The sequence below is a fragment of the Pseudomonas sp. 58(2021) genome (assembly GCF_017491585.1).
Lineage (GTDB): Bacteria > Pseudomonadota > Gammaproteobacteria > Pseudomonadales > Pseudomonadaceae > Aquipseudomonas > Aquipseudomonas fluorescens_BT.
Genome location: NZ_JAFGYZ010000015.1, coordinates 1 through 57,671, shown reverse-complemented (window position 1 = coordinate 57,671; position 57,671 = coordinate 1). Strand labels below are relative to the sequence as shown.

Below are 57,671 nucleotides of genomic sequence, written 5' to 3'. Positions count from 1 at the left end.
TGGTACCTCCGGTGCGCAACGCCGCTGAAGCCGACGGCTATCGCCAGCGGATTCTCGCTGCCCGCCCGGCCGGCAGTCGTTTCGAGCCGTTGATGGTGCTGTACCTCACCGACCGTACCCAGCCCGAAGAAATTCGTGAAGCCAAGGCCAGCGGTTTTGTCCACGCGGCCAAGTTGTACCCGGCCGGCGCCACCACCAACTCCGATTCCGGGGTCACCAGCATCGACAAGATCTTCCCGGCGCTGGAAGCCATGGCCGAAGTCGGCATGCCGCTGTTGATCCACGGTGAAGTCACCCGTGGCGACGTCGATGTGTTCGACCGCGAGAAAATCTTCATCGACGAGCACATGCGTCGTGTGGTCGAGCGTTTCCCGACGCTCAAGGTTGTGTTCGAACACATCACCACCGGTGATGCCGTGCAGTTCGTCAACGAGGCTTCGGCCAACGTCGGCGCGACCATCACCGCGCATCATCTGCTGTACAACCGCAACCACATGCTGGTGGGCGGGATTCGGCCGCACTTCTATTGCCTGCCGATCCTCAAGCGCAACACCCACCAGGAAGCCCTGCTCGACGCCGCCACCAGCGGCAGCGCGAAGTTCTTCCTCGGCACCGACTCGGCGCCGCACGCCCAGCACGCCAAGGAAGCCGCCTGCGGCTGCGCCGGCTGCTACACCGCGTACGCCGCCATCGAGCTGTATGCCGAGGCCTTTGAACAGCGCAATGCGCTGGACAAGCTCGAAGCATTCGCCAGCCTAAACGGCCCGCGTTTCTACGGCCTGCCGGCCAACGCCGACCGTATCACCCTGGTTCGTGAAGAATGGACCGCCCCGACCAGCCTGCCTTTCGGCGAGCTGACCGTTATCCCGCTGCGCGCCGGTGAAAAACTGCGCTGGCGCCTGCTGGAGGAACACGCGTGAGTGAAGACCATTTCGACGACGAACTGGACGGTCAAGGTGGCGGCGGCTCCCGCCATCCGATGGCAGCACGCTTTCGCGGCTACCTGCCGGTTGTCGTCGACGTAGAAACCGGTGGTTTCAACTCGGCCACCGATGCGTTGCTGGAGATTGCCGCGACCACCATCGCCATGGATGAAAAGGGTTTCGTCTACCCGGATCACACCTACTTCTTCCGCGTCGAGCCGTTCGAAGGCGCCAACGTCGAAGCGGCGGCACTGGAGTTCACCGGGATCAAGCTCGATCACCCGTTGCGCATGGCCGTCAGCGAAGAAACGGCCCTGACCGACATCTTCCGTGGCGTGCGCAAGGCCTTGAAGGCCAACGGTTGCAAGCGGGCGATCCTGGTCGGCCACAACAGCAGCTTCGACCTGGGCTTCCTCAACGCCGCCGTTGCGCGGCTGGACATGAAGCGCAATCCGTTCCACCCGTTCTCCAGCTTCGACACCGCGACCCTCGCCGGCCTGGCGTACGGTCAGACCGTGCTGGCGAAAGCCTGTCAGGCAGCCGATATCGATTTCGATGGCCGTGAAGCGCATTCGGCGCGTTACGACACCGAAAAGACCGCCGAGCTGTTCTGCGGCATCGTCAACCGCTGGAAACAGATGGGCGGCTGGGAAGACTTCGACGACTGATCTTCATCGGGCTGCTTCCGAGCATGAAAAAACCGGCCACATGGGCCGGTTTTTTTGTACCTCGCTTTCTGTACCTGAGGCGTGCGCCTTACAGGGCAGCAGCGTTCTCGGTCAGGTAAGCCGCAACGCCTTCTGGCGAAGCGTTCATGCCTTTGTCGCCTTTTTTCCAGTTGGCAGGGCAGACTTCGCCGTGCTCTTCGTGGAATTGCAGAGCGTCGACCAGACGGATCAGCTCTTCCATGTTACGGCCCAGCGGCAGGTCATTGATGATCTGCGAACGGACAACGCCTTTGTCGTCGATCAGGAACGCGCCACGGAACGCCACGCCACCTTCGGACTCAACGTCGTAGGCCTTGGCGATGTCGTGCTTCATGTCGGCTGCCATGGTGTATTTCACCTGACCGATGCCGCCATTGTTGACCGGGGTGTTACGCCAGGCGTTGTGGGTGAAGTGCGAGTCGATCGAAACGGCGACCACTTCAACGTTGCGTGCCTTGAAGTCAGCCATGCGGTTGTCCAGAGCGATCAGCTCGGACGGGCAGACGAAGGTGAAGTCCAGCGGGTAGAAGAACACCAGGCCGTATTTGCCTTTGATGGCCGAGGACAGGGTGAAGCTGTCAACGATCTCGCCATTGCCGAGTACGGCCGGGACGGTGAAGTCAGGGGCTTGTTTGCCTACGAGTACGCTCATTGATATCTCCTGGTGTAGAAACTTGAAGTTCAGGGTCCGCGCCAGCCTGCCACCCTCAGGCGACAGCCCTGTGACACGAACCCCCTTCGCAAGGGCCGACCATCATACACTGCGCTTTTCGACTGTCCTCAAAGGTTTTTCGCGAAATCCCGGCTGGCATTCAGCCATGCACCACCGTTCGTCAGTCACAGGCGTTGGCGATGAAAACCACTGCGAAAGCACTTTGACAATCATTCTCGTTAACATTAAGATCCATCGCAATTGAGTCACAACCAGCGACGGTTCTCACTTATGTATGTTTGCCTCTGCACTGGCGTCACCGACGGACAGATCCGCGAAGCGATCTATGAAGGTTGCTGCAGCTATAAAGAAGTCCGTCAGGCCACCGGCGTCGCCAGCCAATGCGGCAAATGTGCGTGCCTGGCGAAGGAAGTCGTCCGCGAAACCCTGACCAAGCTGCAAACCGCCCAGGCTGCGATCCCCTACCCGGCAGAATTTACCGCCGCGTAATTATCACGAATTCGAAGAACCGGACTTATGTCCGGTTTTTTTATGCCTGAAAATCAATTGCTTAGCGTCTAGACGCGGAACACAAACATTCTTATTCAGATTAATTTTCATTTATTATTCAATAACTTAGGTTTGACACTTATAAATACCCAGCTCAAACTCTGCCCTATATACCGCTACTTAGGGCAGGACTCCCACCATGAAAGGCGACGTAACAGTCATCCAGCATCTCAACAAGATCCTTGCCAATGAGCTGGTCGCGATCAATCAGTACTTCCTGCATGCGCGCATGTACGAAGATTGGGGCCTGAACAAGCTGGGCAAGCACGAGTACCACGAATCCATCGACGAGATGAAGCACGCGGACAAGCTGATCAAGCGCATCCTGTTCCTCGAAGGCCTGCCGAACGTCCAGGACCTGGGCAAGCTGCACATCGGCGAGCACACCAAGGAAATGCTGGAGTGCGACCTGCGTATCGAGCGCACCGGTCACGCCGACCTGAAGGCAGCCATCGCTCATTGCGAATCCGTTGGCGACTTCGGCAGCCGCGAACTGCTTGAAGACATTCTTGAGTCCGAAGAAGAACACATCGACTGGCTGGAGACCCAACTCGGCCTCATCGATAAAGTCGGTCTTGAGAACTATCTGCAATCGCAGATGGGCGACGACGAGTGATTAGCCAGCGCTAAACACGAGATACAAAAAAGCCCCGCCCTCTTTCAAGAGGCGGGGCTTTTTATTGCCCGGACTTCAGACTCGCCGAAATCCAGGCTGAAACCAAATCAGGCTTCGGACTTGGCCGCAGCAGCCTTGGCGGATGCTTCCTTGACCAGGGTCTGCAGTTCACCATTGGCGAACATTTCAGCCATGATGTCGCTGCCACCGACCAGTTCACCGGCTACCCACAGTTGCGGGAAAGTCGGCCAGTTGGCGTACTTTGGCAGGTTGGCACGGATTTCCGGGTTCTGCAGGATGTCGACGTAGGCGAACTTCTCGCCACAGCCCATTACAGCCTGCGCAGCTTTCGCGGAGAAGCCACACTGCGGGGCATTCGGCGAGCCTTTCATGTAAAGCAGAATGGTGTTGTTGGCAATCTGCTCTTTAATCGTTTCGATGATATCCATGGAGCACCTCGGCTGAACTTTCCGACTCATGGGTCGGCACGGTGGCGCATTGTAACGGAATCCCGAGCGCCCTGCTCGGTCTCCCCGACAGACTTGCTCAAGCCGCCACCACCGTCACCGGCACGCCGTTGAGCGCCGCATTGCCTGACAGCTCGTCGAGCTGGCATTCATCGGTCAGGTCATTGGCGCTCGAGCCCGGCTGGCCACTGGCAATCGCCATCTGCACCCCCGGCCGGGCATGACCCCAGCCGTGGGGCAGGCTGACCACGCCCGGCATCATGTCCGCACTGCCGAGCACCTCGACCTCGATCTGGCCGACCCTTGAACTGACCCGCACCAGTTGACCATCACTGAGCCCGCGACTGGCGAGATCCTCCGGATTCATCAACAACTGATGACGCGGCTTGCCCTTCACCAGTCGATGATAGTTGTGCATCCACGAGTTGTTGCTGCGCACATGACGGCGACCAATCATCAACAGTTCACCGGCGGCCGGCGCCTGCAAAGCAGAGAAACGCGCCAGGTCGGCGAGAATTTCCGGCGGCGCGGCCTGAACGCGTTGATTGGCGGTCTTCAATCGCGGTGTCAGGTTGGGTTTCAGCGCTCCCAGATCAACGCCGTGGGGATGATCGAACAGCGTCGCCAGCGACAATTTGTGTTCGGACGCATCGCCATAGGCGCCCATGCGCAACCCCATGTCGATCATCTTCGCCGGCGGCATCGTCGGTTTCAGCTCCTTGCCGGTCTTCGCCGCAAAGGCCTTGGCCAGGCCGACGAAGATTTCCCAGTCGTGCAGTGCGCCTTCAGGTTTGGCGAGAATCGCCCGGTTGAAACGGGTGACGTTGCGCACCGCAAACAGGTTGAAGGTGGTGTCGTAGTGATCGTTCTCCAGCGCCGAGGTCGACGGCAGGATCAGCTCGGCATAGCGCGTGGTTTCGTTGATATACAGGTCGACACTGACCATGAACTCCAACCCGTCCAGCGCCTGCTCCAGTTGCCGGCCGTTGGGCGTGGACAGCACCGGGTTGCCGGCGACGGTGATTAACGCGCGGATCTGTCCTTCACCTTCGGTGAGCATTTCTTCGGCCAGTGCCGAGACCGGTAACTCGCCGCCGTATTCAGGACGCCCCGAAACACGGCTCTGCCATTTGTTGAAGTGCCCGCCTGAAGTCGATGCCACCAGATCCACCGCAGGCTCCGTGCACAGTGCACCGCCAACCCGATCGAGGTTGCCGGTCACCAGGTTGATCAACTGCACGACCCAATGGCACAGCGTGCCGAAAGCCTGAGTGGAAACGCCCATTCGACCGTAACAGACGGCGCTCGGCGCGGCGGCGAAGTCCCGGGCCAGCTGGCGGATCTGTTCGGCGGGAACCGCGCACAATGGGCTCATGGCTTCGGCGGTGAAGCCCGCCACCGCCGCGCGAACCTCATCCAGACCGTCCACCGGCAAATGACTGCCTCGAGCCAGCCCCTCATCGAACAGCGTGTTGAGTACACCAAACAACAACGCCGCATCGCCGCCGGGACGCACGAACAAATGCTGATCGGCCATCGCCGCCGTCTCGCTGCGCCGTGGGTCGACCACCACTACTTTGCCGCCCCGGGCCTGAATAGCCTTCAGACGTTTCTCGACATCCGGCACGGTCATGATGCTGCCGTTGGACGCCAGCGGGTTGCCACCCAGGATCAGCATGAAATCCGTGTGATCGATATCCGGGATCGGCAGCAGCAAACCGTGGCCGTACATCAGGTAGCTGGTCAGGTGATGGGGCAGTTGATCGACCGACGTCGCCGAATAGCGATTGCGGGTTTTCAACAGGCCGAGGAAGTAATTGCTGTGGGTCATCAGCCCGTAGTTGTGCACGCTGGGGTTGCCCTGATACACGGCAACCGCGTTCTGCCCATGACGCTCCTGAATGGCCGAGAGCTTTTCGGCTACAAGCTCGAACGCTTCGTCCCACTCGATCGGCAACCATTCACTGCCGACCCGACGCATGGGCTGGCGCAGACGATCCGGATCATTCTGGATGTCTTGCAGCGCCACGGCTTTGGGGCAGATGTGCCCGCGACTGAAGGTATCCAGTGCATCCCCCTTGATCGAGGTGATCTGCACCTGGCCGTCGGTTTCTGTGGTTTCGATGGTCAAGCCGCAGATGGCTTCACACAGGTGGCAGGCACGGTGATTGAGAGTCTTGGTCATGGCCAGTCTCTGTCTTGTTCTGGGCAGGCAAGCACGCCTGCGGGAACAAAACTATGGCCCGCGGCCGGGCGCTGCGCCAGCGACGTTCGTCTTGTGAATCGGCGGCCATCAGGCCGGCCGATAGACCCGCGTCAGTTCGCCGGGAGCTGTGGCGGTGCGGCCAGCTGGATTTCCTGGATGGTCTCGATCTGCTCGTGCGCGACGTGCACGCCGGTGAGTTCGCCGATCAATCGCCAGTGCTCATCGAGTCCGGCGCTAATGGTGGCCATGCGATCAATCATATGGCGGCCGGCCGTCTTGACCACTTCGTCTTCACTGCGCAGCAGTTCGAAGGACATTGAAGTGACCGATGCGGTCAGATGAGTCAGTGAGCGTGCCGTGTGGCCCAGCAATTCCATTAACAGTTTTTCTTTCGATTCCATGCGGAGGCTTCCTGCGTCGCTCGTGAGTTATTTATAACCCAGCACTTTGCTTTAGCAAATGTTTCAGATCTGACATCCGACCAGCGAATCCATGGCTGACCAGTCGCAAACCGACCAGACCTGTTCCATCCCCGCCCCGCCTGATTGCCAAGCCGTGCGGCGTCAGTGTACAAAGGTCTGGAACCCGGCTCCAAACCGGCGCTTCGAGTGACCTCGTCCCCCCCGCACAATCCGCAAAAATCGCAGCCTATTGGAAAAACGCGACATTTAGTGTCAATATCGCGCCTCCCCCTATTTCGTCGCCCCGTGCGGCTTACGCCGCAGGTCTCGCCCGTTGTTCCGATAAACAAGGCTTTGAGCATCTGCGGTTTGTAGCAAAAAGGTAGTCAATGATGAGCGCAAGGCACTTTCTCTCCCTGATGGATTGCACGCCCGAAGAGCTGGTCAGCGTGATCCGTCGAGGCGTTGAGCTCAAGGACCTGCGTAACCGCGGCGTACTGTTCGAGCCTTTGAAAAACCGCGTCCTGGGGATGATCTTCGAGAAATCCTCGACCCGTACCCGGATCTCCTTCGAGGCCGGCATGATCCAGCTCGGTGGCCAGGCGATCTTCCTTTCGCCGCGCGACACCCAGCTGGGCCGTGGCGAGCCCATCGGCGACTGCGCCATCGTCATGTCGAGCATGCTCGATGCGGTGATGATCCGTACCTTTGCCCATAGCACCCTGACCGAATTTGCCGCCAACTCCCGCGTGCCGGTGATCAACGGCCTGTCCGATGACCTGCACCCGTGCCAGTTGCTGGCCGACATGCAGACCTTCCTCGAACACCGTGGCTCGATCCAGGGCAAGACCGTGGCCTGGATCGGCGATGGCAACAACATGTGCAACAGCTATATAGAGGCGGCGATCCAGTTCGACTTCCAGTTGCGCGTGGCCTGCCCTGAAGGCTACGAGCCAAATCCCGAGTTCGTGGCCCGGGCCGGTGATCGCGTGACCATCGTCCGCGACCCGAAAGACGCCGTGCGTGGCGCGCATCTGGTCAGCACCGATGTCTGGACCTCCATGGGCCAGGAAGAGGAAACCGCCAAGCGCCTGAAGCTGTTTGCGCCGTTTCAGGTCAACCGCGCCCTGCTCGACCTGGCTGCCGATGACGTGCTATTCATGCACTGCCTGCCCGCCCACCGCGGTGAGGAAATCAGCCTCGACCTGCTTGATGACCCGCGCTCCGTCGCCTGGGATCAGGCAGAAAACCGTCTCCACGCACAGAAGGCCCTGCTCGAGTTCCTCGTCGAACCGGCATATCACCACGCATGAGTCATGAATTACTGCTGAACCTGCGCAACCTCGCTTGCGGCTATCAAGATCAACGTGTGGTGCAGAACCTCAATCTGCACCTCAACGCCGGCGACATCGGTTGCCTGCTCGGCTCGTCCGGCTGCGGCAAGACCACCACCCTGCGCGCCATCGCCGGTTTCGAACCGGTGCACGAAGGGGAAATCCAGCTCGGCGGGGAAACCCTCTCCAGCGCCGGTTTCACCCTCGCCCCGGAGAAGCGCCGGATCGGCATGGTGTTCCAGGACTACGCGCTGTTCCCGCACCTGAGTGTCGCGGACAACATCGCCTTCGGCATTCGCAAGCACCCGAACAAGGAGCGCGTCGTCGAAGAACTGCTGGAACTGGTCAACCTGAAGAACCTCGGCAAGCGCTTCCCGCACGAACTGTCCGGCGGCCAGCAGCAACGTGTCGCCCTCGCCCGCGCCCTGGCGCCGGAGCCGCAACTGCTGCTGCTCGACGAGCCGTTCTCCAACCTCGACGGCGAACTGCGACGCAAGCTCAGCCATGAAGTGCGCGACATCCTCAAGGCCCGTGGCACCAGCGCAATTCTGGTGACCCACGATCAGGAAGAAGCCTTCGCCGTCAGCGATCACGTCGGCGTGTTCAAGGAAGGCCGGCTGGAGCAGTGGGATACGCCTTACAACCTCTATCACGAACCGGCGACACCGTTTGTTGCCAGCTTCATTGGCCAGGGCTATTTCATTCGCGGCCAGCTTGGCAGCCCGGAATCGGTGCACACCGAACTTGGTGAACTGCGCGGCAATCGCGCCTACACCTGGCCGGTCGGTGGCGCGGTGGATGTGCTGCTGCGTCCGGACGACATCGTTTACGCGCCGGATAGCGGGCTGAAAGCACGGATCGTCGGCAAGACATTCCTTGGGGCTTCGACCCTGTATCGCCTGCAACTGCCGACCGGCGCTCAACTGGAATCGATCTTCCCGAGCCATGCTGACCATCAGATCGGTGCTGATGTCGGGATTCGTGTGGCGGCGGAACATCTGGTGCTGTTCCAGGCGTCCGGCAGCACCGCTGCGCAGATTCCCGCTGTGGAAAACGGCGTTCGTCGCTACAGCACCGCGCACTGATCTGCCGACAAACAATGAGGGAGCCTGATGGCTCCCTTGTTTTTTGCTCTCAGCCCAGCATCAATGTGCCGCTGGCAACCAGGGTCGCATGTCCGCCGATCTTCACCCGCTCGCCTTCCAGCCGACAGAACAACTCCCCGCCCCGCGACGAACGCTGGCAAGCCGTCAGGCTCGATTTGCCCAGCCGTTTGGACCAGTACGGGATCAGGCTGCAATGGGTCGAGCCGGTCACCGGATCTTCATTGATGCCAATGGCAGGAGCAAAATAGCGCGAGACGAAATCATGCTGATTGCCCCGGGCCGTGACGATGGCACCGAGCCAGGGCAGTTTGGCCAGGGCGACCATGTCCGGCGTGCAATCGAGCACCGCCTGCTCCGACTCGAGCACCACGAACAGTTCGTTGGAACCCAGCACATCCACCGCCTGAACGCCCAACGCTCGCTCGACATCCAGTGTCACGCCGATTTCCGAAGGGGTGATGGCCGGAAAATCCAGCCACAATCGGTTACCTTCCCGACTGACACTCAACGGCCCGGACTTGCAGATGAACTCCAGACGCTCGGCCGTTTCCTTGTAAATCTCGAACAGCACGTACGCACTGGCCAGGGTCGCGTGACCGCACAACGGCACCTCGGTGGTCGGCGTGAACCAGCGGATGTGCCAGGCCTGACCTTCGCGCACCAGAAACGCGGTTTCCGCCAGATTGTGCTCGGCGGCGATCTTCTGCATCAAGTTGTCCGAGAGCCAGGCGTCGAGCCGATAGACCATCGCCGGGTTGCCACTGAACGGCCTGTCGCTGAATGCGTCGACCTGATGAAACTCGAGCTGCATAACCTTCTCCCCTTGTCAGTCGAAAGAGCATGGCGCTACGGCTCGTTCATCGCCAGTGACAGAGCCGGTCAATTTTTCTCATACAGAACTCAGACGCGACCAATGTCGGCGAACTTCGCCTGGGTGTGCTCGGCGAGAACCGCGGGCGCCAGTTCGACCTCCAGCCCGCGTCGACCGGCACTGACATAAATGGTCGCAAACCCTTGGGCGGAATTATCAATAAAAGTGCGCAGGCGCTTTTTCTGTCCCAGCGGACTGATGCCGCCCAACAGGTAACCGGTGGAACGTTGCGCAGCGGCCGGGTCGGCCATTTCGACTTTCTTTACTCCGGCCGCGTGGGCGAGCCCCTTGAGGTCGAGACTTCCGACGACCGGCACCACCGCCACCAGCAATTCACCTTTTTCACTGGCCGCCAGCAGAGTCTTGAACACTTGTGCCGGCTCCAGCCCCAGTTTTTCCGCGGCCTCCAGCCCGTAGGACGCCGCTTTCGGGTCATGTTCGTAACTGTGCACGCGATGTTCGGCACGAACTTTTTTCAACAAGTCCAACGCAGGGGTCATGGCAGCTCCAGGCTCGGCAGTAACAAAAAAACCTGCGCCGGATTCTAGGCCATCGCCAAGCAAAAGGCTCTATTGCGCGCCACGTTTCCCGCGGCTTGCAGGCTGACAGTCGGATTGCCCGGCGAGTGCCCCGCAGGATCATTCACCTGACTGATAGTTTATTTGTGACTGACGGTTCACTTTCGACCTTTGACAGCTTTGTTTCTTGTCTATATTTTTTCGAATCTGAATAATGTAAGAATTATGGTCACCGCAGCAACCAGCAGTAAACCGGGAACAGGATGGGGATCCTGCCCCGGCGAAAATCGCGCCTTGCCCTGTCGGCAAACGCGCCAGACAACAACAAAAACCGAGGTTTTCAATGACAACTGCGTTACAGCAACCATCGCTCTCGAGCCAGTGCCTGGCCGAGTTTCTGGGTACTGCACTTCTGATCTTCTTCGGTACAGGCTGCGTCGCCGCGCTCAAGGTCGCGGGCGCCAGCTTCGGTCTGTGGGAAATCAGCATCATCTGGGGCGTCGGCGTGAGCATGGCGATCTACCTCACCGCCGGGGTTTCCGGTGCGCACCTGAACCCTGCCGTCAGTATTGCCCTGAGCATTTTTGCCGACTTCGAAAAGCGCAAACTGCCGTTCTACATCCTTTCACAGATTGCCGGCGCCTTCTGCGGCGCGCTGTTGGTTTACACGCTGTACAGCAACCTGTTCTTCGATTTCGAACAGATTCACCATATGGTTCGTGGTTCGGCCGCCAGCCTGGAACTGGCGTCGGTGTTCTCCACCTTCCCGAACCCTGCGCTGTCGACGGCGCAGGCGTTCCTGGTCGAGGTGATCATCACCGCGATCCTGATGGGCGTGATCATGTCCCTGACCGACGATAACAACGGCCTGCCGAAAGGCCCGCTGGCGCCGCTGCTGATCGGCCTGTTGATTGCCGTGATCGGCAGCTCGATGGGCCCGCTGACCGGTTTCGCGATGAACCCGGCCCGCGACTTCGGTCCGAAACTGATGACTTTCTTCGCAGGCTGGGGTGAAATTTCCTTCACCGGCGCACGTGAAATCCCGTACTTCCTGATTCCGATTTTTGCACCGATTGTCGGTGCCTGCCTCGGCGCTGCCGGGTATCGCGGGCTGATTGCCCGTCACCTGACCGGCGCCACACCTGCTACAAAGGATGCAGAACCGGCCATTGACGGCAAACCAAGAACTTCTTGAAACAAGTCGGCGCGGGTTCCTGCCAATCCGAGCCTGCGCCACGGCCCACTCTCCCTTATTTCGTCCAAGGCAATCGACATGACCGACATTCAGAATAAGAACTACATCATTGCCCTCGATCAGGGTACGACCAGCTCCCGCGCGATCATTTTCGACCGCGATGCGAACGTGGTCTGCACCGCGCAGCGCGAATTCGCCCAGCATTACCCGCAAGCCGGCTGGGTCGAACACGACCCGATGGAAATCTTCGCCACCCAGAGCGCGGTGATGGTCGAAGCGCTGGCCCAGGCCGGTCTGCATCACGATCAGGTGGCCGCCATCGGCATCACCAACCAGCGTGAAACCACCGTGGTCTGGGACAAGACCACCGGTCGCCCGGTCTACAACGCGATCGTCTGGCAATGCCGCCGCAGTACCGAGATCTGCCAGCAGCTCAAGCGCGACGGTCATGAAGACTACATCCGCGACAACACCGGTCTGGTGACCGACCCGTACTTCTCCGGCACCAAACTGAAGTGGATCCTCGACAACGTCGAGGGCAGCCGTGAACGTGCGCGCAACGGCGAACTGCTGTTCGGCACCGTCGACAGCTGGCTGATCTGGAAATTCACTGGCGGCAAGGTCCACGTCACCGACTACACCAACGCCTCGCGCACCATGCTCTTCAACATCCACACGCTTGAGTGGGACGCGAAGATGCTGGAGATCCTCGACATCCCGCGCGAGATGCTGCCGGAAGTCAAAGCCTCCTCGGAAATCTACGGTCGTACCAAGAGCGGCATCGCCATCGGCGGTATCGCCGGCGACCAGCAGGCCGCGCTGTTCGGCCAGATGTGCGTGGAGCCGGGCCAGGCGAAAAACACCTACGGCACCGGCTGCTTCCTGCTGATGAACACCGGCGACAAAGCGGTGAAATCGCAACACGGCATGCTCACCACCATCGCCTGTGGCCCACGCGGCGAAGTGGCTTACGCACTGGAAGGCGCGGTGTTCAACGGTGGCTCGACCGTGCAGTGGCTGCGCGATGAGCTGAAAATCATCAACGACGCCCACGACACCGAATACTTCGCCAATAAAGTGAAGGACAGCAACGGCGTCTATCTGGTGCCAGCCTTCACCGGCCTCGGCGCTCCCTACTGGGACCCGTATGCCCGTGGCGCGCTGTTCGGCCTGACCCGCGGCGTGCGAGTGGATCACATCATCCGCGCCGCGCTGGAATCGATCGCCTACCAGACCCGCGACGTACTCGACGCCATGCAACAGGACTCCGGCGAACGCCTCAAGGCCCTGCGCGTGGACGGCGGTGCGGTAGCCAACAACTTCCTCATGCAGTTCCAGGCCGACATCCTCGGCACTCAGGTCGAGCGCCCGCAAATGCGCGAAACCACAGCGCTCGGCGCGGCTTACCTGGCCGGCCTGGCGTGCGGTTTCTGGGGCAGCCTGGAAGAACTGCGCGGCAAGGCAGTGATCGAGCGCGAGTTCGAACCGAGTCTGGACGAAGCGGCCAAAGAGAAGCTCTATAAAGGCTGGAAAAAAGCCGTCAGCCGTACCCGTGACTGGGAACGCGAGGACGCTGAATAAGCCAGTCTGAGGACTGACTAAGGCTGGTCCAAACAGCGTGAAAGCGTAGCGAGCGAAGGCAAGACAAGGCAAAAACAGGCGAGGACGCGGAGTTTACGGGTTTGTAAATGAGCAGTCCGAGCCTGTTTTTAACGCAGGATTGCCGAGCGCAGTAGCTTTCACGTTGTTTGGAAACTGGTCGGGAGGAGATTCCTGCGTCATCATGGGCAAATTTTGCACGGCAGCCCAAAGGAAGCCCCATGAATCTGCCTCCCCGTCAGCAGCAAATCCTCGAGCTGGTCCGCGAACGCGGCTATGTGAGCATCGAGGAAATGGCCACGCTGTTCGTTGTTACCCCGCAAACCATCCGCCGCGATATCAATCAACTGGCGGAAGCCAATCTGCTGCGTCGCTACCATGGCGGCGCCGCTTATGATTCCAGCGTCGAAAACACCGCCTATGCGATGCGCGCCGATCAGATGCGCGATGAAAAACAACGCATCGGTGAAGCCATCGCCGCGCAGATCCCCGATCACGCCTCGCTGTTCATCAACATCGGCACCACCACCGAATCGATTGCCCGCGCCCTGCTCAATCACAGCCATCTGAAGATCATCACCAACAACCTGCACGTCGCTTCGATGCTCAGCGCCAAGGATGATTTCGATGTGCTGCTGACCGGCGGCAACGTGCGTCGCGACGGCGGCGTGGTGGGTCAGGCGAGCGTGGATTTCATCAATCAGTTCAAGGTCGACTTTGCACTGGTGGGCATCAGCGGTATCGACGAAGACGGCAGCCTGCTCGACTTCGATTACCAGGAAGTGCGGGTGTCCCAGGCAATCATCGCCAATGCCCGGCAGGTAATTCTGGCGGCGGACTCCAGCAAGTTCGGGCGTAACGCCATGATCCGCCTCGGCCCGATCAGTCTGATCGATTGCCTGGTGACCGATCAGCAACCGGTGCCAGCCCTGGCGCAACTGCTGAGCCAGCACAAGATTCGCCTGGAAGTCGTTTAACCCTCCCCCGCAGAAGGCGCCTGCACCGGCGCCTTATGCACATCTGATGTTCGAATATTTTCCTTTCCCCGCCCTTCGATGAGTTTTTTCAATCGAAGTCGGCTGGCTGTGCGCGTCTTTATGGGCTACCATTTTCGCAAATGAACATTCATGTTCGATTTCCAAGACAGAAAATCAAAAGAGCCCGAGGCCAGCCGATGTCCACATCTACCTTGCGTACGCCCCCTATCTCCGAGATCTACGACATCGCCGTCATCGGCGGCGGGATCAATGGCGTGGGGATCGCAGCGGATGCCGCCGGTCGCGGTCTCTCGGTGTTCCTTTGCGAAAAGGACGACCTGGCCAGCCATACCTCATCGGCCAGCAGCAAGCTGATCCACGGTGGTCTGCGCTACCTCGAACATTATGAATTCCGTCTGGTGCGCGAAGCCTTGGCCGAACGCGAAGTGCTGCTGGCCAAGGCCCCGCACATCGTCAAGCCGATGCGTTTCGTGCTGCCGCACCGCCCGCACCTGCGTCCGGCGTGGATGATCCGTGCCGGCCTGTTCCTCTATGACCACCTCGGCAAGCGCGAGAAACTGGCAGGCTCGAAAAGCCTGAAGTTCGGCGCCGACAGTGCATTGAAAAGCGAAATCCGCAAAGGCTTCGAATACTCCGACTGCTGGGTCGACGACGCCCGTCTCGTGGTGCTCAACGCCATGGCCGCCCGCGAAAAAGGCGCCCATGTGCACACCCAGACCCGTTGCGTCAGCGCCCGCCGTGCCAAGGGCCTGTGGCACCTGAACCTGGAGCGCGCCGACGGCAGCCTGTTTTCGATCACCGCCAAAGCGCTGGTGAACGCCGCCGGCCCGTGGGTCGCCAAGTTCATCCGTGACGACCTGAAGATGGAATCGCCATACGGTATCCGACTGATCCAGGGCAGCCACATCATCGTGCCGAAACTGTACGAAGGCGATCACGCGCACATCCTGCAAAACGAAGATCAGCGCATCGTTTTCACCATTCCGTACCTGAACAATCTGACGCTGATCGGCACCACCGACCGCGAGTACACCGGCGATCCGGCCAAAGTGGCAATCACCGACGGCGAAACCGATTACCTGCTGAAAGTGGTCAACGCCCACTTCAAGAAACAGATCGGCCGTGACGACATCCTGCACACCTACTCGGGCGTACGTCCGCTGTGCAACGACGAGTCCGACAATCCTTCGGCCGTGACCCGCGACTACACCCTGGCGCTGTCCGGAAGCACCGAAGAAGCGCCGTTGCTGTCGGTATTCGGCGGCAAGCTGACCACCTACCGCAAGCTCGCCGAGTCGGCGATGGCACAACTGATGCCGTTCTTCACCCAGATGCGCCCGAGCTGGACCGCCAGCGCCACCCTGCCAGGCGGCGAAGACATGACCACGCCGCAGGCCTTGAGCGCGCTGATTCGCGACAAGTTCGACTGGGTACCGACCGAAATCGCCCGCCGCTGGGCCACCACCTACGGCAGCCGCACCTGGCGCATGCTCGAAGGCGTCGACACCCTGACCGACCTGGGCGAACACATCGGCGGCGGGCTCTACACCCGTGAAGTCGACTACCTGTGTGCCGAAGAGTGGGCCACCACCGCGCATGACATCCTGTGGCGCCGCAGCAAACTGGGGCTGTTCACCACCCCGGCCGAGCAGGAAAAACTCGCGGCGTACCTGAACAAGGTCGAGCAGAACCGCAGCAAGATCGAAGCGGCCTGATTCATTCGTCGCCGAACAAAAAGCCCCTGAATCGAAAGATTCAGGGGCTTTTTGCATTCAAGCTGAAATACGGTGCGCCGAGCACGTTCGGTTTTCCGAACACGACCTGACGGTCAATTCGGTTAACCGGATCAGATTCATGGAAAAACACCATCACAAAACTTTAATAACGTTATAAATCAATGCATTAACGCCTATCGACTGGTCTGGCACGACTCATGCTCTACACTCCTTCGACGAATGCCTGTTGCGCCAGCACAACAGGAGCCGTCAGGCATTCGAAGTACAAAAGGGCCCGCTCAACCGGCTCCATAAAAAAAACAATGTCGAGGAAAATTTGATGCGCATCGTTCCCCATATCCTGGGCGCAGCCATTGCTGCCGCTCTGATCAGCACACCAGTTTTCGCTGCCGAGCTCACCGGCACCCTTAAGAAGATCAACGACTCGGGCACCATCACCCTCGGGCATCGTGACAGCTCCATTCCCTTCTCCTACATCGCCGATGCTTCGGGCAAACCCGTGGGCTACTCCCACGACATTCAGGTCGCTATCGTCGAAGCCCTGAAAAAAGACCTGAACAAGCCTGACCTGAACGTCAAGTACAACCTGGTCACCTCGCAGACCCGTATCCCGCTGGTACAGAACGGCACCGTGGACATCGAGTGCGGCTCCACCACCAACAACGCCGAACGCGCCCAGCAAGTCGCCTTCACCACCAACATCTTCGAAATCGGCACCCGCCTGCTGGTCAAGAAAGACAAGGAAGGCAAGCCGTCCTACGCTGACTTCGCCGACCTGAAAGGCAAGAACGTCGTGACCACCGCCGGCACCACCTCCGAGCGCATCATCAAGGCGATGAACGCTGACAAGCAGATGGGCATGAACGTCATCTCCGCCAAGGACCACGGCGAATCCTTCCAGATGCTGGAGAGCGGCCGCGCCGTCGCCTTCATGATGGACGACGCCCTGCTGGCCGGCGAAGAAGCCAAGGCCAAGAAGCCGGACGACTGGGTCATCACCGGTACTGCACAGTCCTTCGAAGCCTACGCGTGCATGGTCCGCAAAGACGACCCGGCCTTCAAGAAGGCTGTAGACGACGCCATCGTCGCGCTCTACAAATCCGGCGAGATCAACAAGATCTACAGCAAGTGGTTCGAGAGCCCGATCCCGCCGAAGGGTCTGAACCTGAACTTCCCGATGAGCGATAAGGTTAAAGAGCTGATCGCCAATCCGAGCGACAAGCCTGCGCCAGACGTAAAAATCTGACACTGATCTAACCTTGTCACCTGAGGGAGCCAACCCTCCCTCGGGCGACAGTTAATACCTGCTGGTTTCAACTGGAACACTCGACCTGGTGGTTTTCGAGCCGATCGCGTGTGCCTGACGTTCAACGTCAGACGGGAAAGGATCTTCCCCAGGCGGGCACTTGTACATCGATCGAATCGAGGGGAGACCCTAATGAATTACAACTGGGACTGGGGCGTGTTCTTCAAGTCCACCGGCGTGGGCAGCGAGACCTATCTCGACTGGTTCATCTCCGGCCTGGGCTGGACCATCGCCATCGCCATCGTGGCCTGGATCATCGCCCTGTTGCTGGGCTCGCTGCTGGGCATCATGCGCACCGTGCCGAACCGTATCGTGTCGGGCATCGCGACCTGCTACGTCGAACTGTTCCGCAACGTGCCGCTGCTGGTTCAGCTGTTCATCTGGTACTTCCTGGTACCCGACATGCTGCCGCAGAACCTGCAGGACTGGTACAAACAGGACCTGAACCCGACCACCTCGGCCTACCTGAGCGTTGTCGTGTGCCTGGGCCTGTTCACCGCCGCCCGGGTCTGCGAACAGGTTCGCACCGGTATCCAGGCGCTGCCGCGCGGCCAGGAATCCGCCGCTCGCGCCATGGGTTTCAAGCTGCCGCAGATCTACTGGAACGTGCTGCTGCCCCAGGCCTACCGGATCATCATTCCACCGCTCACCTCGGAATTTTTGAACGTGTTCAAGAACTCCTCCGTGGCGTCCCTGATCGGTCTGATGGAGCTGCTGGCGCAAACCAAACAGACCGCCGAATTCTCGGCCAACCTGTTTGAAGCCTTCACCCTGGCGACCCTGATCTATTTCACCCTGAACATGAGCCTGATGCTGCTGATGCGCATGGTCGAGAAGAAAGTCGCCGTGCCCGGCCTGATCTCCGTGGGGGGTAAATAATGGAATTCGATTTCAGTGGCATCGTTCCGGCCATTCCCGGCCTGTGGAACGGCATGCTGATGACCCTCAAGCTGATGGCGCTGGGCGTGGTCGGCGGGATCATCCTCGGTACCATCCTTGCGTTGTGCCGTCTGTCCCACAGCAAACTGCTGTCGAGCATCGCCGGCGCCTACGTCAACTATTTCCGTTCGATCCCGCTGCTGCTGGTGATCACCTGGTTCTACCTGGCGGTGCCGTTCGTGCTGCGCTGGATCACCGGCGAAGACACCCCGATCGGCGCGTTCACCTCGTGCATCGTGGCGTTCATGATGTTCGAAGCGGCGTATTTCTGCGAAATCGTCCGGGCCGGCGTGCAGTCGATTCCCAAGGGCCAGATGGGTGCGGCGCAAGCACTGGGCATGACCTACGGCCAGATGATGCGCCTGATCATCCTGCCCCAGGCGTTCCGCAAGATGACCCCGCTGCTGCTGCAACAGAGCATCATCCTGTTCCAGGACACCTCGCTGGTCTACACCGTGGGCCTGGTGGACTTCCTCAACGCCTCGCGCGCCAGTGGCGACATCATTGGCCGCTCGAATGAGTTCCTGATCTTCGCAGGTCTCGTGTACTTCACCATCAGCTTTGCCGCCTCGCAGCTGGTCAAGCGTCTGCAAAAAAGGTTCGCCGTATGATCTCTATCAAGAACATCAACAAGTGGTATGGGGACTTCCAGGTGCTGACCGATTGCAGCACCGAGGTCAAGAAGGGTGAAGTGATCGTGGTCTGCGGCCCATCCGGTTCGGGCAAGTCGACCCTGATCAAGTGCGTCAACGCACTGGAGCCGTTCCAGAAAGGCGACATCGTGGTCGACGGCACATCGATTGCCGATCCGAAGACCAACCTGCCGAAACTGCGCTCGCGCGTCGGCATGGTGTTCCAGCATTTCGAACTGTTCCCGCACCTGACCATCACCGAAAACCTGACCATCGCGCAGATCAAGGTGCTGGGCCGCAGCAAGGAAGAAGCGACCAAAAAAGGCCTGCAACTGCTGGAGCGCGTCGGCCTCTCGGCTCACGCCCACAAGCACCCGGGCCAACTGTCCGGTGGTCAGCAACAGCGTGTGGCGATCGCCCGTGCGCTGGCGATGGACCCGATCGTCATGCTGTTCGACGAACCGACCTCGGCGCTGGACCCGGAAATGGTCAACGAAGTGCTCGACGTGATGGTGCAACTGGCCCACGAAGGCATGACCATGATGTGCGTGACCCACGAAATGGGCTTCGCCCGCAAAGTGGCCGACCGTGTGATCTTCATGGACGCCGGCAAGATCATCGAAGACTGCAAGAAAGAAGAGTTCTTTGGCGACATCAGCCAGCGCTCCGAACGCGCGCAGCATTTCCTCGAGAAAATCCTGCAGCACTAAAACCACACACCGCTCCCCAACTGTGGGAGCGGGCTTGCTCGTGAAGGGGCCGGCACTTTCAACATCATCGTTGGCTGCCCCACCGCTTTCGCGAGCACGCCCGCTCCCACATTGGATCGATTCTGATCCTGAGATTTGTGTTGTGGTTGACCCAAGGCATCTGTGATGAAATGCGACCCCAATCTCTATCGCGCAACCACGCCATCACTTGCCGTGAAACCCCGTCTGATCCGCCATTTGTTCCTGCCGCCGCTGGTCATCGTTTTGATGGTCGGGCTGGGTTACGCCGGCTTCTGGACCAGTGAACACTTCGGCATTCGCAGCCTCAGCGAAAACGGCCAGCGTCAACTCGAACTGAACGCCCGGGCCGTCGAAAGCGAAATCAGCAAATACACCTACCTTCCCAGCCTGCTGGAGCTCGAATCGAGCGTTTCACAGCTGCTCGGCGACCCGACTCCGGAACACCGGCAAACGGTCAACGATTACCTTGAAGGCCTGAACCGGCGCAGCCGAAGTCGGGCCATCTATGTCATGGACACTACCGGCCGGGTCATGGCCACCAGCAACTGGCGCGATGTCGACAGCTACCTCGGCGAGGACCTGTCGTTCCGTGCCTACTTTCAGAAAGCGGTACGCGGTCAGCCCGGACGTTTCTACGGGATCGGCAGCACCAATGGCGAACCCGGCTATTACCTGGCCCATGGCCTGGAAGAACACGGCAAGATCATCGGTGTCGCGGTGGTCAAGGTCCGTATGGAGGCCATGGAGGAGCGCTGGCAACGGGCGCGCCTGGAAGCCTTCGTCAGTGACGAGAACGGCATCATCATTCTCTCCAGCGACCCGGCCCGACGCCTGAAATCCGTGGTGCCACTGAGCGACGAGACCAAGGAAAAACTCGCCCGCAGCCTGCAGTACTACTGGTTTCCGCTCAACGAACTGCAACCGCTGGCCCGAGAAACCCTGGCCGAAGGCGTGGAAAAACTCACCTTCCCGGCCAACAGCGAAGTGCCGAGCCAACAGGATGGCGACGAAGAGAACATCAGCTACCTGGCGCAGACCCGGCCATTGAGCGATACACCGTGGAACTTCACCCTGCTCACGCCGTTGCAGGACCTGCGGCGCGAAGCGATCAATCAGGGGATTCTGGTAGCCGTGGCGTTTGCCTTGGTGGCGTTCCTGCTGATTGCCTGGAACGAGCGCCGCAAGGTCATCGCCACCCGCCTCGCCGCCCGGGAAGCCCTGCAGGAAGCCAACAATCAGCTCGAGCGTCGGATTACCGAACGCACCGCCGACCTGCGCGCCAGCAACGAACGGCTCAAGAGTCAGATCCGCGAACGCCGTCAGGCCGAAGAAACCTTGCGCCGGGCCCAGGACGAACTGGTGCAGGCCGGTAAACTCGCAGCCATCGGCCAGATGTCCACCAGCATCGCCCACGAACTGAATCAGCCACTGGCGGCGATGCGCACACTGTCGGGCAATACCGTGCGTTTCCTGGAACGGGGTCAGCTGGATGTCGCCAGTACCAACCTCAAGACCATCAACGACCTGATCGACCGCATGGGCCGGATCACCGCCAGCCTGCGCTCGTTCGCCCGGCGCGGTGACGACAAGGGTCGCGCCAGCCTCGGCAAAGCGGTGGACGCCGCGCTGCAAGTGCTCGGCGCCCGTGTCGAAAAAGCCGCGCTGCAAGTGCATCGTCAGTTCATTGATGTGCAAGTGCAGATCGACCAGACGCGACTGGAACAGATTCTGGTCAACCTGATCGGCAACGCCCTCGACGCCATGCAGGCACAACCGCTGCCGGAGCTGTGGCTGGAAGGCGAAGAATTTGACGGCAAATATCGCCTGCGGGTGCGCGACAACGGTCACGGCATCGACGCCGAAGCGCGCAAGCATCTGTTCGAACCGTTTTTCACCACCAAACCCGGCGAACAGGGCCTGGGCCTCGGCCTGACCCTCTCCGCCAGTCTGGCCGCCGCCACTGGCGGGCATCTGGGTGTCGAGCACCCGGCCGGCGGTGGTACCACTTTCGTCCTCAGTTTACCGTTGGTAAGCCCTACTCCTGCCGAGCCAATATGAACAATGACCTTAGTGTGCTGATTGTCGAAGACGATCCCCATGTGCTGCTCGGCTGCCAGCAGGCACTGACCCTGGAAGACATTCCCTGCATCGGCGTCGGCAGTGCCGAGGAAGCCCTGGAGCGGGTCGGCGACAATTTCGCCGGCATCGTCATCAGTGACATCCGCCTGCCCGGCATCGACGGTCTGGAACTGCTGACCCGCCTCAAGCAACGGGACCGCAGCCTGCCGGTGGTTTTGATCACCGGTCACGGCGACATCTCCATGGCCGTCGGCGCGATGCAGAAAGGTGCCTATGACTTCATGGAAAAACCGTTCTCCCCGGAACGGCTGGTGGACGTCGCCCGGCGTGCGCTGGAGCAACGCAGCCTGAACCGCGAAGTCTCGTTCCTGCGCCGGCAACTGGCCGAGCGCGACTCCCTTGAGGGTCGAATCATCGGTCGCTCGCCGGCCATGCAGAACCTGCGCGAGCTGATCGCCAACGTCGCCGACACTTCGGCCAACGTGTTGATCGAAGGCGAAACCGGTACCGGCAAGGAACTGGTCGCCCGTTGCCTGCATGACTTCAGCCGCCGCCACACCAGACAATTCGTCGCGCTGAACTGCGGCGGCCTGCCGGAAAACCTGTTCGAAAGCGAGATCTTCGGCCACGAGGCCAACGCCTTCACCGGCGCCGGCAAGCGTCGGATCGGCAAGATCGAACACGCCGACGGCGGCACGCTGTTCCTCGATGAAGTGGAAAGCATGCCGTTGCCGTTGCAGATCAAGCTGCTGCGGGTGTTGCAGGAACGCACCCTCGAACGCCTCGGCTCGAACCAGAGCGTGGCGGTGGATTGCCGGGTGATCGCGGCCACCAAATCCGACCTCGACGAGTCGAGCAAGGCCGGGGCATTTCGCAGCGACCTGTACTACCGCCTCAACGTGGTGACGCTGGAACTGCCGCCCCTGCGCGAGCGCCGCGAAGACATCCTGCAACTGTTCGAACACTTCACCCAGCAGTCGGCCCTGCGCTTCGACCGAGCGCTGCCGGAGCTGGACAACCAGACCCTGTCCAGCCTGATGAGCCACGACTGGCCGGGCAACGTGCGCGAATTGCGCAACGTCGCCGAACGTTTCGCCCTCGGTTTGCCGGCGTTCAAGAAGTCAGGCGCCAGCAGTGGCGGTCAGGGCCTGGCGTTCGCCGAAGCGGTGGAAGCCTTTGAACGCAACCTGCTCAGCGACGCCCTGCAGCGCAGCGGCGGCAACCTGACCCAGGCCAGTCAGGAACTGGGCATGGCCAAGACCACGCTGTTCGACAAAGTGAAAAAGTACGGCCTGAACCATTAAGCGAGAACGATGTGGATCTGATTTTCAAGGCAACGCTCGGTGCGGCAGTGGTGGTGATTCTTGCCATGCTGGCCAAGACCAGAAACTACTACATCGCAGGACTGGTGCCGCTGTTTCCGACCTTCGCCCTGATCGCCCATTACGTCGTCGGCAAGGGCCGTTCGCTCGACGACCTGAAGACCACCATCGTGTTCGGCATGTGGTCGATCATTCCGTACTTCGTGTACCTGGCGACGCTGTACGTGATGGTTGACCGGATGCGCCTTGAAGCTTCATTGGCCGTGGCGGCTGTCGCGTGGCTGATGGCAGCGACGACACTGGTCAGCGTCTGGGTCCGCCTGCACGCCTGAACTGGCGTGTGGGAGAGGGCCTGGCCCGTCCCTTGCATTTACCCCCGAAAGCCCGCCCGGCCGGCGCTCATGTTCGATGAGGCCGGTGTCTGGGAGGGTCTGCCAAGGGTGAATTGCGACCTTGAACATTTTAGATCTCGACCACAGCCTGACCGGTCAGGCGTCCATCGCACGACTGCTCGACAGCGGCCGTGCCCGGCGCCTGGACCTGCTCGACCTGGGCCCGAAACTTCGGCTCTGGTCCAGCGAACGCACCTTCCGCCGTTTCACCGAACGCCTGCGTGAGCGGCCCCGGCACAGCGGCCCCGCACCGGAAATCTTTTTCGTCGGCTCCGGCGACTATCACCATCTGACGCCGGCCTTCCTGACTGATTTGCCGGAGCCGGTGAGCCTGATCCACTTCGACAACCACCCCGACTGGGTGCACTTCGCGCCCCGTCGGCATTGCGGTTCGTGGGTCAATCAGGCCCTGAAACTGCCGAACATCGAACGTATCGTCACCCTCGGGCCGTGCAGCGACGACCTGCAAAATCCGCAGATCAAGGGCGGCAATCTCGGCGCACTCAAACGCGGAGTGTTGCAGCTGTTCCCGTGGCAGCACCCGCCGTCGAAAGTCTGGGGCCGGGTTGGTGACGGCGCCGGCCATCAGCAACAGGAAAACCTGCTGCACTGGAACAATCTGGCCGATCAGGACTGGTCGGCGTTTCTCGAGCGGATGATCGCCAGCCTGCCCACCCAGGCGGTGTGGATCACCATCGACAAGGATGTGCTGGCCAGCGAAGACGCCGCGACCAATTGGGATCAGGGCCAGATGCGCCTGAGCCACTTGCTCCAGGCCATCCGCAGCCTGGCCGCCAGCAAGCGCATCATCGGCATCGACATCTGCGGCGAGTTCGCCCGCCCGGCCTTCAGCAACGCGTTCAAACGCTGGGAAGCCAAGTCCGACCAGCCGCCGGCAGAACGCTGGAGCGAGACCGATCTGCTGCGCAATTCGGCGACCAACCAGGCGCTGATCGAGTTGTTCGAGGAGCTGTTCCCATGACTTTCACCGTCATCATGCTGGTAGCGTTTTCCATCGTGCTCGACGTGATCGGCCAGCTCTGTTTCAAGCTCGGCCTGGATCGTCTGCCTGAGCTTGAGGGCGGTTTTCGGCTGGGCGCGTTCTGGGGCCAGGTGTTCAATGCGCCGCTGCTGTGGTGCGGGATCGGCGCCTACGTGATCGAGTTTTTCGTCTGGCTCGAAGCGCTGTCCCGGGCCCCCCTGAGCCTGTTGTTTCCCGCCGCCGCGCTGGCGTATTGCGGCGTGGTGCTGGCCGGCAAGTCGTTCCTCGGCGAAACCGTCAGCCGCCGTCGCTGGCTGGGCACTCTGGTGATTACGGCGGGCGTGATGCTCGTGTGTGTCGGCCATGCCTGATTCTCAACTGATACTCAAAAGGAATGGCTCGATGGATTGGCTTCATGGCCGCCTCGGCACCGTGGTGCTCTGGGCGTTGCTGATCATTCTGGAAAGTGGCGGACAGATCGCGACCAAGGTCGGCGGCGATCAACTGGGGCAAATGGACTTCACCCTGCAATGGCTGCTCAGCGTCGCCCAGGCGCCGGGTGTGCTGGTGGCGATTGCCTGCTACATCGGCGCGTTCTTTGTCTGGATGCTGATTCTGCGGCGCAGCAGCCTGTCACTGGCGTTCCCGCTCAGTTCGCTGGTATTCGTCGGGGTATTGCTGGGGTCGTGGCTGGGGCTGGGCGAACAGATCAGCCTGCTGCACTGGGTGGGCGTGGCCGTGATCATGGGCGGCATTGCGCTGCTGGCCGAGGGCGAGGAAAACTGATGTGAACGGTCGTGGGAGCCCGCGGGCTCCCACATTGGTTACGGTTCAATCCTTGCGATGAGCCACCAGAAATCCGAGGCCATGGGCCACCGGAATATCCTTCACCCCCGCCTCCCGCTGTTGTCCGGCGATCTCCCGGTGAAACGCCTTGACCCGGGTCCAGTGCATTTTCGGCCGGTAGTGATGCTCGGCGTGGTAGCCGTTGTTCATCCACAGCAGGTTGTAGAGCGGGCTGTAGGCGCTGACGCCCCAGGCGATGGGCGAATCCGGGTTGCCGCCGAAATGCTCGTAGTAACCGTTGAGCGATGACAGCGCCTGGCCCAGATACCAGAACGGCAGCAACACCAGCACCGCCCGCCAGTCACAGATCGCCAGCCCCAGATAGAACGCCAGCGTGACTCCGATCTCCACTTTGACCCAGCGCGCATCGGCGGGACGTTTGCGCTGCATCTCGTCGTAGATCGGCTTGGGGTCGTCGCGAAAAAAACTCAGGAAGGTGTAGGCCCAGGGATTCTCGGGCTGACCATCCTTGCCGCGCTGATAGATCGACAACGGATCGATGGTCTTGCCATCCGCCCCCGGCCGGTCCGAATTGCCCCGGTGATGGCGGTTGTGGATATCGCGGTAAAGGGTCTGGGAAAAACCGATGGTGACCGACAGCAGCAGGTCAAAGGCGCGGTTGAGCCACGCTGGCGTGAAGTAGGCGTTGTGGATCTGGTTGTGGGAAATGCTGTTGATGCTCCATGACAGGCTCACCGCGTAAACCAGCGCCAGCGGCACCAGTGCCCACCAGGACAACGCATGAAAGGCCAGGACCAGCCACACCACAAAGGCGAAGTGGGCCAGGCCGAGGACGACGGGAATCAGGTCCCACAACGAATGGGCCAGCAGACGGTAAGCAGGGCGAGCCATGAAGAACATCCTGAAACAATGGGTTCGTCACGGCTGTCTGCAAAGGCCAGACCAGTTCCCCTCGGGCCTATTTGAATTTATAGGCAATCGCCATTTGCACCTCGCCCTGATTGGTATCGCCGACGCCTTTGACGATGCTGCTGTCGGCCGCCGAACCGGTCAGGTGAATCCAGCTCGCACTGGTCAAAAGCGACCATTGCGGGCCCAGAGGAAACTCGAAACTCTGGGTCAGCGCGATGTTCTGCAGACCGCCGCCTGCGTTGTAGGCGCGTATGCCGGACGCCTGGGCTTCCTTGTCGCTGACACCGAAGAAGGTGTTGTTCTGCCGGGCGTTGGCGAAATGTGCAGTCAGATTGCTGCTGCCGATCACGCCGCCGCCCAGTGGATAACCGATCTCGCCACCGACCCGACCGAGTACGCCGCCCTGCCCGCCACCGCCGCCGATGGCTTGGCCAACGGAGGCAAACACCCGCCAGAAGTCGGCCGGTGCGTACTGCACGAAACCACCGGCCTCGGCCATGTCGGGCACGTCGCGCAAACCGCGCAGTTCGCCGTTGGAGGTGCGGCCCGGCAGGTAATTCACATACGGGCCGGCACTGAAGCCGTTGGTCTTCAAGGCCCTCCAGGTCAGGCCGTCATCGGTACTGAGGCTCACGTCGCCCCAGTCCAGATCCAGATACGGTATCGGCCGGGTTTCATAACGGCTGCCACTCGGATCGTGAGGCTGATAACCCAGGCCCACACCGGCCTCCCCGGTAATCCGGTCCGCCATTGCGCTGGCCGAAAAAGCGCTCAGCACCACGAGTAAAAACGGTGTCTTCCTCTTCATGAGTCCATTCCCTTAATTGAACATGCGCGCATCAATCCCCGGATGGCCCCCACTGCGCAAGCACTCATGTTGTTTGTAGCAAGCTACAAAAATTGTAGCTTCGAATTGCCAAAGCACCTGATCGGCCCCGCCGGCAAGGGGCGGGTGGCACTTGGCACAGTCCCTGCTCTACCCCTCGGCAAGCGCACACAACGCGCTCTGACCAATAGGTAATGCAGATGATTGACTGGCATATCGTGTGTGATTTCGACGGGACCATCACCCGCACCGACGTGATCGACAGCATCCTCGAACGCTTCGCCGACCCGAGTTGGGAAACGATCGAAAACCAGTGGCTGGCCGGTGAAATCGGTTCCCGTGAATGCCTCAGCCGCCAGCTCTCGCTGGTCAAGGCCACGCCCGGCCAATTGCTGGAGTTCTTCGACAGCATCGAGATCGATCCGGACTTCCCCGACTTCGTCGACCACGCCATCGGCCTGGGCGCTTCGTTCGAAGTGGTCAGCGACGGCATCGAGCAAGGCATCGCGCGGATCCTGTCGCGCAACTACGTGACCCTGCTGCCGATTCTCGCCAACCGCCTGCGACAGCTCGATCACGAAAGCTGGCGCATCGACTTTCCGCATTCCAGCGACGCCTGCCGCGCAGCGTCCGGCAACTGCAAATGCAAATCCACGCCGGGCAACAAACGGGTGCTGGTGATCGGTGATGGCCAGTCCGACATGTGCGTGTCCTCCACCGCCGACTTCGTCTTCGCCAAGGGTCGCCTCGCCGAGTACTGCGAACGCAACGCGATCCCTTACGCCCGCTTCGACAGCTTCGCCGAACTCCCGGCGCTGCTGGCCCTGCTGCCAAAGGCCAGCGCCGCCAACGCCACCACTTTCAACACAGAAACCCAGGAACTCTTCCACCATGTCTGATATTCGAATCGCTACCCAGGAAGACCAGATTCTTCTGGAAAAAGAAGCCAAGTACTGCTCCTACGGCGACACCGTTCACTACATCGAACCGCCGCGCATTTTCAGCCGCTGCGAAGGCTCCTATGTCTGGGACACCGAAGACCAGGCCTACCTCGACCTGCAAATGTGGTACTCGGCGGTCAACTTCGGTTACGCCAACCCGCGCCTGAACAATGCGCTGAAACAGCAGATCGACACCCTGCCGCAGATCGCCAGCCAATACCTGCACAAAGGCAAGATCGAGCTTTCGGAAATGATCGCCGTGGACGCCAAGAAGAAGTTCGGCCTCGACGGTCGCGTGCACTTCAACGTCGGCGGTTCGCAGTCCATCGAGGACTCGCTCAAAGTCGTGCGTAACGCCAGCAACGGCAAGAGCCTGATGTTCGCCTTCGAGGGCGGTTACCACGGTCGCACCCTCGGCGCCTCGTCGATCACCTCCAGCTACCGCTATCGCCGCCGCTACGGCCACTTCGGCGAACGCGCCAACTTCATCCCGTTCCCGTATCACTTCCGCGGCCCGAAAGGCATGACCAAGGAAGAATACGGCAGCCACTGCGTGCAGCAGTTCGCCCGTCTGTTCGAGACTGAATACAACGGCGTCTGGGACCCGAAAGTCGGCCAGAGTGAATACGCCGCGTTCTACGTCGAGCCGATCCAGGGCACCGGCGGCTACGTGATTCCACCGATGAACTTCTACAGCGAACTCAAGCATGTGCTGGACCAGCACGGCATCCTGATGGTGGTCGACGAAATCCAGATGGGCTTCTATCGCACCGGCAAGCTGTGGTCGATCGAGCACTTCGACGTCAAACCGGACGTGATCGTTTTCGGCAAGGCACTGACCAACGGCCTCAACCCGCTGGGCGGCATCTGGGCCAAGGAAGAACTGATCAACCCGAAAGTCTTCCCGCCAGGTTCGACCCACTCGACCTTTGCCTCCAATCCGCTGGGTACCGCCGTGGGTCTGGAAATGTTCAAGATGACCAGCGAAGTCGACTACGGCGCGATGGTCATGGCCAAGGGCAAATACTTCCTCGAAGGCCTGCAGGACCTGCAGAAACGCTACCCGATCATCGGTGACGTCGATGGCCTGGGCCTGGCCCTGCGCTGCGAGATCTGCGCCCCGGACGGTTTCACCCCGGACAAGGCCACCCTGGACTTCATGGTCGAGGAAGGCATGAAGGGCGACATCGAGATCGACGGTCGCAAACTGGGCCTGATCCTCGATGTGGGCGGTTACTACAAGAACGTGATCACCCTCGCGCCATCGCTGGAAATCAGCTACCCGGAAATCGACCTGGGCATCGCCCTGCTCGACCGTCTGCTGGCCCGGGCGATGAAACGATGAACGCGGCCGGGATCGATCTGGGCGAAGGCGACGCCGGTTTCGTTCTCGGCACAGGGGAGGTCGCGGTGTTGTTGATCCACGGCCTCACCGGCACCCCGACGGAGTTGCGTCGGGTCGCCGTGGGACTGGCCAAGGCCGGTTGCACGGTGTATGTGCCGACCCTGGCCGGGCACTGCGGCGGCAATGCCGACCTGCAGGCCACCGGCTGGCGCGACTGGTACGAAGGCGTGCGCAAAACCTTCGTCGGCATTCGTCGCCAGCACAGCAAGGTGTTCGTCGGCGGTCTGTCGATGGGGGCGGTGATGTCGATGTACGTGGCGTCCGAGCATCCGGGCCAGGTGGCCGGGTTGCTGATGTATTCCACGACGCTCAAGTACGACGGCTGGAGTATCAACAAACTGGCGTTCCTCACGCCGTTGCTGATGAAAATCCCGTTCGGCGTGCACATCTGCAAGTTCGAAGAGAAACCGCCCTACGGCATCAAGAACGAGCGCCTGCGAGCCATCGTCGAACGGCAGATGAAGGAAGGCCACAGTAGCGAGGCCGGCCTGTTGACCATGGAGGGGGTAACCGTGCGCGAACTGCACCGGATGAACGCCGTGGTACGCAAGCGCATGCCTTCGATCACCGTCCCGGCACTGGTACTGCATTCCATCGAGGACGACATCACCAGCCGCTGGAATGCCGACTACGTGGAACGCAAGCTCGGCGGTGAAGTGGTGAAGATCCTGCTGGACGACTGTTATCACATGATCACCGTCGACCTGCAGTACCGGCGCGTCGTTGAACTGAGCGTGCAGTTCATCAACGACCACCGTACCGACCTTGCGCTATCCGCTCACTCCCTGCCAACCGAGGAATACCGGCAACGAGCGTGAAGCGACTGCAAAACGACATGCCATGCCGGTTAAGGAAACGACGTGATCACGGCCCAAGCCTTTTCAACCATCGAAGCGATTGATCGCGACGCGTGGAATGCCTGCTTTCCCGAGGAGCTCGAAGACTGGGCCTACTATCGTGCCGTTGAACAGGCCGGCATCGACGGCTTTCAGTGGCGCTATCTGGCGCTGTTTGAAAACGACCGGCTGATTGCGGCGGTCGTGGCCTTCACCACGGCTTATTCGCTCGACACCACGCTGCAGGGCACCGGCAAACGTTTGAGCCAATGGCTGCGCAGTTGCTGGCCGGGGCTGTTCGACATTCGTCTGTACGCCCTCGGTTCGCCAGTGGCGGAGCAGTGCCACGTCGGCACCCATCCGTCTATCGATCCGGCACGCTTGCCGGAACTGTTCGCACGTCTGCTGAACCTGGCCCGTCAGGATGCGGACCAGGCCGGGGTCGGCCTGCTGGCCGTCAAGGACGCTTCCCACCGCAATCCACAATGGCTCCAGGCCTGCCGCGAGGCCGGTTTGCAAAGCATGCCGGGATTGCCCGGTGCCGAGCTGCCGATCAAATTCGCCTCGGTCGACGCCTACCTCGGCACCCTGGGCAAATCCACCCGCAAGGACCTGCGCCGGACCCTGCGCGGCTCAGGCCCGCGAATCGAATGGCGACGTTCGGTGGACGACCTGCTGCCGACCATGATGCGGCTTTATGAAGCGACATTGGCGCGCAGCGACCTGGCCTTCGAATGCCTGCCGGCGGCCTATTTTCGGCAAGTGCTGGAACACCTCGACGAACGTGCCGCCTGCGTCCTGTACTGGGTCGGCGATGAGCTGGTCGCATTCAATCTGGTGCTGCTGGACGAACAGCGGCTGGTGGACAAGTTTTTCGCCCATGATCTGGCCCGGACCCGCGAGCACAAACTGTACATGCGCAGTTGGCTGGCCAATGTCGGCTACTGTATTGAGCACCGGATTCCGATCTACGCGTGCGGTCAGGCCGGTTATGCCAGTAAGCTGCGCCTGGGTTGTTCGTTCATCGGCAACACGGTGTTTTTCCGCCATCGCCACCCCGTACTCAATCACCTGCTGCGGCTGGTCAAGATTTTCATCCGTCCGGATCGAACCGATCCGGCCATGGCGACCGCGATAAGCGAACAACAATAAGCGAGCATGATGAGCAAAGACCGACACGCCACCGCCCGACCCTTCGCCCTTTCCGGCTGGAGCCTGCAACGCAAACTGGTGCTGGCGTTCTGGCTGGTCAGCGTGATTCCGACCATGATCGCCGCGGAACTGGCGGCCACCACCCTGTCGCAGATTTTCGACAGCAACGTGCGAATCTGGCTGCAGGAGTCGACCAAGATCGTCGAGGACGAGATCCGCGAGATCGTGCGCGACAATGCCCGCGCCGCGCAGTTGTTCCTGCGCTACACCCGTCCGCCAACGGACCGCCAGTCGGCCCGGCGCGACAAGCTCACCTCCGACATCGCCGACTCCATGGGCATCGATGTGGTCGCGCTGGTGCGCAACAGCGATCACAAAGTGGTATTCAGCACCGCCGCCGATGACATCGTGCGGCAGATCAGCACCGCGCCCAAAGCCGTGCTGCAGACCCTGCAGGTCGGTGGTGTGGCGACCGGCGCCGTGGTGTCGACCTTCGAGAGCGATCAGGACGGCACCGACTATAAACTGATCGTGGTGACCTACCTCGACAACAGCTTCCTCACCAGCGTCGCCGACGTACATTCCCTGGACCTGCGTCTGTACCTGGCCAGAGACGCCGATTTCTCCGAGATCTTTTCCACTCAGCGCTTTGAAGATCACCCGGTAATCGTTCCGGAAAACATCGAACAGCAACTGCGCAACACCAAACAACCGATCGAGCAGTCGACCAAGCGCTACAGCGGTATCTACCGACCGATTCTCAACGAAAACGGCGAGCTGCAAGGTGTGGTGTTCAGCGGCCTGCTGCGTCACACCACGCTGGTCGGGCTGGTCAACCAGAGCAATCTGTTCATCCTGATCTTCATCCTCAGTTCGGCGGCTTCGCTGGCGGTGGGCTGGCTGGTATCGGAGCGCATGACCAAACCGTTGCGCGGCCTGGCCAAAGGCGTGCAAGCGGTGATCGCCGGGGATTACCGTCAGCGCCTGCCGGTCACCGGCGGCGATGAGCTGGCGGAGCTGAGCAGCATCTTCAACCACATGAGCGAACGCCTCGGCGAGTTGCAGCACCTGGAGTCGCAACTGCGGCGCCGCGACCGCCTGCACGCGCTGGGCGAAGTGGCGATGGGCCTGGCCCATGAAATCCGCAACCCGCTGGGCATCATCAAGACAGCCACGCAATTGCTGCACCGACGTGCCGACCTTCCGGAGACCGACAAGCGTCATCTGGAATATGTGGTCAGTGAAGTCAGCCGCATCAACGACCTCATCACTGAATTTCTCGACTTCGCCAAACCCAGTGCGCCGCTGCGTTCGACCCAACTGGCGCGGCCACTGGTGGATGAGCTGGTGGGTTTCTGCGCCCCGGAGCTTTCCAGCCACAACATCGATGTGCAGATCGACGACCGCGCGCCGGGTGCCACCGTGTATGCCGATGCGCGGCAACTCAAACAGGCGGGCCTGAACCTGATCGTCAACGCCATCGACGCCATGCCCGAGGGCGGCCGCCTGACCCTGGGCATCGCCAGCGACGAGCACAATACGGTCATCAGCATCAGCGACACGGGCCAGGGCATCGAAGCGGACATGCTTGAACGGATCTTCACACCGTTCGTCACCACCAAGGCGTCCGGCACCGGGCTCGGTCTGGCCAAAGTCTTCTCGATCATGGAAAACCATGACGGACGCATCGAATGCGTCAGCGAAAAAGATGCCGGAGCCACCTTCAGCCTGTACATTCCGGCCAACGGTGAAGATTTCGACGAGGACAGCGATGACGCATAACGTACTGGTGGTGGACGACGAGCCCAAGCTCTGCGACCTGCTGGCATCGGCCTTGAGTCAGAACGACATTGCGGTGTTCACCGCCGGCAACGGCCTGCATGCGCTCAAGGTGCTGGAATCCGAGGACATCGATCTGGTGATCAGCGACTGGCGCATGCCCGGCATGGACGGCCCGCAACTGCTGGCGGAAATCAAGAACCGCTTCCCGCAGTTGCCGGTCATCGTCATGACCGCCTACAGCACGGTGAAAAATGCCGTGCAGTCGATGCGCAACGGCGCCTTCGATTACATCGCCAAACCGTTCGACATCGATGAGCTGGACATCACCGTCAGCAAGGCCCTTCAGTTTCGCGACATCCTCAAAGACAACCTGCGCATGCGCGCCGAACTCGACGAACACCAGCAGATCGACAGTCTGGTGGGCGACAGTCCGAGCTTTCGCCGGGTCTTGAGCGCGATCGATTCGGTGCGCGAAAGCAACGCCACCATTCTGCTGACCGGCGAAAGCGGCACCGGCAAGGAAATGGTCGCCCGGGCCATCCACAAGCATGGCAATCGCGCGGACAAACCGTTTGTCGCGGTCAACTGCGCAGCGATCCCGGAAGGGCTGCTGGAAAGTGAAATGTTCGGCCACCGTAAAGGTGCGTTCACCGGTGCGGTATCGGACCGGGTCGGGCGCTTCCAGCAGGCGGACAAGGGCACGCTGTTTCTCGATGAAATCGGCGAAATGCCGCTGGCGCTGCAAGCGAAAATCCTCCGCGCCTTGCAGGAACGCATCATCGAACCGGTCGGCGATCCGCGCGAGCGCAAGGTCGATGTGCGGGTCATCGCCGCGACCAACAAGAACCTGCTGGACGCGGTGGCCAACAAGGAGTTTCGCGAAGACCTGTATTACCGCCTCAACGTGTTCCCGATTCCGTTGCCGGCCTTGCGTGAGCGGGTCGAAGACATCGCCCCGCTGGCCCGGCATTTCGCCCACACCCTGGGCACCGCGGCGGGCAAACGCTTCAGCGGTTTCAGCGCCGAGGCATTGCAGGCGATGACTCGCTATTCGTGGCCGGGAAACATTCGTGAGCTGCAGAACTGCGTCGAACGCGCCACCATCGTCGCCTCCGGCACAGTGATCGAAGAGCACGATCTGCCGGCCTATCTGTTTGCCTCACAGCCGACCGAGCCCGGCGCTCTGGTCGCCGAAGGCAGCGTGCCGGCCGACCTTGAAGCGGCACTGGCAGAGGTGGAAAAAGCCTACATCCTCGCCGCCCTGGCGCAGAGCAACGGTGTGCAGGCTGCGGCGGCGCAGTTGATCGGGATTTCCGAGCGCAGCTTCTGGTATCGCCTGAAAAAACTGGGGATTCACGTGGACAAGATCGTCCGCTGAGCAGGATTCCCGGGCCGAGCCCGGGAATCTTCACGGCCTCGATTCACCGTGCCGCCCTTCGCCTCGCTCATGATCTGCCGGGACCGCCCCGACAAAGGTATCCACCGGCTGCCCGGTGGTCAAAGACCTGCACGATACACCCGCTAGAGCAGGTTGCGCTCGCCCACCGGTTCGATCTGCGCCCAGTGCGAAGTGTCTTCACGGTGTTGCTGCAAATACGGCAACACCGCCGCCAGCAACGGCGCCTTGAACGCCTCCTGGAAGCGATGGGCCAGGCCCGGGATCAGCTTCAACTGGCTGCCACGAATGTGCGCTGCCAGGTGTACGCCGTGCATCACCGGCAGCAGCGGGTCGGCCGTGCCGTGTACCACCAGGGTCGGCACCCGCAATTGATTGAGCAATGCCACCCGGCTCGGTTCGGCAAGGATCGCCATGATCTGGCGCTTCACGCCTTCGGGATTGAACGCCCGGTCATAGGACACCGCCGCCTGATGCAACAGCACCTGACGATCATCGGTAACCATCGGGCTGCCCAGCGCCGCCAACAGATCCGCCTGTTGCTCCAGCGCCACTTCGCGGTTGGGTGCGCCACGGCGCGACAACAATTGCACCAGTGCAGCGCTCGGTGCCGGCAAGCCTTCGGCACCGGAACTGGTCATGATCAGCGTCAGACTCTCGACCCGCTGCGGTGCCATCGCCGCCAGGTGCTGGGCAATCATCCCGCCCATGCTCGCGCCGAGCACGTGGAATTGCTCGACGTGCAATGCGTCCATCAGGCCCAGCGCATCGTCGGCCATGTCGGTCAGGCTGTAAGGCGCCGCCACCGGCAGGCCGAGTTTGTAGCGCAGCACTTCAAACGTCAGGTTGGCCTCGGCCGGTGCCTGGCGCCAGGTCGAAAGACCCACGTCGCGGTTGTCATAGCGGATCACCCGAAAGCCCTGCTGACAGAGGGCGACCACCACTTCGTCCGGCCAGTGGATCAACTGCCCGCCCAGTCCCATCACCAACAGCAATGCCGGATCCGACGCACGGCCGATGCTCTGGTACGCCAGGCTCACCTGCGCCAGATCGACCCGTTCGGTCGGTACATTGACGTCGCAACGCGACGCCGCATAGGACGCCTGCCCGAAAAAAACCGCGGCCAACAACGCCGCGATTGCAAAAATTCCCTTGAACATGAAAAACACCGAAACGCAGAACCCCAGTAGAGCGCGAGTCTGATGAAGTTTGTTCAAGCGCGCTGCCACAGTTCGATGACAGTTTGATGAAGAGTGCCGAGTGGTCGGTTGATCCCGATAAACATGCACCACCCTCCGTCTGACCATTGCTCTTGAATAGCTCATGAATGAGCGGATCCGCCGCTCTCTGCCTGAGCCTGTCGTCATGGTCGAACGATCCTTTTTAGAAAGTCCCCCTCCCCCGTTGTACACGCTGCCCGGCTTCGCCAGCCTGCCCGTCTCTATCGATGAAAGCCTGCTGCAAGGCGCGGCAGTCCGGCGGCGAGCCTGCAGCGAAGGACTGCGCCAACTGTGCGCCGGCGTTCCCTCGGTTCGCGATACCCTTGACCGGTTGCTCCACGAGAAACTGGGTCTGAACGGCCAGCAGTGCGGTTTGCTTTTTCACCCGACAAATGGGCATGCACAGCGTTTTGTCAGCCTCACGGCGGCCTTTGCCTTTGTCGTTCAGCACCCGCGACTGGAGGAATGGCTCGACAACCGATGCCGGTTGACCGGTATGAACAACGCCCATGCACTGTCGGCACTCACCCCGTCGCAACTGCTCGCACAAATCAAAACCCTCGAACCGGCTTTGGCGCTTGATGAGCGTTGGCAGGCTTACTGGAGATCCCGCGCCCCGGGCACGCCTCTGTCCCGTCGGGACCAGGCCGACCGCTTGTACCGCGGGCATATCGAGGCGTCCGCGCAAATGGCCTTTGCCCGGCGCACGGTAACGGCTCAACAGCTGGAACCCCTGTGGTCGCTGATGGACGGGACGCCAACGCGCAGCGGTTCAGACGATACTCTGCGCATCGAACTGCCGACCCTGCGACTGCACAACGGCGTGCGGGTAAAACCGGCGGCTGCCTGGGTCATCAGCCGCGCAGACGACGCCGCTCACTTGCTGTACGCGCCCGGCCAAGCGGATGCGATCCAGGCCTTCGCCCGACGCAGTGACGTGCAGACTCGGCTGGCGCTGCGGCCCTACGTGCCCGCCGGACTGCCGGTCGAGAACCTCCAGATCGAATATGTCCCCGCCGGCCGCTCACTGACGATGGTCTTCAATGAGTGGCTGTCGCAGCAGCAAATGGCGCAAATCACCGCCCTGCGCAACGGATCGGACGGCAAACGCGGCCTGGCTGAACATGGCCCCCGTTCGCTGGATGTTGCCGAGCGAATCGACCGACAGCGCAGCCTCGCCATCTTCAGCGCACCTCCCGGCCTGGACAGCCCTGTCCCGACGCAGGAGAACGAAGACGAACCATCATTGTTCGGCGACCTGCATGCCGATGTTTCCAGGTCCCTGCGACAGGCTGCCGTCAAGCGTGAATGCGATGCACTGGAATCAGTGCCTGACGGTGAAGCCCTGCAATCGTTCAGAGCGCTGCAAACGACGCAGGAAAACGCCGAACAAGCCGCCGACCTCGCCGCAAGGGCGTTGCTCTACCGCGAGCGAACACTGGACGTCACCACGTTCAATCGGCAGTTTACCGCGCTGCACAACGCTCACAGGCAAGGGCTGCTTGCCGAAGCGCAGATGCAACGGGCCCTGAATCAGATCAGCGTTGAAGAACACCGTCTGCTCACATCAATGCTGGGTACACCCGACAGCGCCGATGCCGATTTCGTAGCGGTCAGCCTCAATCTGTCACTGACCGAGTCCGTGGAAAACAAAACCCTGGTCAACCATCAAGAGATCAATGGCCCATTCGTGCTGATGCGCAGGCAACCCGGGCCAGTCTCCACACAAAGTCTGCTGCTCTACTGGCCCGGCAGCGGCGGTGGCCTGCAACGTTTCGCCGATCTTCAGGCCCTTGAACAGCAACTGTTCAAACTGCACGCCAGCACAGGCAGTCAGGTGCTGGAGTTGATACCTATTCCAGGCGATCCGCTGCACTACGCGTTGAATCAGTTGACCGGCGAGTTCGAAACCCGGGCAGCCACGATTCGCCAACGCTACAGCGAACCGTTACAGGCCCGACACCGTGCAGATGATTTGGAACACCTGCGCAACCAGACGCTTGCCCTTCTACAAGTGCCGATCCACGCAGCCCGACGCCAGGCCCTGGCCTTTCGAATGGATCAGCAACGCAGCGCCATCCTCGCCACCCAAATGCCTGACTGGCTGCGCGACCTGCCAGACACCGAACGCAACCCCCTCAAGGATTTGATCCAGGCCTGGATCGGTGCGATGAACCGGAGTCACGCATTGCTGACCGTCACATTGCCGCCTCGCGAGGATTTCACCCGCCAGCGTCTGCATGAACGGCTGCGCCGGGACTTTTCCCTCAAAGGGTATTTTTCGGTGCATCTGAACCTGCCGGATTCGGTGGCACTGCAGAAGCAGACATTCAACGCGCCCGGCGCTCCCGGCACCCCTCAGAAGCTGGTGCCGGTACCCAGCGCAACTCGCAGCAGCCTGTCGCTGGAGGCCCTGGCGCAACTCAATATCGACAACACAGCGTCGATGAATCTGGAACCTCTGCTGATGCGTCTTCGCTTCATGCAGGTTGAAGTCAGTGCCAGCGACGACCGCGACCACTCGGCGCTGGTTGCAGGGATCACCCTTCCCTACCTGCGCAGGCTGCTGCCGGAACTGGACCTGCCCAAGGCCTACGAGCAACTGATCTACTCCACCTTCAAAGGCACGCCCGACGAGCCACCCTACCGACGCGAATATCGTCGGGAATGCCTGCTCGAACCCTGGCGCCTGATGCTCAGGCTGCAAGGTCGATGCGCGTGGTTGCAGCATCAGATCGACACGCCTGCGCTGCACATCCTCGACACAGCCATCGATGCCGACACCGACGAAGCCTGGAACAACGGTGACCGACGCATTGTATTGCGCCCGGCGATCCTGGCCGCCGGTGGCACGGACACTCCGGGCGAAGGGCCCGCTACGCTGTCCGGGGTGACGTTTATCGAGGAACAGGCAGGCGGCACGACGTTGCTGTACCTGCCGGAGGCTCCCGACGGCCGATTCCTGCGTGTTTACGACAGCCTCGAAGCGGCTCGCAAGGATCTGTTCCAGCGCTGTAGCCAGGACACGATGATCCGCTATCTGGCCGGCCGCGCCGTGCAGGGCAGCGTTCGTGCCCACGAAAACCGTATTGCCCTGGCCGTGGAAAGACGCTTTGACGGCATGATCGGCGTCGGGCTGAAGTGGCCGTCCACCACGTCACTTGCCGCACACCTGCTGGACGCTCATATGGGCCGCCTGATCGAGGCCCATCGTGGTACATCGCGCTCGAATGAAGCGCTGTATCTGGAGCGCTACGCCCTCAATGGTCCCCGGGTATTCAACTACCTGAAAATGGCTTTGGGGCTGGTACCTTTCGTCGGCACGGCGCTCGCGCTGTATGACGCCTGGAGTGCCGCCAACCAGGCGGTCGCGGCGTTTCTGCGGGGCAAGGTCGGCGATGGACTGACCGAGATCGAATCACTGTTGCTATGCCTGATCGACGCTGCCATCGATCTTGTACCCGGCGCTGGTGCGGCGCTCAAGGCCCGTTCGGCGACCCGCACCCGCTTGCTTCGGAACCTGGCGACCGACTCCGCTGCGCTGACGCTGAGAAATCAACACCAGGCGCGGCGCATCGTCGAACGGTTCGCCGGTTACGAATATGAGTCGCCCCTCTCGCTGGCCGGTCTGCAACCGGTCGACAGTGGCCTATGGCGAAACATCTACCGGCATGCCGACGGGGATTTCATCGTCCGCCAGGGCCGGATCTACCAGGTCGAATGGAGTCATGACTCTCGCAACTGGCGTCTGAGCGGCACCGCCCGGAAAACCTATAAGCAACCCATCGCTCTGGACGAGGCTGGTGAGTGGGACACCTGGTTCGGTGTCTACGGCACCACGTTCGAGGGCGGTGGCCTCGGGGGTGGCAGCGTGCTGGGGCACATGGCCGATGCCCTCGACCCGGTCTGGCCGCAGGCGATACGTAACCGCCTGCCACGCTGGTGGATCGATCGCACTTATCGATTGCACCATCGACTGACCCTCGAATGTGACAGCTTGAGCTCTCGTATCGATGCTCAGGTTCGACGAAGTGATGTGGTGATCAACACCCACTACGAGCACCCCGATAATCTGCTGTTCAGAATGGCGGCAGAAAAATGCTGTCGAGATGACATTGCATTGGCCACCCGGCAATTTCAGACAGTGGCCGAACTGCGCGCCCTTTCTCATGGCAACAAACTGCGGGCGCTGCTGGAGATACAGAGCCACGACGCCACACTGATCACCGACCGCCTCAAACACCGGGCGCTGATCACCAATCATCGCATCCGCAAGAAACTGGATGAGCTCGATGCACGGCACGACGTCCTCGATGCGTTACCTGCGGACTCGATCGAGGAACGATTGAGACAACTACAGGACATGCACCGGATTCGTCTTGAAATCATCGCCGCTATCGAGGACGTCGAAGGACTGATGAGCGATCTCAATCGTTGGTTCAGCCTCGTCACCGCTCGAACGGACAGGGCCAAACTGGGGCCGATGATCACTGACATGAACAGTCGCATGACCGATTTCAATCTGGGATACATCAAGACTTCGCAGCGCCTGGAAACGGTCAAGAACTTCGAAAACACCGGCGAAGTGTCCTGGCGATATCTGCAGGAAAGGGCCTGGCAATTGCGTGTCGACATGGACCGGGCGCTCTTTACGCAGTTCAGCCTGTCGGAGGTCAGCGCCACGCGGGCACAGCGCATGCAGATTCTGACGGACTGTCTCGACACCTATGCAAGATATGGCCGGGAAATGAACCAATGGACCGCCAGTTACCCGCAGTACTTTCACATGGAGGAGTTCGAACCGTTGATGGCCGGCGTGGAGGTCATGGCCGAGCGGGCCAGAAAGGCCATCGACCATCCGGTGCCCCCGCGTACTGGCGGGCAAGGCAACAAGAAGATCTTTCGCACCGAAGACGATCAGTGGCTGATCGGTGTGGAGAACTGGGAACTCAGAACCCGCAAGCGGCAATTCGTCCTGAACCACGGCAAGGCCGGGGAGGAAGTCTGGGAACAGACGGGCAATGGCCGGTATCGCCTGTTGACGGTGCAGCCGTCGCAACCGGTTGCGACGCGCCATCTCCCGTCGCTGCTGACCGATGCCCGCAAGCGGCTTGATGGACAACCGGCCTATCAAGCAAAAGTGCAGACCTATGCCGAACGCGACATGCTCCCGGTGGATCTGGAACACATGATGATCAGCGAGGCCGATGACTTGTCGCGCCGCGCCAGAGATATCGAAGCCCTGTCCGCCGAGCATCCGGTGATCGAAGAACTGGACACCATGGCTGCCCGATTGCGCACTCAAGGACGGCAAATGCGCACCCGGCAGACTCTTGCAAGCCGAAAACCCACCGATGGCATGCTCGAAGACCTGCTTCGGCAAAATGCCGTGGAGGTCCGCAAGATTGCGCTGATGAAGCAACTGCGCAATCGCGCCGACGGCCGGCCAGACTACCTGCAGGAATACGAAATTCGCGATTTGAGCATCCAGCCGCCCCGTCTGTTGTGGTATGCACACTTTCACTACAGCAAGGCCAGGCCCCGGTTCGGTGAGTTCGAAAAAGCCCATCTGAAACTGCCGGAGCACCGTGGCAAAACCCATGCTGACGATCAAACGTTGCCGTACGCCGACATCGGCAAGCGGTCGCCAGTGCTGCCCTGGTTCGAAGCGCTTTGAAACGACACAGGGAGCGATTCACCGCTCCCTGTCTCTTGCGTGTTACGCCAACTGACTGCGCAGTTGCCGCGCTGCCGCGACCATATTGACCAGCGCCGCTTCGGTCTCCGGCCAGGCGCGGGTTTTCAGACCGCAATCGGGGTTGACCCACAGACGCTGCGCCGGAATCCGTTTCACCGCCTGGCTCATCAACTTGACCATCTCGGCCGTGTCCGGCACCCGTGGCGAGTGGATGTCGTAGACGCCCGGGCCAATGTCGTTCGGGTAGTCGAACGCTTCGAAGGCGTCCAGCAGTTCCATGTCCGACCGCGAGGTCTCGATGGTGATGACGTCGGCGTCCATGTCGGCGATCGCCTTGATCACATCGTTGAATTCGCTGTAGCACATGTGGGTGTGAATCTGGGTTTCATCCTTCACCCCCGAAGCCGTCAGGCGGAACGCTTCCACCGCCCAGTCGAGGTATTCCTGCCATTGCGCGCGACGCAGCGGCAGGCCTTCACGGAACGCCGCCTCGTCGATCTGTACGATCTTGATCCCGGCCTTTTCCAGATCCACCACTTCGTCACGCAGGGCCAGCGCCAGTTGTTGTGCCTGAACCTTGCGCGACACGTCTTCGCGGGGGAACGACCACATCAGCATGGTCACGGGGCCGGTCAGCATGCCTTTCATGACCTTGTCGGTCAGGCTCTGGGCGTAGGTGATCCAGTCCACGGTCATGGCGCTCGGACGGGACAGATCGCCATAGATCACCGCCGGTTTCACGCAGCGGGAACCGTAGCTCTGGACCCAGCCGAAGCGCGTGAACAGATAGCCGTCCAGTTGCTCGGCGAAGTACTCGACCATGTCGTTGCGCTCGGCTTCACCGTGCACCAGCACATCGAGACCCAGGCGCTCCTGGACTTGCACCGCATGGCGGATTTCACTGCGCATGGCGTCGTGGTAATCGTTGGCCGACAGCTTGCCCTGCTTGAACGCCTGACGGGCCAGCCGGATCGAACCGGTCTGCGGGAACGAGCCGATGGTGGTGGTCGGGAACGTCGGCAATTTCAGACGCGCCTGTTGTGCAGCGATGCGTTGCGCAAAAGGCGAATGACGCTGGCTGTCGCTGGCGTTGATCGCCTCGATCCGCGCTTGCACTTCGGCTTTGTGAATGCGCGGCGAACGGGCGCGGCTCTCTTGAATGGCGCGGCTTGCGGCCAGTGCGCTTTGCACGTTCGGCGCTTGCGGGTCGTTCAGCGCATCACGCAACACCGAGATTTCGCTGCACTTCTGCACGGCGAATGCCAGCCAGCTTTTCAGCTCCGGGTCGAGCTTGTCTTCGCGCTCGACATCCACCGGACTGTGCAGCAACGAGCAGGAACTGCTGACCCACAGGTTGTCGCCAAAACGCTCCTGCGCCGGTTGCAGTTGTGCCAGCGCCTGCTCCAGTTCGCAGCGCCAGACATTGCGCCCGTTGACCAGACCGACCGACAGAATCTTGTAGGTCGGCAGACGATCAAGCACCTGACCGAGCTGATCCGGCGCACGCACCGCGTCGATGTGCAGGCCTTGCACCGGCAGGCCGACGGCCAGGCCGAGGTTGTCTTGCAGGCCACTGAAGTAGGTCGCCACCAGTTTTTTCAGCGGCGAGTACTGAAGAATGTGATAGGCGCGTTCGAAGGCGCTTTTCCACACTTGTGGCAGATCGAGGGTGAGGATCGGCTCGTCGATCTGCACCCACTCCACGCCTTGTGCAGCGAGGCGACCGAGGATTTCGTTGTATACCGGCAGCAGACGCTCAAGCAGATCGAGCTTGTCGAAGCCGTTGCCTTTCGCCTTGCCCAGCCACAGGTAAGTCAGCGGGCCGATGATCACCGGTTTGACGTTGTGACCAAGGGCTCTGGCTTCTTCGACTTCATCGAACAGCTGCTCCCAGCTCAGCTTGAACTGTTGGTCGGCGGTGAATTCCGGGACCAGGTAGTGGTAGTTGGTGTCGAACCACTTGGTCAGCTCTTGGGCGTATTGGGTCTTGCCGTGCTCGCCGCCGCAGCAGGACGCCGTGGCGCCACGGGCCATGGCGAACAGCGTGTCGAGGGTCGGCAGGCCGCGCGCATCACGCACACCGTCAAAGCGCTCGGGGATCACACCGAAGGTCAGCGAGTGGGTCAGCACCTGGTCGTACCAGGCGAAGTCGCCGACCGGCAACAGGTCGATGCCGGCGTCCTTCTGCAATTGCCAGTGCCTGGCGCGCAGCTCACGGCCGACCTGATTCAGCGACGCCTGATCGAGATCGCCTTTCCAATAGGCTTCGAGGGCTTTTTTCAGTTCGCGGTCGGCGCCAATGCGCGGGAAACCAAGGGTGTGGGCCACGGCCATGTCGAGTGTTCTCCATTGCGTAAAAGATGGCGCCATTGTCGACAGCCAGGACAACATGAGACAAACTCAACCTTTTCGTGTTGATCACAAATTTTCCTCATGGAGCCTGCAGTGCTTGAAATCCGTCACCTGAAAACCCTGCATGCCCTGCGCGAAGCCGACAGCCTGGTCGATGCGGCCGACCGTCTGCACCTGACCCAGTCGGCGCTGTCCCACCAGTTCAAGGAGCTGGAAGAGCGCATGGGCATGCCGTTGTTCGTGCGCAAAACCAAACCGGTGCGCTTCACCAGCGCCGGCCTGCGCCTGCTGCAACTGGCCGACGCGACCCTGCCGCTGCTGCGCGCCGCCGAACGTGACATCGGGCGTCTGGCCGGGGGCACCGCCGGACGTCTGCACATGGCCATCGAATGCCATAGCTGCTTCCAGTGGCTGATGCCAACCATCGACCAGTTCCGCGATGCGTGGCCGGAAGTCGAACTCGACCTGGCCTCGGGCTTCTCCTTCGCCCCGCTGCCGGCGCTGGCCCGGGGCGATCTGGATCTGGTGGTGACGTCCGACCCGCTGGAAATCGCCGGCATTACTTACGTGCCGCTGTTCACCTACGAAGCCATGCTGGCGGTCGCCAACCAGCATGCGCTGGCGAGCAAACCGTACATCGTCCCCGAAGACCTGCTGACCGAAACCCTGATCACCTATCCGGTGGAACGGGACCGCCTCGATATTTTCACCCGCTTCCTCGAACCGGCCGACATCGAACCGGCGCAAGTGCGCACTTCCGAGCTGACAGTGATGATGATGCAACTGGTGGCCAGCGGCCGCGGTGTGTGCGGCATGCCGCACTGGGCGCTGCATGAATACAGCTCACGGGGTTACGTAAAGGCCAAGCGGTTGGGTGAGAAAGGTCTGTTTGCGACGTTGTACGCGGCGATCCGCGCCGACATGCTGGACGCGCCGTACATGCGCGATTTCCTGCTGACGGCCAAGGACACCTCGTTCTCGACCCTCGATGGGGTCAGTGCGGTTCGTTGAGGCTGGCGGATGGCACGAAAGGCGCGCACCACATGTGGATCTTGTCGAAGTAGTCCTCGCCGACCCGCACCGCCATCGGTTCGAGGCCGAACTGGATGAAGCCGCAACGCTGGTAAAGCTTGAACGCGGCTTCATTGCCGGCGGTGACAGTCAATTGAATGACCTTCAGCGCCGGATGCTGCTGCGCTTCACCCAGCACGGCTTCCATCAATTTCAACCCCAGCCCGCGCTGGCGAAACTCGGCCGACACATACATGCCGAACACCGTTGCCTTGTGCCGGGCCTTTTCCCGAGGCTCGAACGCCAGGCCGACGATGCCCGCCAAGCGGCCCGCCTCAAACGCGCCAAACACCGCATCGAGCTTGCTGGTCAGGCGCGACTCCCACCAGCTCAGCGGCATTGCTGCGCGTTCGCGCACGCTGGAGGTGAAGGCCTGCGGATGCCGATCGTAAGCCTCCAGCATCAGTTCCCGATAGGCCAGCGCATGACTGGCATCCAGCCTTTCGATCCACATGTTCAAGCTGCCTTGCGCTGCTCAAGCATCAGCCGCAGGGCCAGCCCCCCGAGCACAAACCCCATGAAATAGCGTTGCGCCGCCAGCCAGGACGGATTGTTGACGAACCACGAGGCAATGCCTGCCGCCGACAGGGCAATCAACAGGTTGACGCTGAAGCTGACGCTGATCTGGGTCAGGCCGAGAATGATGCTCTGGCTGAACACCGAGCCATGTTCCGGCGTGATGAACTGCGGAAACACCGAAAGGTAGAACACCGCGATCTTCGGGTTCAGGGCGCTGGTGAGAAAGCCCATGGTGATGAGCTTGCGCGATGAGTCCGCCGGCAATGGCTGCACTTCGAACGGCGAACGGGCACCCGGTTTCACCGCTTGCCAGGCCAGCCACAGCAGGTACAGCGCGCCGGCCCACTTCAAGACTTCATAGGCCATCGGCACCGCGAGAAACACCGCCGTCAGACCGGCCGCCGCCGCGAACAGATGCACGAAGAACCCGGCCACCACGCCGAGCAGCGAAGTCACCCCGGCCTTGCGCCCCTGACAGATCGAACGGGAAATCAGGTAGATCATGTTCGGCCCTGGCGTCAGTACCATCAACAACGCGGCAGCGGCGAAAATCAGCAGGTCTTGAAGCGGGATCATGACGAAGTCCTTTGCATGAATGATCAGGCGATCGCGGTCAGCGAGACTCGATAAAACGGCAGGATCAGGTCGCGTGTCAATGGGGCGAGAACCACATCACCGTCGGTGGCCGGGTCGATCCAGATCACCTCTTCGATCTCGGCGGCGGGAGAAACGTCGGCGTCGATGGTCAGTTGAAAGATCTCGGCCTGCACGACGAACCCCGGCTCGTTGGCGGCCGGTGCCGAGAACTGGCCGAGAAAGCGCGCCTGCGCCGGATCGATCACCAGCCCCAGTTCTTCTTCCAGCTCGCGGGCCAACGCATGCACCGGCAGTTCATGGGTTTCAATCTTGCCGCCCGGTTGCATGAACGCGGTGGTATCGCGCTTGCGCACCAGCAGGGTCTGGCCGTCGGGGTTGAGCAGCAACGCGGCGGCAATACGAATGATGCGGGGAGAAACAGCGGATACAGGGGTCATGGGGCAGCCACCGGCCTTGAGAAAAACCGCAAGGATCCCATGCCGACCCCGCCAGCGTCATCAACCCTGGGCCGTGAGGGTCGCCTCAAGTTCCTCCGGTACTTTCACGAATACCTTGTATTTAGCGCCCTCCATGGCTTCGAAACTGATCAGTTTGTCCACCAGCAAAGCGCTCAGGACCTTGCCGGCGTTGAGCAGCAACATGCCGTTGTCGGCGTTGAGGTTGCGCGCCAGGATCATCCCCGCTGCCAGCTCCCGGGTGCCCATGACCTTGACGTTCGGATCGGTCAGGGTGATGTCGCTGACCATTGCACAGACCTTGATGAAATCCTCGATCAGTTCGGGATCGTAAAGTTTGCCGGCGTACTGGCGCAGGTACAGCAACGCTTCGTCGCTGTTCATCTGCCGCTCGAGAATCAGCCCGCGCTGCAACTCGACGAAATCCACCGCCAGTTTCAACAGCCGCGACCCCAGGGGAATGGCCTCGCCCTTGAGCCGGTCCGGAAACCCGCTGCCGTCCCAGCGCTCCTGGTGATGCAGGATCAGCCGCGCGGCATCCTTCATCGGGTCCAGGGTCATCAACAGCGATTCGCTCTGTTTCGGATAAGCCCGATAGCGGTCGCGCTCGGTGCTGTGCAGCAGGTCCGACGGCGTGGTCATCATGCTGTCGGTCCAGCTCAGCTTGCCGATGTTGTAGAGCGCGGCGGCCATGGTCAGGTCGCGGCTGGCGGCTTCGTCCAGCCGGTGCACCTTGCAGTAGCCGCGCACCAGCTCGATGATCTGCCGGTTGGTCTGCTTGGCCGGCGGCAGGCGCAGATTGGCGATCAATGAAAACACTTCAGTGCCGGTCACATAGCTGTGCTTGAGCTCTTCGTAGGCCAGGTCGAGCATGTCGGCGGTCTGCTGCAGTTCGGCGGTACGGGCGGCGACGTGTTTTTCCAGGGTGCTGTTGAGCAGTTTCAATTGTTCGTTTTGCACTCGCGTCAGTTTTTCCAGACGTTCGCGCTCGCGTGCCAGATGCTGATGCTCGAGGGCCTGACGCAAGGTCAGCAGCATTTCCTCGTCGTTCCAGGGTTTGCTGATGTAACGGTGGATCTGCCCTTCGTTGATGGCCTTGATGATCGCCGAAGGGTCGGCGTAGCCGGTGAGCATGATCCGCGCGGTCGCCGGATACCGCTCATGAACAAGAGCCAGCAGCGTGGCGCCATCCATGTTGGGCATGCGCGCGTCGCTCATCACCAGATTCACCGGTTGCTGTTCGAGTATTTCCAGCGCCTGGGCACCGCTGGTGGCCAGCAAGACGTCATAAGGCTGACCGCGCAACAGGCGGCGCAGGCTGTTGAGGATCGGTTCCTCGTCATCGACCAGCAGCACTTTGGGCCGGGGCGGCGAAATCGGGGCGGACGGCTCTTCCATGGCGAAGCCTCGTGAGAAACGTTGGACATGACTGACGCGCCGGCAGACCTCCCCTGCTTGCCCGCGCTTGAATCACAGGCTAGATGATTTTCGCAGGGCGCGTGTAAATCCTCTGTTACACCGCGACAGGCAAAGTTGCGCCCGTGCAACTATGCTCAAGTGGCTGGACGACACCATCGGCCTGAGCGCAGGCATGGGATGAGGGGAAAGGGATGCTCCCGATGACGAATGTGCGTGAACACACGGGTTTTGCGTCATGAGTGCGCAACCCGGACACACCAACCGCCGCGTGCTCATCGTCGACGATACCGCGTCGATCCATGAGGACTTCGCCAAGATCCTCAAACCGGCCACGGCTGAAGCCGACAGCCTGGATGAAACGGAAAGCCTGCTGTTTGGCGATGCGTCCTCCGCCCCCGTCGGACCGAAAGACCGTTTCGAACTGGACTCGGCCTATCAGGGCCGCGAAGCGCTGGACAAGGTCGAAGCCGCACTCGCCGCCGGGCGCCCGTACGCCATGGCCTTCATCGACATGCGCATGCCGCCGGGCTGGGATGGCCTGGAAACCATCGAGCGGCTGTGGCAGGTCGACCCCAAGCTGCAAGTGGCCCTGTGTACCGCTTATTCCGATTACTCCTGGGAAGACATCGACCAGCGGTTGGCCCTGACCGATCGCCTGCTGATCCTGAAAAAACCCTTCGACGCGATAGAAATCCGGCAGATGGCCAGCGCCCTGACGGTCAAGTGGCAAATGACCGAAGACGCCGCCATGAAGATGAACCTGCTGGAGCAGGCTGTTCAGGAACGCACGCGGGAGTTGTCCGACGCCAACATCATCGTGCAGAACAGCCCGACCATCCTGTACCGGCTGCGCGGCGAGCCGTCGTTTCCGTTGATGTACATCTCCCACAACATCACCCGATACGGCCATGTTGCGGCTGATCTGGTGGGTTCGGCCAACTGGGCGCAGACGCTGATTCACCCGGACGATCAGGTCAGTGTCGATACCGCCATGGGCCGGGTGCTCGATCGCCATGCAGAGGGCGCCTCCATAGAGTTTCGCCTGCGAACCGGCGAGGGTGGCTGGCGCTGGGTGGAAAACCGCTACATCCCGGTACGCGATCACGACGGCCGACTGCTGGAAGTCGAGGGGATCATTCTTGACATCACCGAGCGCCGGCTGGCCGAAGAAAAGATGAACCTGCTGGCCCGCACCGACGGCCTCACCGGGCTGGCCAATCGCGCCACCCTGATCGAGCGCCTGCATCAGGCCTTCGCCGCCGCTCGCCGGGGTGCGGCCCCCTTCGCGGTGTTTTATCTGGATCTGGACCATTTCAAGCGGATCAACGACACCCTCGGCCATCCGGTCGGCGATTTGCTTTTGCAGGAAGTGGCGCAGCGGATCAAATCGAATGTGCGGGAAAACGACGTGGTCGCACGGCTGGGCGGTGACGAATTCGCGATCCTGCAGTTGGATGTCAGCGACCCGACCCAGTCCGCCACCGTTGCCACCAAGATCCGCGATGCACTGTCGCAGCCTTACCACTTGACGGGCAATGCCTTGCACACCTCCGCCAGTATCGGCATCTGCCTCTACCGGCCCACAAGTCTGGATGCCGACAGTCTGCTGGGCGGCGCCGACATGGCGCTGTACCGCGCCAAGGAAACCGGGCGCAATCAGTACCAGTTCTACTCCGAGCAAATCACTCGGGAAGTGGCCGAGCGCATTACCCTTGCCGAAGAGTTGACGACAGCGCTCATTCAGGGAGGACTGAAGCTCGATTACACGCCGGAAGTGGACATGCACAGCGGCAAGATTCTCGGCATGGCCGCGCAGGTCAAATGGCAACATCCCAGGCTTGGTCTGCTGCCGGCGTCGGCCTTCGTACCGGCAGCGGAAAAGACCGGTGCAATCATCCCGCTCGGTCGCTGGATACTGGATCACGCCTGCTGGCAGATGCGCCAGTGGCAAAACCAGGGCGTGGCGCCGCCGGTGATGGCGATCAGGATTTCCCTGGCGCAACTCAAGAGCGGCCCCGAACTCATCTATGACGTGCTGCGCACCACCGCCCGCTGGGAGCTGGCACCGTGGGATCTGCGTTTCGATGTCACGGAAGCGACCCTGGCCCAGACCAAATGGACCCACAACGATGTGCTGCCGCGCCTGAGTGAGCTTGGGGTGAAGATCGCCATCGACGATTTCGGCACCGAATACTCATCGTTCGATTACCTGAAAACCTACCGGGTCAATCACCTCAAACTCTCCCAATCCCTGATCGACAGTGCGGCCCAGGATGAAGGCAGCGCCAATACCCTGCGAGCGATCGTCAATTTCGCCCGGGATCTGGCGATCGACATCAGCGCCGAAGGCGTCCAGCCCGCAGATCGGGATGACGCCCTCGCCTCTTCGGCCCCCCTGAAAAACGTGCAAGGCCTTTGCTTCAGGGAAGCGGTCAGCCCCGAACAGGCAGCCCGACTGCTGAAGGACGCAAGTGCGGCCGCCCCGCTGCCCAAGGAGGATGAAGGATGAAAACGCCTTTTCCCCAGACCAACCGGCGCATTCTGATCGTCGACGATACGCCGGCGATCCATGCCGATTTCCGCAAGATCCTCGCCCCCGAGACCGGTGGCGAAGCGGATCTGAGTGGTCTTGAACAGACGCTGTTCGGCACCCGCCAGGCAACGCACCTGACGTTCCAGCTCGACTCCGCCTACCAGGGCCAGGAAGCCTTGAAACTGGTGCAACACGCGCTGGACGAAGGCCAGCCCTACGCCCTCGCCTTCACCGACATGCGCATGCCGCCCGGCTGGGATGGACTGGAAACCATCGAAAAACTCTGGGAAGTCGATCCGAACCTGCAAATTGCATTGTGCACCGCCTACTCCGACTACAGCTGGGAGGCCATGGCCGAGCGCCTGGAATTCGGCGATCAGTTGCTGATCCTGAAAAAGCCGTTCGACACCCTGGAAATCCGCCAGATGGCCAATGCCCTGACCTGGAAATGGCAACTGGCCCAGGACGCAGCGCTGAAGATGCTCAACCTTGAGCAGACCATCGAGGCGCGGGTGCATGAACTGCTCAAGGTCTCGCACCTGCTGCAATACGACAGCCTCACGGGCCTGCCCAACAGCACCTTGCTGGGCGATCGCCTGAGCCAGTCGCTGGCGGCCTGCCGGCGTCACGACAAGCAACTGGTGGTGATGTTTCTCGGCCTGGACCGCTTCAAGCGCATCAACAATGCCCTGGGCCATCCGGCGGGCGACGAAATGCTCAAGCGGGTCGGCCAGCAATTGCTGGCCTGCGTGCGCGAATCGGACTCGGTCTTTCGTTATGGCTCCGACGAGTTCGTGGTGATGCTCAGCGACATCAAGCATCCGCAGCAGACCCGCAGCATCGCCGAGAAACTGCTGAGCGCCATCCGCGCTCCACAGACAATCGTCGGGCATGACGTGAGCGTCACGGCCAGTCTGGGCATCAGCCTCTACCCCGATGACGGGCTCGAGGCCATCGAGCTGATCAAGAAAGCTGAAACGGCCATGCGCAGCGCCAAGGAAAACGGACCGAACGAAATCGGCTTCTTCATCGAAGCCATGAACCAGCGCGCCCGGGAGCAGCAAGGCATCGAGTCGGGTATTCGCCAGGCCCTGCAGCGCCATGAATTCGTCCTGCACTACCAGCCGAAAATCGAGCTGACCAGCGGCCGGGTGGTCGGCGCCGAGGCTCTGGTGCGCTGGCAAAAACCGGGGCATGGCTGGGTGTATCCATCGGAGTTCATTCCAGTGGCCGAAGACAGCGGCCTGATCGTGCCGTTGAGCAAATGGGTGCTGGCCGAGGCCTGTCGGCAGACCCGGGACTGGCAACTGGCGGGGTTGCCGTCGATCCGCATGTCGGTCAACACCTCGGCCATCGACTTTCGCCAGCGGCACTTCGTCGAGGGCATCGAACAGGTGTTGGCACAGACCGGGCTGGATCCCCGTCTGCTGGAACTGGAAATCACCGAAGGCGTGCTGATGCAGAACGTGGACGCAACGATGAGTGCGCTGAACCGGCTGAAAGCCCTGGGTGTCCGGCTGGCCATCGATGACTTCGGCACCGGTTATTCCAGCCTGAGCTACCTGCGGCGGTTTCCCATCGATGTGCTGAAAATCGATCAGTCGTTCATTCGCGGCCTCAGCCATGACAGCAGCGATGCGGCCCTGGTCGGTGCGATCATCAGCCTGGGCAAGAGCCTCAACCTGAACGTCATCGCCGAAGGCGTGGAGACCGCACAACAGCTGGCCTTTCTAAGGGCCCACGAGTGCGAGGAGGGCCAGGGCTTCTACTTCAGCAAAGCCTTGCCGGCAGACGCCTTTGCCCACCTTCTGGTTGACGGGTTGCCTGACCCCTGGAGCGTTGCATGAACACACCGACGACATGCCCGACGCGCAGCGTTTTGTTCCTGATGCTTTTCGCTCCCGGCGTCAATATCGTAGCCGCACCCCTGGACGAGCCACTGAAGCCGCTGCCTGACATTGCGAAACAGGACCCGAAGCGCGTCGAACTGGGTCGCCGGCTTTTCCAGGATCCACGGCTGTCGGTGAACAACAGCCTGTCCTGCGCCAGTTGTCATCAACTGGACAAGAACGGCGCTGACAGCCGGGCCCTTTCCCTGGGCTTCGATGGACAACCGGTGGCGGTCAACACCCCGACCGTGCTCAACGCCAGCCTCAATTTCCGCCAGTTCTGGGACGGTCGCGTGGAGACGCTGGAGGAGCAAAGCAACGTCGTCATCACCAGCCCCCACGAAATGGGCAATGACTGGAACACCGTCGTGCAACGGATCGCCGACGACCCCGGCTATCGCCAGTCTTTCAGCACCGCCTACCCGGATGCCGTGACGAAAGCCAACATCCAGAACGCCCTGACGAGCTACGAACGCACACTGCTGACACCCGGCTCACGCTTCGATCAGTACCTGCTGGGCAACACCGACATCCTGACCCTCGATGAGAAATACGGTTATCAGCGCTTCAAGGACTACGGCTGCATTGCCTGCCATCAGGGCGTGAACATAGGCGGCAACATGTACCAGAAGTTCGGGGTGTTCGGTGACTACATCGCCGATCGTGGCAACCCGACGGTGGCCGACCAGGGCCGGTTCAACGTCACTGGTGACGAAAACGATCGGGCCGTGTTCAAGGTGCCGAGCCTGCGCAACGTCGCACTGACCGCGCCGTATTTCCACGACGGTTCGGCGCCCACCCTCGAACGGGCCGTGGACGTGATGTTCCAGTATCAGTTGGGCCGCATGCCGAGCGAGCAAGACAAGGCACTGATCATCGAGTTTCTCAAGACCCTGACCGGACACTGGGAGGGTCAGCCATGATGAAAACCGTCTCGGGGCGGCGCAGCCTGCTGTTGCTCAGCCTCCTCGCAGTATTGCTGGCCTCGATCCTGGTGTTTCTGTACCTCAAGTCCAGTTCCGAGCAGACCACCACCTACACCGAATCCCGGGACCTGATCCGTCAGATCAAGCAACAGGATTCGCAGTGGGAAAGTGAAGTCCTCAAGGCCCGGGTGGCGATCACCCACAATTACGACCCGCTGATCTCGCCGATGAACGAGATGAATCGCCTGTGGGCACGTTTCGAATCCATGGAATCCGGGCATGGACGGGACGAATCCACGCAATGGGCTGATGCCCACGAACGCTACCTGGACGCCTGGCAGGAAAAAGCCCGCCTGGTGGAACAGTTCAAGTCGCACAACGCGCTGTTGCGCAACTCCCTGGCTTTTCTGCCCAGTGCCGAGGATGACATTCAGGCACAACTGGCCAATCTGTCCGACCTCGACAAGATTCAATTGCAGAACATCGTCACCGACACCTATGACCTGTTGCTCAGTGCACTGGAATTTGCCCAGGTCGCCTCCGCCGACAAGGCCTCCGACATCGAGGTGGGCCTGAACAAACTGGCGGTGAACGCACAACGTCTGCCGGCGGTTTTTCAAACCCCGATCAGGATCCTCAGCAATCACATCGCCCTGATCCTGCGCGAGCAACCGATCGTCAACCGCCTGCTCGATCAGATCGAGGCAATTCCCGTGGACGAGCGTCTGGACACCATCACCAACATGCTCGACCTGGATCAGCAACAGGCCGAACGAACCGACCAGAAATACCATTTCTACCTGCTGCTGTTTTCTGTCCTGCTGATGTTGTCGCTGCTGTGGCTGGCCATCCGCCTGATCCGCAGTTTTGCCGAGATCAACCGGGTCAACGCGGCCCTGCAAACGGCCAACGATGTGCTCGAACAACGGGTCGACGAACGGACCCGCGAACTGAAGAACGTGCAGAGCGAACTGCTCGACGCCGCACGCCAGGCCGGCATGGCGGAAATCGCCACCAACGTGTTGCACAACGTCGGCAACGTGCTCAACAGCGTGAACATTTCCTCCGACCTGATCTCGCGGAAACTGCGCAGCAGCAAGGCCTTGGGACTCGGCAAGGCGATGCAGCTGATCAACGAACACCCCGACGACCTCGGGTCGTTTCTGACCGAGGACGCCAAGGGCAAGCTGCTGCCCGGCTACCTCAACCAACTGGTGGGCGCCATCGCCCAGGAACAGCAGGAAATGGCCGACGAACTGACCCAGATGAACAAGAGCGTCGATCACATCAAGGACATCGTCGCCACCCAGCAATCCTATGCCGGGGCCAACAGCATGACCGAGCCGCTGTACATCAACGAACTGCTCGAAGACGCCCTGCGCATGAATGCCGGGGCGCTCACCCGACATCACGTCACGGTGGTCAAGGAATACGGCGACGTGCCCCAGGTGATGGGCGACAAGCACCGTCTGCTGCTGATCCTGATCAACCTGATCAGCAACGCCAAGTACGCGATGTCCGATCTCAGCAACCGCCCGCGGACCATGACCCTGGGGGTGAAGATCGTCGATGAAGGCTTTCTGGAGATCAGCGTCAGGGACGATGGCGAGGGCATAGCACCGGAGAACATGACGCGGATCTTTGCCCACGGCTTCACCACCCGCAAGGACGGCCACGGCTTCGGTCTGCACAGCTGCGCCCTGGCGGCCATCGAGATGAACGGCCATCTCACCGCCCACAGCGACGGGCCTGGCCAGGGCGCCCTGTTCACTTTGCAGATCCCGCTGATCACGGTAACGGAGAACGCATGAGCGAACTGTCGAACCGCCGCATCCTGCTGATCGACGACATGCCGTCGATCCATGAAGACTTTCGCAAGATCCTCACCCCGAACCGGGCGCAGTCGGCGGAACTGGACGAGATGGAAGCCGCCCTGTTCGGTGCCCCTGCCAAGCCCCGACGGGCGATGTTCGAACTGGACTCGGCCTATGGCGGCGAAGAAGGTTTGGCCAAACTCAACCTGGCCTTGCAGGAGCAATGCCCGTACGCCCTGGCCTTTGTCGACATGCGCATGCCCGATGGCTGGGACGGAGCAAAGACCATCGAGCAATTGTGGCTGCAGGATCCACAACTGCAGGTGGTGGTCTGCACCGCCTATTCCGACTATTCCTGGGACGAACTGCTGGATCGCCTGCACGCCCATGACCGGCTGCTGATCCTGAAAAAGCCCTTCGACAACATCGAAGTCCAGCAGATGGCCAACACCCTGCTGACCAAATGGCAGATGACCGAACGCGCCTCGCTGCAAATGCATCACCTGGAACACTTGGTGGACCAGCGCACCGCTCAGTTCAAGCAGGCCAGCGAAGCCTTGCAGCGGGAGATCGATGAACGCAAGCAACTGGAAGGTCAGCTGGTGCAGTCGGAAAAGCTCGCCTCGCTGGGGCAACTGGCCGCCGGGGTGGCCCACGAAATCAACAACCCGATCGGCTTCGTTTCCTCCAACCTCGGCACCCTCGACGGTTACTTCCAGCAACTGCTGGCCATGCTCGGCGCCTATCACAGCGCCGGGCAGGAATTGCCCGCCGAAGCCGCCGCGCAGTTGCAGCAATTGCGCGAGCACCTGGAACTGGACTATCTGCTGGAAGACATCCCGACGCTGATCCGGGAATCCAAGGAAGGCATCGGCCGCGTCGGACAGATCGTCCGGGATCTCAAGGATTTCTCCCGGGTCGACAGCCATCAGGAATGGCAGTGGGCCAATCTGCAACAGGGCATCGAATCGACTCTGAACATCGTTGCCGGCGAGCTCAAGTACAAGGCCGATGTGATCAAGGAATACCAGGATCTGCCGGACATCGAATGCCTGCCCTCGCAAATCAATCAGGTGATCATGAACCTGGTGGTCAACGCGGCGCAGGCCATGGGTCCGGAGCGCGGCACCATCACCCTGCGCACCGGGGTGCAGGGCGAAACGGCAATCATCGAAGTGGCCGACACCGGTTCGGGCATCGCCCCCGAGACCCTGCAGAAAATCTTCGACCCGTTCTTCACCACCAAACCGGTAGGCCAAGGGACAGGCCTGGGTCTGTCCCTGTCCTACGGCATCGTGAAAAAGCACGGCGGGGACATTTCAGTCAGCAGCACCCTGGGCGCCGGCACGACGTTTCGCGTGCAATTGCCGTTACGCCAGACCCGGCCTGCGGCCTGAGGTCAGGTCGCCTCCTGGAAATCCATCTCCGGTGGCTGGCGACGGAAACCGCCGGTCAGCACCGCAAGATACACCACACCAATCGCCAGCCAGCTCAGGCCCAGATACACCGCCAGGTGATCGAGGCTCACCATCAGCCACAAGTCCGCGACCAGGCCGATGAACGGGAAGACCAGAAACAGAAGCAGCTCGCGCGGGCCTTTCTTCTCGCCGCCAATCCAGTAATGGAAGATCACTGACAGGTTGACCAGGCTGAACGCCAGGAAAGCACCGAAGTTGATGAACGAGGTCGAGGTGGTCACATCGAGTTTCAATGCGAGCAAGGCCACCACGGCGCAAAGCAGGATGCTGTTGACCGGCGTGCCGAAGCGCTCGTGCAAGGTGCCGAAAAACGACTTGGGCAACACACCGTCACGCCCCATTGCGAACAACAGTCGCGAACCGCTGGCCTGGGCGGACAGTCCCGAGGCGAACTGACCGACGATCAGGCCGATGAGGAAGATCGACACGAACAGATCGCCACCGATGTTGCGCGCAATCTCGTAGGCCGCCGAGTCGACGCTGTCGAACTGGAACGACGGGTGGGCGATCTGCACGAAGTACGACACACCGACGAAAATCAGCCCGCCGATCAGGGTGATCAACATGATTGCCCGAGGGATGGTGCGGCGTGGATCACGGGTTTCTTCGGTGAGGGTGCTGACAGCGTCGAAACCGAGGAACGAGTAGCAGGCGATGGCAGCCCCGCTCATGATCAGCGGCATCTGCATGTCGCCATTGAAGAATGGTTTGATCGACCACAGCGGCGTGCTGGCATCGCCACCGACGTAGTGCACGCACAGCGCGACAAAGGCGACCAGCACCAGAAATTGCACCAGCATCAGCAAGGCGTTGATGCCGTTGGCGAGCTTCAGGCCGATGACGTTGATGGCGCTGGTGATGCCAATGAACGCCAGCACCCAGATCCACTGCGGGATCGAGGGGAAGGCCGAAGCGAGGTACGCGGCGCCAATCAGCCAGATCGCCATCGGCAGAAACAGATAATCGAGCAGCACCGCCCAACCGGCGATGAAGCCGAGTTTCGGGCTGATGGCCTTGCGCACATAGCTGTAGGCCGAGCCGGCCACCGGGAACGCGGCGGCCATGCGCCCGTAGCTCATGGCGGTGAAAAACATCGCCACCAGCGCCGCCAGATACGCGGCGGGCACCATGCCGGCGGTGGATTGAGCGAGGATGCCGAACGTGCCGAGGACGATGATCGGCGTCATGTAGGCGATGCCGAACAGCACCACCGACCCCAGCGAAAGGGTGCGTTGCAAACGAGCCATGGGCGACTTACTCCGGATTTTATTGGATTTATGGCAGAGGCCGAGTTCGGCGAATGTTTCGGGTGTTGCTTGTTTTTTTGTTCGACTGGAGATCCTTACCCCCTCACCCCAGCC

The 57,671-nt window shown here is 61.1% G+C and carries 48 protein-coding genes (1 of these 48 running past the window's edge); 33 read left to right on the top strand and 15 right to left on the bottom strand.

Going from position 1 to position 57,671, the window contains the following annotated elements; all coding sequences use genetic code 11:
- Positions 1 to 920, top strand: partial view of a dihydroorotase gene (pyrC, locus tag J5M72_RS18430; RefSeq protein ID WP_207866722.1) — the 3' portion only. 127 nt of this gene lie to the left of the window's left edge; the window shows 920 of its 1,047 coding nt (coding positions 128–1,047); its start codon lies off the left edge, out of view; its stop codon occupies positions 918 to 920.
- Positions 917 to 1,591, top strand: coding sequence for a ribonuclease T (gene rnt / locus J5M72_RS18425; protein WP_007953196.1), 675 nt, complete (start codon positions 917 to 919; stop codon positions 1,589 to 1,591). The genes pyrC and rnt overlap by 4 nt, the downstream gene beginning before the upstream one ends.
- Before the next feature lie 88 nt (positions 1,592 to 1,679).
- Here the strand turns inward: rnt and J5M72_RS18420 are convergent, their stop codons facing one another.
- Complete coding sequence (locus J5M72_RS18420; RefSeq protein WP_123588592.1) at positions 1,680 to 2,282, bottom strand: peroxiredoxin; 603 nt, start codon at positions 2,280 to 2,282, stop codon at positions 1,680 to 1,682.
- A gap of 291 nt (positions 2,283 to 2,573) precedes the next feature.
- On the opposite strand from J5M72_RS18420, the gene J5M72_RS18415 reads away from it, so the two are divergent.
- Together J5M72_RS18415 and bfr are read left to right on the top strand one after the other, a co-directional pair.
- Positions 2,574 to 2,792 (top strand): bacterioferritin-associated ferredoxin, encoded by a 219-nt coding sequence (locus J5M72_RS18415; protein WP_007953193.1) that lies wholly within the window; start codon positions 2,574 to 2,576, stop codon positions 2,790 to 2,792.
- A gap of 199 nt (positions 2,793 to 2,991) precedes the next feature.
- Positions 2,992 to 3,468 carry a bacterioferritin gene (bfr, locus tag J5M72_RS18410; protein ID WP_169431706.1) on the top strand — a complete coding sequence of 159 codons (477 nt, stop codon included), beginning with the start codon at positions 2,992 to 2,994 and terminating at the stop codon, positions 3,466 to 3,468.
- Positions 3,469 to 3,575: 107 nt separating this feature from the next.
- On the opposite strand, the gene grxD is transcribed toward bfr, so the two are convergent.
- From grxD to J5M72_RS18395, 3 genes are all read right to left on the bottom strand, one after another.
- Positions 3,576 to 3,917 carry a Grx4 family monothiol glutaredoxin gene (grxD, locus tag J5M72_RS18405; RefSeq protein ID WP_039765841.1) on the bottom strand — a complete coding sequence of 114 codons (342 nt, stop codon included), beginning with the start codon at positions 3,915 to 3,917 and terminating at the stop codon, positions 3,576 to 3,578.
- A gap of 97 nt (positions 3,918 to 4,014) precedes the next feature.
- Entirely contained in the window at positions 4,015 to 6,120 is a 2,106-nt protein-coding gene (locus J5M72_RS18400; protein ID WP_207866721.1) for a molybdopterin oxidoreductase family protein, read from the bottom strand.
- A 131-nt stretch (positions 6,121 to 6,251) separates the two neighbouring features.
- Positions 6,252 to 6,542 (bottom strand): hypothetical protein, encoded by a 291-nt coding sequence (locus tag J5M72_RS18395; RefSeq protein ID WP_169431708.1) that lies wholly within the window; start codon positions 6,540 to 6,542, stop codon positions 6,252 to 6,254.
- Positions 6,543 to 6,934: 392 nt separating this feature from the next.
- On the opposite strand from J5M72_RS18395, the gene argF reads away from it, so the two are divergent.
- A complete protein-coding gene (gene argF, locus J5M72_RS18390) occupies positions 6,935 to 7,855 on the top strand; it encodes an ornithine carbamoyltransferase (protein WP_207866720.1) in 921 nt (306 codons plus the stop codon).
- Positions 7,852 to 8,961, top strand: a complete 1,110-nt coding sequence (locus J5M72_RS18385) for an ABC transporter ATP-binding protein (RefSeq protein ID WP_207866719.1) — start codon at positions 7,852 to 7,854, stop codon at positions 8,959 to 8,961. The genes argF and J5M72_RS18385 overlap by 4 nt, the downstream gene beginning before the upstream one ends.
- Before the next feature lie 49 nt (positions 8,962 to 9,010).
- On the opposite strand, the gene J5M72_RS18380 is transcribed toward J5M72_RS18385, so the two are convergent.
- Together J5M72_RS18380 and ybaK are read right to left on the bottom strand one after the other, a co-directional pair.
- A complete protein-coding gene (locus J5M72_RS18380; RefSeq protein WP_169431711.1) occupies positions 9,011 to 9,793 on the bottom strand; it encodes a PhzF family phenazine biosynthesis protein in 783 nt (260 codons plus the stop codon).
- Between the two features lie 89 nt (positions 9,794 to 9,882).
- Positions 9,883 to 10,353, bottom strand: coding sequence for a Cys-tRNA(Pro) deacylase (gene ybaK / locus J5M72_RS18375; protein ID WP_207866718.1), 471 nt, complete (start codon positions 10,351 to 10,353; stop codon positions 9,883 to 9,885).
- Positions 10,354 to 10,714: 361 nt separating this feature from the next.
- On the opposite strand from ybaK, the gene J5M72_RS18370 reads away from it, so the two are divergent.
- The 14 genes from J5M72_RS18370 (at position 10,715) to J5M72_RS18305 (ending at position 25,068) form a co-directional block, all read left to right on the top strand.
- Positions 10,715 to 11,566, top strand: a complete 852-nt coding sequence (locus tag J5M72_RS18370; protein ID WP_207866717.1) for an MIP/aquaporin family protein — start codon at positions 10,715 to 10,717, stop codon at positions 11,564 to 11,566.
- A 78-nt stretch (positions 11,567 to 11,644) separates the two neighbouring features.
- Positions 11,645 to 13,147 (top strand): glycerol kinase GlpK, encoded by a 1,503-nt coding sequence (gene glpK, locus J5M72_RS18365; protein WP_169431713.1) that lies wholly within the window; start codon positions 11,645 to 11,647, stop codon positions 13,145 to 13,147.
- 239 nt (positions 13,148 to 13,386) lie between these two features.
- Complete coding sequence (locus tag J5M72_RS18360) at positions 13,387 to 14,142, top strand: DeoR/GlpR family transcriptional regulator (RefSeq protein WP_007953179.1); 756 nt, start codon at positions 13,387 to 13,389, stop codon at positions 14,140 to 14,142.
- Between the two features lie 197 nt (positions 14,143 to 14,339).
- Positions 14,340 to 15,878 carry a glycerol-3-phosphate dehydrogenase gene (gene glpD / locus J5M72_RS18355; RefSeq protein ID WP_207866716.1) on the top strand — a complete coding sequence of 513 codons (1,539 nt, stop codon included), beginning with the start codon at positions 14,340 to 14,342 and terminating at the stop codon, positions 15,876 to 15,878.
- Positions 15,879 to 16,218: 340 nt separating this feature from the next.
- Entirely contained in the window at positions 16,219 to 17,145 is a 927-nt protein-coding gene (locus tag J5M72_RS18350) for a glutamate/aspartate ABC transporter substrate-binding protein (RefSeq protein WP_169431715.1), read from the top strand.
- Between the two features lie 192 nt (positions 17,146 to 17,337).
- The gene (locus J5M72_RS18345; protein WP_169431716.1) at positions 17,338 to 18,084 is read left to right on the top strand and encodes an amino acid ABC transporter permease; all 747 of its coding nucleotides are present in this window, start codon (positions 17,338 to 17,340) and stop codon (positions 18,082 to 18,084) included.
- The gene (locus tag J5M72_RS18340) at positions 18,084 to 18,755 is read left to right on the top strand and encodes an ABC transporter permease subunit (RefSeq protein ID WP_169431717.1); all 672 of its coding nucleotides are present in this window, start codon (positions 18,084 to 18,086) and stop codon (positions 18,753 to 18,755) included. Before J5M72_RS18345 ends, J5M72_RS18340 begins: the two co-directional genes overlap by 1 nt.
- Positions 18,752 to 19,486, top strand: a complete 735-nt coding sequence (locus J5M72_RS18335) for an amino acid ABC transporter ATP-binding protein (protein ID WP_007953170.1) — start codon at positions 18,752 to 18,754, stop codon at positions 19,484 to 19,486. Before J5M72_RS18340 ends, J5M72_RS18335 begins: the two co-directional genes overlap by 4 nt.
- Positions 19,487 to 19,651: 165 nt before the next feature.
- Positions 19,652 to 21,565, top strand: a complete 1,914-nt coding sequence (locus tag J5M72_RS18330) for a sensor histidine kinase (RefSeq protein WP_169431718.1) — start codon at positions 19,652 to 19,654, stop codon at positions 21,563 to 21,565.
- Positions 21,562 to 22,890 (top strand): sigma-54 dependent transcriptional regulator, encoded by a 1,329-nt coding sequence (locus tag J5M72_RS18325; protein WP_207866715.1) that lies wholly within the window; start codon positions 21,562 to 21,564, stop codon positions 22,888 to 22,890. Before J5M72_RS18330 ends, J5M72_RS18325 begins: the two co-directional genes overlap by 4 nt.
- Before the next feature lie 20 nt (positions 22,891 to 22,910).
- Positions 22,911 to 23,240 carry a GlpM family protein gene (locus tag J5M72_RS18320; protein WP_207866767.1) on the top strand — a complete coding sequence of 110 codons (330 nt, stop codon included), beginning with the start codon at positions 22,911 to 22,913 and terminating at the stop codon, positions 23,238 to 23,240.
- A 121-nt stretch (positions 23,241 to 23,361) separates the two neighbouring features.
- Positions 23,362 to 24,282 carry an arginase gene (locus J5M72_RS18315; RefSeq protein WP_169431720.1) on the top strand — a complete coding sequence of 307 codons (921 nt, stop codon included), beginning with the start codon at positions 23,362 to 23,364 and terminating at the stop codon, positions 24,280 to 24,282.
- Complete coding sequence (locus tag J5M72_RS18310; RefSeq protein WP_169431721.1) at positions 24,279 to 24,653, top strand: transporter; 375 nt, start codon at positions 24,279 to 24,281, stop codon at positions 24,651 to 24,653. The genes J5M72_RS18315 and J5M72_RS18310 overlap by 4 nt, the downstream gene beginning before the upstream one ends.
- Positions 24,646 to 25,068 carry an EamA family transporter gene (locus J5M72_RS18305; RefSeq protein ID WP_134827966.1) on the top strand — a complete coding sequence of 141 codons (423 nt, stop codon included), beginning with the start codon at positions 24,646 to 24,648 and terminating at the stop codon, positions 25,066 to 25,068. The genes J5M72_RS18310 and J5M72_RS18305 overlap by 8 nt, the downstream gene beginning before the upstream one ends.
- 45 nt (positions 25,069 to 25,113) lie before the next feature.
- On the opposite strand, the gene J5M72_RS18300 is transcribed toward J5M72_RS18305, so the two are convergent.
- Positions 25,114 to 25,980 carry a fatty acid desaturase gene (locus J5M72_RS18300; RefSeq protein ID WP_169431723.1) on the bottom strand — a complete coding sequence of 289 codons (867 nt, stop codon included), beginning with the start codon at positions 25,978 to 25,980 and terminating at the stop codon, positions 25,114 to 25,116.
- A gap of 67 nt (positions 25,981 to 26,047) precedes the next feature.
- Positions 26,048 to 26,809: a MipA/OmpV family protein gene (locus J5M72_RS18295; RefSeq protein ID WP_207866714.1), complete on the bottom strand. Its 762-nt coding sequence runs from the start codon at positions 26,807 to 26,809 to the stop codon at positions 26,048 to 26,050.
- Between the two features lie 218 nt (positions 26,810 to 27,027).
- On the opposite strand from J5M72_RS18295, the gene J5M72_RS18290 reads away from it, so the two are divergent.
- Genes J5M72_RS18290 through J5M72_RS18265 form a run of 6 tightly spaced genes read left to right on the top strand, consistent with a single transcriptional unit; the run spans position 27,028 to position 34,321 of the window.
- Positions 27,028 to 27,726, top strand: a complete 699-nt coding sequence (locus J5M72_RS18290) for an HAD-IB family phosphatase (RefSeq protein WP_169431725.1) — start codon at positions 27,028 to 27,030, stop codon at positions 27,724 to 27,726.
- Entirely contained in the window at positions 27,719 to 29,113 is a 1,395-nt protein-coding gene (locus tag J5M72_RS18285; RefSeq protein WP_169431726.1) for an aminotransferase class III-fold pyridoxal phosphate-dependent enzyme, read from the top strand. The genes J5M72_RS18290 and J5M72_RS18285 overlap by 8 nt, the downstream gene beginning before the upstream one ends.
- The gene (locus tag J5M72_RS18280) at positions 29,110 to 29,991 is read left to right on the top strand and encodes an alpha/beta fold hydrolase (protein WP_207866713.1); all 882 of its coding nucleotides are present in this window, start codon (positions 29,110 to 29,112) and stop codon (positions 29,989 to 29,991) included. Before J5M72_RS18285 ends, J5M72_RS18280 begins: the two co-directional genes overlap by 4 nt.
- A gap of 42 nt (positions 29,992 to 30,033) precedes the next feature.
- Positions 30,034 to 31,161, top strand: coding sequence for a GNAT family N-acetyltransferase (locus tag J5M72_RS18275; RefSeq protein WP_207866712.1), 1,128 nt, complete (start codon positions 30,034 to 30,036; stop codon positions 31,159 to 31,161).
- 6 nt (positions 31,162 to 31,167) lie between these two features.
- Positions 31,168 to 32,943, top strand: a complete 1,776-nt coding sequence (locus J5M72_RS18270; protein ID WP_169431729.1) for an ATP-binding protein — start codon at positions 31,168 to 31,170, stop codon at positions 32,941 to 32,943.
- Positions 32,933 to 34,321 (top strand): sigma-54 dependent transcriptional regulator, encoded by a 1,389-nt coding sequence (locus J5M72_RS18265; protein ID WP_169431730.1) that lies wholly within the window; start codon positions 32,933 to 32,935, stop codon positions 34,319 to 34,321. Before J5M72_RS18270 ends, J5M72_RS18265 begins: the two co-directional genes overlap by 11 nt.
- 143 nt (positions 34,322 to 34,464) lie before the next feature.
- Here J5M72_RS18265 and J5M72_RS18260 read toward each other — a convergent pair whose 3' ends face one another.
- Positions 34,465 to 35,499, bottom strand: coding sequence for an alpha/beta hydrolase (locus J5M72_RS18260; RefSeq protein ID WP_169431731.1), 1,035 nt, complete (start codon positions 35,497 to 35,499; stop codon positions 34,465 to 34,467).
- A 244-nt stretch (positions 35,500 to 35,743) separates the two neighbouring features.
- Between J5M72_RS18260 and J5M72_RS18255 the strand changes: the two genes are divergently transcribed.
- The gene (locus J5M72_RS18255) at positions 35,744 to 41,236 is read left to right on the top strand and encodes a DUF6543 domain-containing protein (RefSeq protein ID WP_243433387.1); all 5,493 of its coding nucleotides are present in this window, start codon (positions 35,744 to 35,746) and stop codon (positions 41,234 to 41,236) included.
- A 42-nt stretch (positions 41,237 to 41,278) separates the two neighbouring features.
- Here the strand turns inward: J5M72_RS18255 and metE are convergent, their stop codons facing one another.
- The gene (gene metE / locus J5M72_RS18250; protein WP_207866710.1) at positions 41,279 to 43,591 is read right to left on the bottom strand and encodes a 5-methyltetrahydropteroyltriglutamate--homocysteine S-methyltransferase; all 2,313 of its coding nucleotides are present in this window, start codon (positions 43,589 to 43,591) and stop codon (positions 41,279 to 41,281) included.
- Between the two features lie 111 nt (positions 43,592 to 43,702).
- On the opposite strand from metE, the gene metR reads away from it, so the two are divergent.
- Positions 43,703 to 44,620 carry a transcriptional regulator MetR gene (gene metR / locus J5M72_RS18245; RefSeq protein WP_085709456.1) on the top strand — a complete coding sequence of 306 codons (918 nt, stop codon included), beginning with the start codon at positions 43,703 to 43,705 and terminating at the stop codon, positions 44,618 to 44,620.
- Here metR and J5M72_RS18240 read toward each other — a convergent pair.
- Genes J5M72_RS18240 through J5M72_RS18225 form a run of 4 tightly spaced genes read right to left on the bottom strand, consistent with a single transcriptional unit; the run spans position 44,604 to position 47,649 of the window.
- Positions 44,604 to 45,134 (bottom strand): GNAT family N-acetyltransferase, encoded by a 531-nt coding sequence (locus J5M72_RS18240; RefSeq protein ID WP_169431734.1) that lies wholly within the window; start codon positions 45,132 to 45,134, stop codon positions 44,604 to 44,606. The genes metR and J5M72_RS18240 overlap by 17 nt on opposite strands.
- Positions 45,135 to 45,136: 2 nt before the next feature.
- Positions 45,137 to 45,775 (bottom strand): LysE family translocator, encoded by a 639-nt coding sequence (locus J5M72_RS18235; protein WP_169431735.1) that lies wholly within the window; start codon positions 45,773 to 45,775, stop codon positions 45,137 to 45,139.
- Positions 45,776 to 45,798: 23 nt separating this feature from the next.
- Complete coding sequence (locus tag J5M72_RS18230) at positions 45,799 to 46,233, bottom strand: NUDIX domain-containing protein (protein WP_207866709.1); 435 nt, start codon at positions 46,231 to 46,233, stop codon at positions 45,799 to 45,801.
- A gap of 60 nt (positions 46,234 to 46,293) precedes the next feature.
- Positions 46,294 to 47,649, bottom strand: coding sequence for an HD domain-containing phosphohydrolase (locus tag J5M72_RS18225; protein ID WP_207866708.1), 1,356 nt, complete (start codon positions 47,647 to 47,649; stop codon positions 46,294 to 46,296).
- Positions 47,650 to 47,905: 256 nt separating this feature from the next.
- On the opposite strand from J5M72_RS18225, the gene J5M72_RS18220 reads away from it, so the two are divergent.
- Genes J5M72_RS18220 through J5M72_RS18200 form a run of 5 tightly spaced genes read left to right on the top strand, consistent with a single transcriptional unit; the run spans position 47,906 to position 56,229 of the window.
- Positions 47,906 to 50,179 carry an EAL domain-containing protein gene (locus J5M72_RS18220; RefSeq protein WP_207866707.1) on the top strand — a complete coding sequence of 758 codons (2,274 nt, stop codon included), beginning with the start codon at positions 47,906 to 47,908 and terminating at the stop codon, positions 50,177 to 50,179.
- Entirely contained in the window at positions 50,176 to 52,050 is a 1,875-nt protein-coding gene (locus J5M72_RS18215) for an EAL domain-containing protein (protein WP_207866706.1), read from the top strand. The genes J5M72_RS18220 and J5M72_RS18215 overlap by 4 nt, the downstream gene beginning before the upstream one ends.
- 41 nt (positions 52,051 to 52,091) lie before the next feature.
- Positions 52,092 to 53,015 (top strand): cytochrome c peroxidase, encoded by a 924-nt coding sequence (locus J5M72_RS18210; RefSeq protein WP_243433390.1) that lies wholly within the window; start codon positions 52,092 to 52,094, stop codon positions 53,013 to 53,015.
- Positions 53,015 to 54,829, top strand: a complete 1,815-nt coding sequence (locus J5M72_RS18205) for a DAHL domain-containing protein (RefSeq protein WP_207866766.1) — start codon at positions 53,015 to 53,017, stop codon at positions 54,827 to 54,829. The genes J5M72_RS18210 and J5M72_RS18205 overlap by 1 nt, the downstream gene beginning before the upstream one ends.
- Positions 54,826 to 56,229 carry an ATP-binding protein gene (locus tag J5M72_RS18200; RefSeq protein WP_169431741.1) on the top strand — a complete coding sequence of 468 codons (1,404 nt, stop codon included), beginning with the start codon at positions 54,826 to 54,828 and terminating at the stop codon, positions 56,227 to 56,229. Before J5M72_RS18205 ends, J5M72_RS18200 begins: the two co-directional genes overlap by 4 nt.
- 2 nt (positions 56,230 to 56,231) lie before the next feature.
- Here J5M72_RS18200 and J5M72_RS18195 read toward each other — a convergent pair whose 3' ends face one another.
- The gene (locus tag J5M72_RS18195; RefSeq protein ID WP_207866704.1) at positions 56,232 to 57,557 is read right to left on the bottom strand and encodes an APC family permease; all 1,326 of its coding nucleotides are present in this window, start codon (positions 57,555 to 57,557) and stop codon (positions 56,232 to 56,234) included.
- Between the last annotated feature and the right edge of the window lie 114 nt (positions 57,558 to 57,671).

What these genes read in the sequence shown, in the direction of transcription:
- J5M72_RS18420 (WP_123588592.1), bottom strand. Translation starts at nt 2,282, where the DNA reads ATGAGCGTACTCGTAGGCAAACAAGCCCCTGACTTCACCGTCCCGGCC.
- J5M72_RS18415 (WP_007953193.1), top strand. Translation starts at nt 2,574, where the DNA reads ATGTATGTTTGCCTCTGCACTGGCGTCACCGACGGACAGATCCGCGAA.
- bfr (WP_169431706.1), top strand. Translation starts at nt 2,992, where the DNA reads ATGAAAGGCGACGTAACAGTCATCCAGCATCTCAACAAGATCCTTGCC.
- grxD (WP_039765841.1), bottom strand. Translation starts at nt 3,917, where the DNA reads ATGGATATCATCGAAACGATTAAAGAGCAGATTGCCAACAACACCATT.
- J5M72_RS18400 (WP_207866721.1), bottom strand. Translation starts at nt 6,120, where the DNA reads ATGACCAAGACTCTCAATCACCGTGCCTGCCACCTGTGTGAAGCCATC.
- J5M72_RS18395 (WP_169431708.1), bottom strand. Translation starts at nt 6,542, where the DNA reads ATGGAATCGAAAGAAAAACTGTTAATGGAATTGCTGGGCCACACGGCA.
- argF (WP_207866720.1), top strand. Translation starts at nt 6,935, where the DNA reads ATGAGCGCAAGGCACTTTCTCTCCCTGATGGATTGCACGCCCGAAGAG.
- J5M72_RS18385 (WP_207866719.1), top strand. Translation starts at nt 7,852, where the DNA reads ATGAGTCATGAATTACTGCTGAACCTGCGCAACCTCGCTTGCGGCTAT.
- J5M72_RS18380 (WP_169431711.1), bottom strand. Translation starts at nt 9,793, where the DNA reads ATGCAGCTCGAGTTTCATCAGGTCGACGCATTCAGCGACAGGCCGTTC.
- ybaK (WP_207866718.1), bottom strand. Translation starts at nt 10,353, where the DNA reads ATGACCCCTGCGTTGGACTTGTTGAAAAAAGTTCGTGCCGAACATCGC.
- J5M72_RS18370 (WP_207866717.1), top strand. Translation starts at nt 10,715, where the DNA reads ATGACAACTGCGTTACAGCAACCATCGCTCTCGAGCCAGTGCCTGGCC.
- glpK (WP_169431713.1), top strand. Translation starts at nt 11,645, where the DNA reads ATGACCGACATTCAGAATAAGAACTACATCATTGCCCTCGATCAGGGT.
- J5M72_RS18360 (WP_007953179.1), top strand. Translation starts at nt 13,387, where the DNA reads ATGAATCTGCCTCCCCGTCAGCAGCAAATCCTCGAGCTGGTCCGCGAA.
- glpD (WP_207866716.1), top strand. Translation starts at nt 14,340, where the DNA reads ATGTCCACATCTACCTTGCGTACGCCCCCTATCTCCGAGATCTACGAC.
- J5M72_RS18350 (WP_169431715.1), top strand. Translation starts at nt 16,219, where the DNA reads ATGCGCATCGTTCCCCATATCCTGGGCGCAGCCATTGCTGCCGCTCTG.
- J5M72_RS18345 (WP_169431716.1), top strand. Translation starts at nt 17,338, where the DNA reads ATGAATTACAACTGGGACTGGGGCGTGTTCTTCAAGTCCACCGGCGTG.
- J5M72_RS18340 (WP_169431717.1), top strand. Translation starts at nt 18,084, where the DNA reads ATGGAATTCGATTTCAGTGGCATCGTTCCGGCCATTCCCGGCCTGTGG.
- J5M72_RS18335 (WP_007953170.1), top strand. Translation starts at nt 18,752, where the DNA reads ATGATCTCTATCAAGAACATCAACAAGTGGTATGGGGACTTCCAGGTG.
- J5M72_RS18330 (WP_169431718.1), top strand. Translation starts at nt 19,652, where the DNA reads ATGAAATGCGACCCCAATCTCTATCGCGCAACCACGCCATCACTTGCC.
- J5M72_RS18325 (WP_207866715.1), top strand. Translation starts at nt 21,562, where the DNA reads ATGAACAATGACCTTAGTGTGCTGATTGTCGAAGACGATCCCCATGTG.
- J5M72_RS18310 (WP_169431721.1), top strand. Translation starts at nt 24,279, where the DNA reads ATGACTTTCACCGTCATCATGCTGGTAGCGTTTTCCATCGTGCTCGAC.
- J5M72_RS18305 (WP_134827966.1), top strand. Translation starts at nt 24,646, where the DNA reads ATGCCTGATTCTCAACTGATACTCAAAAGGAATGGCTCGATGGATTGG.
- J5M72_RS18300 (WP_169431723.1), bottom strand. Translation starts at nt 25,980, where the DNA reads ATGGCTCGCCCTGCTTACCGTCTGCTGGCCCATTCGTTGTGGGACCTG.
- J5M72_RS18295 (WP_207866714.1), bottom strand. Translation starts at nt 26,809, where the DNA reads ATGAAGAGGAAGACACCGTTTTTACTCGTGGTGCTGAGCGCTTTTTCG.
- J5M72_RS18290 (WP_169431725.1), top strand. Translation starts at nt 27,028, where the DNA reads ATGATTGACTGGCATATCGTGTGTGATTTCGACGGGACCATCACCCGC.
- J5M72_RS18285 (WP_169431726.1), top strand. Translation starts at nt 27,719, where the DNA reads ATGTCTGATATTCGAATCGCTACCCAGGAAGACCAGATTCTTCTGGAA.
- J5M72_RS18280 (WP_207866713.1), top strand. Translation starts at nt 29,110, where the DNA reads ATGAACGCGGCCGGGATCGATCTGGGCGAAGGCGACGCCGGTTTCGTT.
- J5M72_RS18270 (WP_169431729.1), top strand. Translation starts at nt 31,168, where the DNA reads ATGATGAGCAAAGACCGACACGCCACCGCCCGACCCTTCGCCCTTTCC.
- J5M72_RS18265 (WP_169431730.1), top strand. Translation starts at nt 32,933, where the DNA reads ATGACGCATAACGTACTGGTGGTGGACGACGAGCCCAAGCTCTGCGAC.
- J5M72_RS18260 (WP_169431731.1), bottom strand. Translation starts at nt 35,499, where the DNA reads ATGTTCAAGGGAATTTTTGCAATCGCGGCGTTGTTGGCCGCGGTTTTT.
- metE (WP_207866710.1), bottom strand. Translation starts at nt 43,591, where the DNA reads ATGGCCGTGGCCCACACCCTTGGTTTCCCGCGCATTGGCGCCGACCGC.
- J5M72_RS18240 (WP_169431734.1), bottom strand. Translation starts at nt 45,134, where the DNA reads ATGTGGATCGAAAGGCTGGATGCCAGTCATGCGCTGGCCTATCGGGAA.
- J5M72_RS18235 (WP_169431735.1), bottom strand. Translation starts at nt 45,775, where the DNA reads ATGATCCCGCTTCAAGACCTGCTGATTTTCGCCGCTGCCGCGTTGTTG.
- J5M72_RS18230 (WP_207866709.1), bottom strand. Translation starts at nt 46,233, where the DNA reads ATGACCCCTGTATCCGCTGTTTCTCCCCGCATCATTCGTATTGCCGCC.
- J5M72_RS18225 (WP_207866708.1), bottom strand. Translation starts at nt 47,649, where the DNA reads ATGGAAGAGCCGTCCGCCCCGATTTCGCCGCCCCGGCCCAAAGTGCTG.
- J5M72_RS18220 (WP_207866707.1), top strand. Translation starts at nt 47,906, where the DNA reads ATGAGTGCGCAACCCGGACACACCAACCGCCGCGTGCTCATCGTCGAC.
- J5M72_RS18215 (WP_207866706.1), top strand. Translation starts at nt 50,176, where the DNA reads ATGAAAACGCCTTTTCCCCAGACCAACCGGCGCATTCTGATCGTCGAC.
- J5M72_RS18210 (WP_243433390.1), top strand. Translation starts at nt 52,092, where the DNA reads ATGCTTTTCGCTCCCGGCGTCAATATCGTAGCCGCACCCCTGGACGAG.
- J5M72_RS18205 (WP_207866766.1), top strand. Translation starts at nt 53,015, where the DNA reads ATGAAAACCGTCTCGGGGCGGCGCAGCCTGCTGTTGCTCAGCCTCCTC.
- J5M72_RS18200 (WP_169431741.1), top strand. Translation starts at nt 54,826, where the DNA reads ATGAGCGAACTGTCGAACCGCCGCATCCTGCTGATCGACGACATGCCG.
- J5M72_RS18195 (WP_207866704.1), bottom strand. Translation starts at nt 57,557, where the DNA reads ATGGCTCGTTTGCAACGCACCCTTTCGCTGGGGTCGGTGGTGCTGTTC.